At 49.8% G+C, this 57,671-nt stretch carries 47 protein-coding genes, 1 pseudogene and 1 riboswitch (2 of these 49 running past the window's edge); of the genes and pseudogenes, 22 read left to right on the forward strand and 26 right to left on the reverse strand.

The features are described 5' to 3' along the window. From ABRS97_RS09310 to ABRS97_RS09330, 5 genes and pseudogenes are all read left to right on the forward strand, one after another. A protein-coding gene (locus ABRS97_RS09310) for a M42 family metallopeptidase (RefSeq protein ID WP_367813142.1) crosses the window boundary here: on the forward strand, positions 1-876 show its 3' portion. 198 nt of this gene lie to the left of the window's left edge; the window shows 876 of its 1,074 coding nt (coding positions 199-1,074); the start codon falls outside the window, past its left edge; the stop codon is at positions 874-876. Between the two features lie 163 nt (positions 877-1,039). Beyond that, positions 1,040-1,390 (forward strand): YciI family protein, encoded by a 351-nt coding sequence (locus ABRS97_RS09315; protein WP_367813144.1) that lies wholly within the window; start codon positions 1,040-1,042, stop codon positions 1,388-1,390. Positions 1,391-1,410: 20 nt separating this feature from the next. Beyond that, positions 1,411-1,608: pseudogene (locus ABRS97_RS09320) on the forward strand (sigma factor); the annotation flags it as partial. A 48-nt stretch (positions 1,609-1,656) separates the two neighbouring features. Beyond that, the gene (locus tag ABRS97_RS09325; protein WP_367813627.1) at positions 1,657-2,673 is read left to right on the forward strand and encodes an RNA polymerase sigma factor; all 1,017 of its coding nucleotides are present in this window, start codon (positions 1,657-1,659) and stop codon (positions 2,671-2,673) included. An 843-nt stretch (positions 2,674-3,516) separates the two neighbouring features. Continuing rightward, entirely contained in the window at positions 3,517-3,954 is a 438-nt protein-coding gene (locus ABRS97_RS09330; protein ID WP_367813146.1) for a GNAT family N-acetyltransferase, read from the forward strand. A 30-nt stretch (positions 3,955-3,984) separates the two neighbouring features. Here ABRS97_RS09330 and ABRS97_RS09335 read toward each other — a convergent pair whose 3' ends face one another. The 3 genes from ABRS97_RS09335 to ABRS97_RS09345 all read right to left on the reverse strand — a co-directional run bounded on the left by ABRS97_RS09335 (position 3,985) and on the right by ABRS97_RS09345 (position 8,324). Continuing rightward, on the reverse strand, positions 3,985-6,009 hold the full coding sequence (locus ABRS97_RS09335) for a bifunctional diguanylate cyclase/phosphodiesterase (RefSeq protein ID WP_367813148.1): 2,025 nt from the start codon (positions 6,007-6,009) through the stop codon (positions 3,985-3,987). A 525-nt stretch (positions 6,010-6,534) separates the two neighbouring features. Beyond that, a complete protein-coding gene (locus ABRS97_RS09340; RefSeq protein ID WP_367813150.1) occupies positions 6,535-7,650 on the reverse strand; it encodes a HAMP domain-containing sensor histidine kinase in 1,116 nt (371 codons plus the stop codon). Beyond that, positions 7,647-8,324, reverse strand: coding sequence for a response regulator transcription factor (locus tag ABRS97_RS09345; protein ID WP_367813152.1), 678 nt, complete (start codon positions 8,322-8,324; stop codon positions 7,647-7,649). The genes ABRS97_RS09340 and ABRS97_RS09345 overlap by 4 nt, the downstream gene beginning before the upstream one ends. A gap of 277 nt (positions 8,325-8,601) precedes the next feature. Between ABRS97_RS09345 and ABRS97_RS09350 the strand changes: the two genes are divergently transcribed. Both ABRS97_RS09350 and ABRS97_RS09355 read left to right on the forward strand, forming a co-directional pair. Then, complete coding sequence (locus ABRS97_RS09350) at positions 8,602-9,087, forward strand: hypothetical protein (RefSeq protein WP_367813154.1); 486 nt, start codon at positions 8,602-8,604, stop codon at positions 9,085-9,087. Between the two features lie 287 nt (positions 9,088-9,374). Then, positions 9,375-9,836 (forward strand): PepSY-associated TM helix domain-containing protein, encoded by a 462-nt coding sequence (locus ABRS97_RS09355; RefSeq protein ID WP_367813156.1) that lies wholly within the window; start codon positions 9,375-9,377, stop codon positions 9,834-9,836. A gap of 397 nt (positions 9,837-10,233) precedes the next feature. Here ABRS97_RS09355 and ABRS97_RS09360 read toward each other — a convergent pair whose 3' ends face one another. The 6 genes from ABRS97_RS09360 to ABRS97_RS09385 form a co-directional block, all read right to left on the reverse strand. After that, on the reverse strand, positions 10,234-11,028 hold the full coding sequence (locus tag ABRS97_RS09360; protein WP_367813158.1) for an ABC transporter ATP-binding protein: 795 nt from the start codon (positions 11,026-11,028) through the stop codon (positions 10,234-10,236). After that, positions 11,028-11,942 carry an ABC transporter permease gene (locus ABRS97_RS09365; protein WP_367813159.1) on the reverse strand — a complete coding sequence of 305 codons (915 nt, stop codon included), beginning with the start codon at positions 11,940-11,942 and terminating at the stop codon, positions 11,028-11,030. Before ABRS97_RS09365 ends, ABRS97_RS09360 begins: the two co-directional genes overlap by 1 nt. 100 nt (positions 11,943-12,042) lie before the next feature. Continuing rightward, complete coding sequence (locus ABRS97_RS09370) at positions 12,043-13,086, reverse strand: ABC transporter substrate-binding protein (RefSeq protein WP_367813161.1); 1,044 nt, start codon at positions 13,084-13,086, stop codon at positions 12,043-12,045. Between the two features lie 173 nt (positions 13,087-13,259). Then, positions 13,260-14,243: a Gfo/Idh/MocA family protein gene (locus tag ABRS97_RS09375; RefSeq protein ID WP_367813162.1), complete on the reverse strand. Its 984-nt coding sequence runs from the start codon at positions 14,241-14,243 to the stop codon at positions 13,260-13,262. 1,305 nt (positions 14,244-15,548) lie between these two features. Continuing rightward, positions 15,549-17,369 (reverse strand): ABC transporter ATP-binding protein, encoded by a 1,821-nt coding sequence (locus tag ABRS97_RS09380; RefSeq protein WP_367813164.1) that lies wholly within the window; start codon positions 17,367-17,369, stop codon positions 15,549-15,551. Positions 17,370-17,506: 137 nt separating this feature from the next. Then, entirely contained in the window at positions 17,507-18,052 is a 546-nt protein-coding gene (locus tag ABRS97_RS09385; RefSeq protein WP_367813166.1) for a GbsR/MarR family transcriptional regulator, read from the reverse strand. 254 nt (positions 18,053-18,306) lie between these two features. Here ABRS97_RS09385 and ABRS97_RS09390 point away from each other — a divergent pair, with 254 nt between their 5' ends. Then, positions 18,307-20,010, forward strand: coding sequence for a hypothetical protein (locus ABRS97_RS09390; RefSeq protein ID WP_367813168.1), 1,704 nt, complete (start codon positions 18,307-18,309; stop codon positions 20,008-20,010). 278 nt (positions 20,011-20,288) lie between these two features. Here ABRS97_RS09390 and ABRS97_RS09395 read toward each other — a convergent pair whose 3' ends face one another. After that, on the reverse strand, positions 20,289-21,254 hold the full coding sequence (locus tag ABRS97_RS09395; protein ID WP_367813169.1) for a YbhB/YbcL family Raf kinase inhibitor-like protein: 966 nt from the start codon (positions 21,252-21,254) through the stop codon (positions 20,289-20,291). A 160-nt stretch (positions 21,255-21,414) separates the two neighbouring features. On the opposite strand from ABRS97_RS09395, the gene ABRS97_RS09400 reads away from it, so the two are divergent. Both ABRS97_RS09400 and ABRS97_RS09405 read left to right on the forward strand, forming a co-directional pair. Then, the gene (locus ABRS97_RS09400; protein WP_367813171.1) at positions 21,415-22,212 is read left to right on the forward strand and encodes a PaaX family transcriptional regulator C-terminal domain-containing protein; all 798 of its coding nucleotides are present in this window, start codon (positions 21,415-21,417) and stop codon (positions 22,210-22,212) included. Between the two features lie 33 nt (positions 22,213-22,245). Next, complete coding sequence (locus tag ABRS97_RS09405; RefSeq protein WP_367813172.1) at positions 22,246-23,409, forward strand: iron-containing alcohol dehydrogenase; 1,164 nt, start codon at positions 22,246-22,248, stop codon at positions 23,407-23,409. 838 nt (positions 23,410-24,247) lie between these two features. Here the strand turns inward: ABRS97_RS09405 and ABRS97_RS09410 are convergent. The 5 genes from ABRS97_RS09410 to ABRS97_RS09430 form a co-directional block, all read right to left on the reverse strand. Further along, positions 24,248-25,789: a hypothetical protein gene (locus ABRS97_RS09410; RefSeq protein WP_367813174.1), complete on the reverse strand. Its 1,542-nt coding sequence runs from the start codon at positions 25,787-25,789 to the stop codon at positions 24,248-24,250. A gap of 147 nt (positions 25,790-25,936) precedes the next feature. Then, complete coding sequence (locus ABRS97_RS09415; protein ID WP_367813176.1) at positions 25,937-28,261, reverse strand: ATP-dependent DNA helicase; 2,325 nt, start codon at positions 28,259-28,261, stop codon at positions 25,937-25,939. Positions 28,262-28,512: 251 nt separating this feature from the next. Further along, positions 28,513-29,910 carry a M23 family metallopeptidase gene (locus ABRS97_RS09420; RefSeq protein ID WP_367813178.1) on the reverse strand — a complete coding sequence of 466 codons (1,398 nt, stop codon included), beginning with the start codon at positions 29,908-29,910 and terminating at the stop codon, positions 28,513-28,515. Between the two features lie 105 nt (positions 29,911-30,015). Further along, positions 30,016-30,243 carry a cold-shock protein gene (locus ABRS97_RS09425; RefSeq protein ID WP_367813180.1) on the reverse strand — a complete coding sequence of 76 codons (228 nt, stop codon included), beginning with the start codon at positions 30,241-30,243 and terminating at the stop codon, positions 30,016-30,018. 65 nt (positions 30,244-30,308) lie between these two features. Then, entirely contained in the window at positions 30,309-30,509 is a 201-nt protein-coding gene (locus tag ABRS97_RS09430) for a cold-shock protein (protein ID WP_150457885.1), read from the reverse strand. Positions 30,510-30,875: 366 nt separating this feature from the next. Between ABRS97_RS09430 and ABRS97_RS09435 the strand changes: the two genes are divergently transcribed. Together ABRS97_RS09435 and ABRS97_RS09440 are read left to right on the forward strand one after the other, a co-directional pair. After that, a complete protein-coding gene (locus ABRS97_RS09435; RefSeq protein WP_367813182.1) occupies positions 30,876-33,020 on the forward strand; it encodes a multicopper oxidase family protein in 2,145 nt (714 codons plus the stop codon). 38 nt (positions 33,021-33,058) lie between these two features. Beyond that, a riboswitch (purine riboswitch) is annotated at positions 33,059-33,158 on the forward strand. Between the two features lie 75 nt (positions 33,159-33,233). Further along, positions 33,234-34,568, forward strand: a complete 1,335-nt coding sequence (locus ABRS97_RS09440) for a 5'-deoxyadenosine deaminase (protein ID WP_367813184.1) — start codon at positions 33,234-33,236, stop codon at positions 34,566-34,568. Positions 34,569-36,551: 1,983 nt separating this feature from the next. On the opposite strand, the gene ABRS97_RS09445 is transcribed toward ABRS97_RS09440, so the two are convergent. From ABRS97_RS09445 to ABRS97_RS09465, 5 genes are all read right to left on the reverse strand, one after another. Then, positions 36,552-37,331, reverse strand: a complete 780-nt coding sequence (locus ABRS97_RS09445) for an SDR family NAD(P)-dependent oxidoreductase (protein WP_367813186.1) — start codon at positions 37,329-37,331, stop codon at positions 36,552-36,554. Positions 37,332-37,419: 88 nt separating this feature from the next. After that, positions 37,420-37,770, reverse strand: coding sequence for an ArsR/SmtB family transcription factor (locus tag ABRS97_RS09450; protein ID WP_367813187.1), 351 nt, complete (start codon positions 37,768-37,770; stop codon positions 37,420-37,422). Between the two features lie 249 nt (positions 37,771-38,019). Beyond that, complete coding sequence (locus tag ABRS97_RS09455) at positions 38,020-38,970, reverse strand: DMT family transporter (RefSeq protein ID WP_367813189.1); 951 nt, start codon at positions 38,968-38,970, stop codon at positions 38,020-38,022. 118 nt (positions 38,971-39,088) lie between these two features. Further along, positions 39,089-39,466, reverse strand: a complete 378-nt coding sequence (locus ABRS97_RS09460; RefSeq protein ID WP_367813191.1) for a PH domain-containing protein — start codon at positions 39,464-39,466, stop codon at positions 39,089-39,091. Positions 39,467-39,530: 64 nt separating this feature from the next. Then, complete coding sequence (locus tag ABRS97_RS09465) at positions 39,531-40,655, reverse strand: amidohydrolase family protein (RefSeq protein WP_367813193.1); 1,125 nt, start codon at positions 40,653-40,655, stop codon at positions 39,531-39,533. A 228-nt stretch (positions 40,656-40,883) separates the two neighbouring features. Here ABRS97_RS09465 and ABRS97_RS09470 point away from each other — a divergent pair, with 228 nt between their 5' ends. Next, a complete protein-coding gene (locus tag ABRS97_RS09470) occupies positions 40,884-41,936 on the forward strand; it encodes a YncE family protein (protein WP_367813195.1) in 1,053 nt (350 codons plus the stop codon). A gap of 16 nt (positions 41,937-41,952) precedes the next feature. Here the strand turns inward: ABRS97_RS09470 and ABRS97_RS09475 are convergent, their stop codons facing one another. Next, complete coding sequence (locus ABRS97_RS09475) at positions 41,953-42,459, reverse strand: ankyrin repeat domain-containing protein (protein WP_367813196.1); 507 nt, start codon at positions 42,457-42,459, stop codon at positions 41,953-41,955. Positions 42,460-42,688: 229 nt separating this feature from the next. Here ABRS97_RS09475 and ABRS97_RS09480 point away from each other — a divergent pair, with 229 nt between their 5' ends. Both ABRS97_RS09480 and ABRS97_RS09485 read left to right on the forward strand, forming a co-directional pair. Then, the gene (locus ABRS97_RS09480; RefSeq protein WP_367813198.1) at positions 42,689-43,657 is read left to right on the forward strand and encodes a LacI family DNA-binding transcriptional regulator; all 969 of its coding nucleotides are present in this window, start codon (positions 42,689-42,691) and stop codon (positions 43,655-43,657) included. Between the two features lie 100 nt (positions 43,658-43,757). Further along, the gene (locus ABRS97_RS09485) at positions 43,758-45,038 is read left to right on the forward strand and encodes an MFS transporter (RefSeq protein WP_367813200.1); all 1,281 of its coding nucleotides are present in this window, start codon (positions 43,758-43,760) and stop codon (positions 45,036-45,038) included. Positions 45,039-45,128: 90 nt separating this feature from the next. On the opposite strand, the gene cntE (ABRS97_RS09490) is transcribed toward ABRS97_RS09485, so the two are convergent. Next, complete coding sequence (gene cntE, locus ABRS97_RS09490; protein ID WP_367813202.1) at positions 45,129-46,310, reverse strand: staphylopine family metallophore export MFS transporter CntE; 1,182 nt, start codon at positions 46,308-46,310, stop codon at positions 45,129-45,131. Positions 46,311-46,502: 192 nt separating this feature from the next. On the opposite strand from cntE (ABRS97_RS09490), the gene nikA reads away from it, so the two are divergent. From nikA to nikE, 6 genes are read left to right on the forward strand one after another with little or no spacing between them, the layout of a single operon-like run. Further along, the gene (gene nikA / locus ABRS97_RS09495; protein ID WP_367813204.1) at positions 46,503-48,122 is read left to right on the forward strand and encodes a nickel ABC transporter substrate-binding protein; all 1,620 of its coding nucleotides are present in this window, start codon (positions 46,503-46,505) and stop codon (positions 48,120-48,122) included. Positions 48,123-48,140: 18 nt separating this feature from the next. After that, positions 48,141-49,085 carry a nickel ABC transporter permease subunit NikB gene (gene nikB, locus ABRS97_RS09500; protein ID WP_367813206.1) on the forward strand — a complete coding sequence of 315 codons (945 nt, stop codon included), beginning with the start codon at positions 48,141-48,143 and terminating at the stop codon, positions 49,083-49,085. Continuing rightward, complete coding sequence (gene nikC, locus ABRS97_RS09505) at positions 49,082-49,924, forward strand: nickel ABC transporter permease subunit NikC (protein ID WP_367813209.1); 843 nt, start codon at positions 49,082-49,084, stop codon at positions 49,922-49,924. Before nikB ends, nikC begins: the two co-directional genes overlap by 4 nt. Positions 49,925-49,929: 5 nt before the next feature. After that, on the forward strand, positions 49,930-50,763 hold the full coding sequence (nikD, locus tag ABRS97_RS09510) for a nickel import ATP-binding protein NikD (RefSeq protein ID WP_367813211.1): 834 nt from the start codon (positions 49,930-49,932) through the stop codon (positions 50,761-50,763). Continuing rightward, positions 50,760-51,965, forward strand: coding sequence for a staphylopine family metallophore export MFS transporter CntE (gene cntE / locus ABRS97_RS09515; RefSeq protein WP_367813212.1), 1,206 nt, complete (start codon positions 50,760-50,762; stop codon positions 51,963-51,965). The genes nikD and cntE (ABRS97_RS09515) overlap by 4 nt, the downstream gene beginning before the upstream one ends. Further along, a complete protein-coding gene (gene nikE, locus ABRS97_RS09520) occupies positions 51,962-52,783 on the forward strand; it encodes a nickel import ATP-binding protein NikE (protein ID WP_367813214.1) in 822 nt (273 codons plus the stop codon). The genes cntE (ABRS97_RS09515) and nikE overlap by 4 nt, the downstream gene beginning before the upstream one ends. Positions 52,784-52,831: 48 nt before the next feature. On the opposite strand, the gene ABRS97_RS09525 is transcribed toward nikE, so the two are convergent. Continuing rightward, entirely contained in the window at positions 52,832-54,094 is a 1,263-nt protein-coding gene (locus ABRS97_RS09525; RefSeq protein WP_367813217.1) for an MFS transporter, read from the reverse strand. A gap of 138 nt (positions 54,095-54,232) precedes the next feature. Between ABRS97_RS09525 and ABRS97_RS09530 the strand changes: the two genes are divergently transcribed. Then, entirely contained in the window at positions 54,233-54,826 is a 594-nt protein-coding gene (locus ABRS97_RS09530; protein ID WP_367813218.1) for a TetR/AcrR family transcriptional regulator, read from the forward strand. Here ABRS97_RS09530 and ABRS97_RS09535 read toward each other — a convergent pair. The 3 genes from ABRS97_RS09535 to ABRS97_RS09545 form a co-directional block, all read right to left on the reverse strand. Continuing rightward, positions 54,818-55,036, reverse strand: coding sequence for a helix-turn-helix domain-containing protein (locus ABRS97_RS09535; protein ID WP_367813220.1), 219 nt, complete (start codon positions 55,034-55,036; stop codon positions 54,818-54,820). The genes ABRS97_RS09530 and ABRS97_RS09535 overlap by 9 nt on opposite strands. 240 nt (positions 55,037-55,276) lie before the next feature. Then, positions 55,277-56,146, reverse strand: coding sequence for an AraC family transcriptional regulator (locus tag ABRS97_RS09540; protein WP_367813222.1), 870 nt, complete (start codon positions 56,144-56,146; stop codon positions 55,277-55,279). Positions 56,147-56,238: 92 nt separating this feature from the next. Further along, positions 56,239-57,671, reverse strand: the 3' portion of a protein-coding gene (locus ABRS97_RS09545; protein WP_367813224.1) for a methyl-accepting chemotaxis protein. Its footprint extends 310 nt past the window's final position; 1,433 of the gene's 1,743 nt are visible here — the last part of the coding sequence; its start codon lies beyond the right edge, outside the window — the gene reads right to left on this strand; its stop codon occupies positions 56,239-56,241.

Raw genomic sequence — 57,671 nt, forward strand, 5'->3', positions numbered from 1 at the left:
TTCGATGAAGTCGGCTTTCTCGTGAACGGCATCACGGAACACGGCACCATCAAGTTCCAGCCGCTCGGCGGCTGGTTCTCTCAAGTGCTGCCTGCACAGCGTGTGCAGATTATGACCGAGCAAGGGCCGATCATCGGGGTGATCGGCTCGACGCCCGTGCACCTGCTGGACGAGGCCGCACGCGGCAAGCCCGCAGATATCAAGTCGATGTACATTGACATCGGCGCAGAAGACAAAGCCGATGCCAAGCGCATCGGCGTCCGCATCGGGCAGCAGATCGTGCCCATCTGCCCGTTCACACCCCTGGCCAATCCGAAGCGGATTATGGCCAAAGCTTGGGACAATCGCTACGGCGTCGGCCTCGCGATTGAGCTCATGAAGGAGCTTCATGGAACGAAGCTCCCGAATGTCCTGTACGCCGGAGCGACCGTACAGGAAGAAGTAGGCGCGCGCGGCGCCCAAACGGCGGCGAATCTCATCCAGCCGGATCTGTTCTACGCGCTGGATGCCAGCGCCGCCGGCGATATGACCGGCGACCGCAATGCGTTCGGCCAGCTCGGCCGCGGCGCGCTGCTGCGCATCTTTGATCCCACGATGATTACCCATCGCGGGCTGGTCGAGTTCGTGCTGGATACGGCGGAGACGCATAAGATTCCGTATCAATATTTCATCTCTGCCGGCGGTACGGACGCCGGGCAAGTGCATCTGCAAGGCAGCGGCATACCATCCACCGTTATCGGCGTCTGCGCCCGGTATATTCATACCTCGGCGTCGATTCTGCACGTTGACGATTACGCAGCTGCCAAGGAACTGCTGATCAAGCTTGTCCAGGCAAGCGACCGCACAACGCTGAACACGATCCTTGCCCGGGCTTGAGTGGTTTGGGCTCTATGCGCTTTCATGGGTTAGGTATCTGCAGAAAATAAAGTAATAGACCAGAAAAATATTTTCGCTTGATGTAGAAATTCATGGATCTGAATCGTCTTTATAGTGAAGACATGAAACAACCCCATTATGAGTGTTGAGAGGAGCAATAACCATGAATTACACACTGCTTATGTATGAATCGACGGAGGATTTCGCCAAACGAATCGATCCGATTCACAAGGAGGCATATGTCGCAAGCTGGACACATTATGTCACAGCGATGATTGAGTCCGGCATTGTGATAAGCACCGCAGGTCTCCAGTCCCCGGAGACGGGAACCACGCTCAGCCGGAAGGGCGGCGAATTGCTGGTTCAGGATGGCCCGATCACCGAAACCAAGGAGCATATTGGTGGTTTGGCCATCATCGACGTGCCCGATCTAGACACCGCCTTGGAATGGGCGGCACGTTGTCCCGGCAGCTCGGTTGAGGTCCGCCCTACCTTGTATCCGATTTCGAAATGAGCGCCATGCATGCTCACCAAATGATTGAACAGACGGCCCGTGATTCCTACGGCCGTCTGGTTGCGTTTCTGGCTGTGCGCTGGCGTGACCCGGCTGCAGCGGAGGATGCGCTTGCCGACGCTTTCCTGGCTGCGCTGGAATCATGGCCTGCGACCGGAGTGCCGGATAATCCCGAGGCCTGGCTGGTCACTGCTGCGCAGCGCCGACTGATCGACGATACCCGGCATGCCCGCGTGCATGCCGGTGCGGAGCAGACTTTGATCGCAATGGCGGAAAATATGCAGCAATGGGCCGGACTCGAAGCGTCTTTTTCAGATGAACGGCTCAAAATGCTGTTTATTTGCGCCCATCCCGAAATTGATCCAGCCGTGCGTACACCGCTCATGCTCCAGTCCGTGCTTGGCCTTGACGCAGCCCGCATTGCTTCTGCCTTCGTTGTTAAGCCTGCAACGATGGGGCAGCGCCTTACCCGCGCGAAAGCGAAACTAAAGAGCGACGACATTACATTCGACTTACCCGGTAAGGACGAATGGCCGGAGCGCCTTAATGCCGTGCTTGAAGCCGTCTATGCAGCCTATGGAAGCGGCTGGGACGATATTGCCGGCGTCGATCCGCGCCGGAAGGGGCTGGCCGAAGAAGCGATTTTCCTGGGAAGGCTGATCGTGCGATTCATGCCGGGGGAACCGGAAGCGCTGGGCTTGCTGGCTCTTATGTTGCATTGCGAGGCGCGCCGCCAGGCGCGGCGCGATGAGGCAGGCGGCTATGTGCCCATATCCGAGCAGGATCATTCGCGTTGGTCGATCGGGATGATCGAGGAAGCGGAGCATTGCCTTCGCACTGCTGCTCAAGGGAACCGCATCGGGCGGTTCCAGCTTGAAGCGGCGATTCAATCCGTGCATGCGCAGCGTGCCCGGACTGGCCGTACGGAATGGGAAGGAATCGCGCTGCTATACGAGGGGCTGGTAGGCATCGCTCCAACGATCGGCGCCATCGTAGGCCGCGCGGCAGCTGTTGCCGAAGCGCGCGGCGCCGAAACCGGGATGGCGCTCTTGGATGAAATACCGGCAGAAGCGGTCAAGAGCTATCAGCCTTATTGGGCGCTGAGCGCCTATTTGTTCAAAAGGATGAAGAGGTTCGAGGAGGCCCGCGCCGCATATAGCCGGGCCATCGGATTGTGCATGGATCCCTCCATTCGAGCGTTTCTGGAGAAACAATTCGTGAATATTAGTTGTTTCACTTCACCGGATGGAACCGAACTGCCGTCGGGCCGTTTTCGTGACTGATAGACGAAGGCAGGTAAAACCCTGACCTCAGCCTGATCAGAGATGCTGTACACATGTACTGCTAGGCACAGATCTCTCGGGGAACGTTTGTTCAATAAAACAGCAGCAGTCTAGGACTTTATTTTCTAGTCCATGGCTACTGCTGGTTCGTTTTTTGGTTCAGTCTAATACTCTATTTTCACAGAACATTAGGGGTTATGCACTTTAGGGCTTACCCGGTTTGAAGCTTGAGCACTCGGGATCCGGCATCAGCCCGCGGGACTCAACGGATCCGACTTCGATTAAATAGAAATGAGGAACTTCAGTACGCTATTCTGCTAAATTGCCCTGTTTTGAACTACGAAACGGAACTACAGTGCGCTAAATAGGGGAAATTCACAAGAAAACCCTTATTTTCTGATGCATAAGGTACCGACGTTCCGCGAAATAACCACATAATCGAATGTGGCTATCAATAAGGCACCCACGTTCCGCTCAGCGATTTAAAAGCGCCATGTTTTAACTCGACGATGGGCTACCTGAAAGCATGAAATAACGTGCTGCCCCAAAAGCCGGATTTGAATTTTATTACACGCCACTGGAGTATGGATCAACAGCAAAGAAGCCGCCATCTCCACTTTGAGTGGTTTTAGCGGCTTCTGAATTTCGGGACTGATTCATTCCACCCTACCCTTTCGGATCAGCCTTTTTCACATTGTCTCATAAGGGGTATATGTCCTTCGGCCCATTCCTTGCCCGGCGCCCCATCCATTTTGATACGTATAGAACAGTTGTTCCAATATATGGTATAATTAACGGCATAGTCAGAAATTCGCAGGTTGACCTCCAGAAAGAAGGAATTATATGAGCCATGTGATTCGCCTAGCAACTCCTGAAGACACAACGCTTATCAGCATGTTCATTACGAACTTGACCGGTAAAGCAATCTTCCCGCTTCATATCGAAAACAGGCTGCATTTCATGCGTAATCACCCTAATGAAATGCTGTATGTGTATGAAGAGAACAAACAGATTCTCGGCACACTCGGTTTTCGGATTCGACCTGAAGAGGGTACCGATGTGAAAATAAGCGAAGTGTCGATTATATCTTTTGATGAAACCAATGGATCGACGGACCCTTCCGATAAATTGAAGCAATATGCGGAAGAGCTTGCCAGCAAACATGCCTGTACGGGCATATGGTGGATTGCAGGTTCCGAGCAAAAAAATGGCACGCATGCCTCGAACCAGACACTTAGGCATCAAGAAACGGGATATCGGTTCGTCAAACGATTTCTGTAGGCTGGAACTTTTGATCAAGCCGCTCGTGTCTTAAACGAGCTTTTTCACTCTTCTTTCTTCAAGCCAAGCGCTAATTCTTGCAATGGACATAGGATCGCCGTAGTAGTAACCCTGCATCACATGGCAGCCTCGCGATTGCAAGAATTCAATTTGCTCCATGGTCTCTACGCCTTCGGCTACAACTTCCATGTTCAAATTCGTAGCTATTGCAATGATGCTGCTAATAATGGCTTGCTTGGAGGGAAGTTCGCTCTTCCGGATAAAAGCTTGATCGATCTTCAATGTATCCAGGGGCAGCTCATCCAAGCTGCCTAATGAGGAATAACCCGTACCGAAGTCATCCAGCGCTACTTTCACGCCGAGCTCGCGAATGGTATGCAGCTGCTGAATCGTATCGATCACGTTATTCATAGCAATCGACTCCGTAATTTCGACCTCCAAATAGCGGCCTGGCAGACCTGATACCTCCAACGCTTCCTGAACCATGTCGTAAAGAGCATGACTTTCAAAAATACGAATCGACATGTTTACCGAAATTCCCGCATGCACGAGACCTCGATCCTGCCATTCTTTATTTTGCAAACAGACCTCTTTCAATAACCAGCGGGTCATCGGCACAATCATTCCGGTATCTTCAGCCACAGGAATGAATTCTCCGGGCATCACTAGTCCAAGCTGTGGATGCTGCCAACGAAGCAGCGCTTCCAGACCTACAAGTTGATTCAGTCCTGGATCCCACTTTGGCTGATACACGATCGTAAAATCCTCATGAACCATCGCCTTGCACAAGTCTCTCTCCAACAGCAGCTTGCGCTGCTGGCTTCGATTAATCTCCTCGTCAAAAAAATGATACCGATTCTTACCCGCATTCTTTGCGCTGTACAAGGCGGCATCGGATGCTTTCAGCAAAGTGGAACGATCCGTACCATGCTGAGGGGCAAGGCTGATGCCCACGCTTCCCGTCATATACAGCTCATGCGTCTCTATGAAATAGGCTTCCTTAATGCTATTTAAAATCGTTTGGGCAATCTGCTCGATTTTCCCAGTGTTAGCTTCTCTAGTAATGACCAAAAATTCATCGCCGCCCAGCCGAAATAGCGTGCCTCTATCACCGACACAGCTTCGCAGTCTGTCCGCTACCTGCTGAAGCAGCATATCACCGATATCGTGCCCCAGCGTGTCATTAATCGTTTTAAACCGGTCCAAATCAACAAATAGAAGCGCGCCGCTGACAATCTTGTCTGATTGCTCGTTAAAGTAACGCTGCAAATCGTGCCTATTCGGAAGATTCGTTAAGTGGTCGCTGTAAGCCATCTTCTCTAATACATGGCGATCGAAGAAAATTGCCCCCCACGAAACAGCCAAAATGAAAAAGGTGGACAACGCTATGCCAATTAACAAAAAGAGTTGCGATTGCCCTTCGCCTGCCATAACCTGATGAGCATCACTGCTATATGTAAATTGAACCGCTGCCATGCCGGTATAGTGCATACCACAAATCGCAATGCCCATGACGACCGCACAGATCAGCTTCCAGAGACTGAAATCAGGATAATTCCGTAGCCTGTGAAACAAGTATAATGCCGCATACGAAGCGATAAGCGCAATTCCCCCTGATAGAAGCCACAGCGTAATATCATAGGTGATTAGCATGGTCCCACTCATCGCGGACATACCTGTATAATGCATGGCGACGATACCGCACCCCATAAATAAGCCGCCCAGTCCATACCCCCAAGGCCCAGAATGACTCTTCGCGGTAAGTTGAAAAGCAATAAAAGATGCCAATATGCTCCCAAGTGAAGATACTATCGTTATGGTTACATCATAGGTTACATTCGTATCCATATGATAGGCCAACATACCTATGAAATGCATGGACCAAACACCAACTCCCATGACCAAAGAGCCCGCGATCAACCAGATGACTCGATTCCTGCCATGAGAATGTGAAACCTTCCCCGCTAAATTAAGCGCTGAATAGGAGGATAATACCGCTATGACAAAAGAAAGCAAAACAATCCAGCCATTAAAATGACCTTGCATATTCCCCATCTAACCAACTCGCTTCCATTCTAAGAAGTATGACTATTGTCCTATTATATGACAAACTGACTGGTTTTTAATATAGCGAACCCTCTCATTTTTTGTAATTGAGAGAATACAAGAGAAAACGAAAGAATGGGCTAGGATATATCCCCTCATTCACTTATATCTAAATATTCTGAATATTTACAATATTATAATAATAGAGTATATTGAATTCAGGCTCACTTGCAGGACAAGCTTTTAGCAGCACTACGGAGCAATGAGCCGGCATCATATCCATAACAAGCAAAAGGAAAGGGGATAGTCCAATGGACCGTGTTAGCGAAGCATGCCCTCGATACCTGCAAACTTGAAGGAAAGAGGTGCCCGAAACTTTCGTCAACCTTGGGGCATGTGGGAATGAGAAGTTCACCAGAGGCGTATATCCGAGGAAAGGATGGCTTAAACAGTTTAATTATGCAACGTCAGTTGTTCGATGGGAGCGTGCTTGGTTACAATTGAATAGGAACTATTGCGCATAGGGATCGCCGGTTATCTTGGATAAGCGGGATCCCTATTTGCGTTGTCTGATTCTGATACCGGCAAAAGAACGGTGAACGTCGTGCCCTTGCCAATCTGGCTCGTTACAGAGATAGAGCCATCATGCATTTCGATGATCTTCTTCACGATGGAAAGTCCTAGCCCGCTTCCTCCCGAAGCGCGATTTCTGGATTTATCCGCTTTATAGAAGCGCTCAAAGATTTGGGACTGATCCTCTTCTGTGATGCCGACGCCATTATCGGAGATGCGAATCGCGGCTTCTTTTCCGTTTCTGGTCAAATGGACGCCAATCGTTCCCCCGCTAGGTGTGAACTTGATCGCGTTGTGAATGAGATTGATCCACACTTGACTTAGCAAATCTTCATCGGCTGTGAGGCTTACCACGGCGAGATCGATGTCCATTTCGATGGCTTTATCCACCCACTGCGGCTCGCATGCGAGAATATGATTGCGCAGCTGCTTATCCAGCCGAAAGCTTGTGGCCTCGAAAGGGTGGTGCTGAGATTCCAATGACGAAAGCTTGAGCAGGTTATCGCTTAGCTTGGATAATCGGGTGCTCTCCGCTTCGATAATTTCAAGGTAGTGCTTGCGCTCTTGCGGCGTAATCGCATCGTTCTGCATCGCGCGGGAAAATCCGCTAATCGAGGTCAGCGGTGACTGGATCTCGTGAGACACATTGGAGATGAACTCCTGCCGCATTTTCTCCAGTTGGCCCAGCTCTTCAGCCATATGGTTGATCCCGTCGATCAGCTCCACAAAGTGGCCGTTATGCGGACTATTCTCTACCGTTACATTGAAGTCACCCCGAGCCATGCGCCTCATGGCATCAATCATCGCCTGGAAAAAATCCATCTGCTTGGAGCGGAAGTATCTCCCCAGTAAGGACATGGTTACTCCCCATAACAGCATGCCGCCTAGCGAATTGATCAATTGAACGACCACCTCGTACGGACGTTTATCGATATAGGCATAGAGCCATCCCGTGGCATAGAAAGTCGCCAACCAAAAACCAACGATCAATAGAAATATGAATACCGCCAAAAGAAACCCGCGAAAGTGTTCTCCGCGGCTTTTCTTGTTCATGCCCTTCGGGCGTCTCCCGCTCATGCGCGCAGCACCTCCATCCGATACCCCAGTCCACGGATCGTGCTAATTCGAAAAGCGTGCTGCTCCTCCGGGAACCGCTCCCGCAGCCGATTGATATGCACATCCACCGTGCGCTCGTTGCCTTCATAATCGAAGCCCCAGATCTGCTCAATGAGCTGATCCCGCGAGAAGGTCTTGCCCGGGTAGCTCGCAAGCTTATACAGGAGCTCGAATTCTTTGAGCGGCAAAGTAACGCTCTGGGCGCCGATCGTTACTTCGTATGTCTTGCGGTTCATGGTCAGATCCCCGACCTGCACCGTTTGGGACGAAGCGATTTTGTACCGCTTGAGCAGCGCTCTTACGCGCACCGCGAGCTCTACAGGCTCGAACGGCTTGACGAGGTAATCGTCCGTGCCCAGTTCAAAGCCCTTGACCTTCTGCGAAGTCTCGCCTTTGGCCGTGAGCATAAGCAGAGGAAAATCATAATGCTCCCTCAGCTCCTTACAAAGCTCCCAACCATCCATATTCGGCATCATGACATCCGTGATAACCATATCAACCTGAATGGTTTCCAGCATCTTAAGCGCTTCAACACCATCGGAGGCTTCGATAACGTCGAAGCCCTCGTTCAGCATGAAGACGCGCACTAGCTCGCGAATATAAGGATCATCATCGACAATCATAATTTGCGCCATTACGGATCAAACCCCCGTCTTCCAACGTTTGTCATACATCTTAGCATACTTTATAAGCAGCCGTTAAACGAATTCCCGTTTGCTGCACTGCTGCATCTTTGTTCACCACGATGCTCATCATACAGACTTCGATCGATGAGACTAGCATAAAGGATATTTATAAACGGAATATAAACCGAGTAGACGCTTGCGATGGAAGTTGCGCTTTTTTTCAAAAGTCATTTATGTTACATTTTGGAAGAAGAATACATACCGATTCAAGGTGGTCAAAGACGCGATGATGAACAACGTATTTGATGTATTTGAAAAGCTTCAAACCGAAGAAGAAGCGACAGCCTTCCAGCACAATCTGCTGCAAGCGGGTTATTCCGGCTTCCGCAGCCTGCTGGACGGCTTCACGGAAGCACTTAAAACAGCGATGGATGCGGAGATCGAAGAGTTGGAGCGCACCATTGGCAAAGCACGCCGTCTCTTTCCCGAGCCCGTCCTATTCAGCCCATCATGGGAGCGCATATGGCCGGAGCTCGAAGCAACACTTGCAGCCAAGAAGGGCGTGCTCGAGACTGTTTCCGCAAGCGACCGCGGCGGCGAATGGCAGGTTATTCTGGACAACCCCCTTGCGGTGCAAGAGGTTGTTTGTTACCCTGGGCTGCCTTTCCAGGAGGCTGCTTATCTGTACGCTTACTTCCGTCCGCAACTGGAGAAATCGGAATATATCCGGCTGCAGAAGATCCAGACTTTGATTCAAGATACCGGCGCATAAGTGCACTCCAGGACCTATTGGTTCTGGGGTGTTTTTTTAGTTCAGGGATTCGGCAGAAGAACCATTCAGGTTAATGAAACATTTGAGGCAGCTGTCTAGCGTGGGGGTCAGCCGTGTAGCCTGCCTGCCAAATTGCTCGGAGACACTAACACAAACTCATCCGAAATACTGGGCATATTTTGAATGGCCATTGCTAGATTTCAGTGAACCCTCAGCCTGTTCTCAGACCACTTTCAGCCAACGCTTTTATACTGACAATGACTACAACAAGCGAAGGGGATTTCAACATGAAAAGAACGCGCCAGCTACACTTATGGATTGGATTAATTTGCTCCGTATTTATTCTCTTACAATCGATTACAGGATTGCTTTTATCGGAAAAAGCACTGCTCGGCTTGGGCGAAGGCATGGAAGGGAGACCTCCTCAGTCTGTTGCAGGAATGAATGGATCAACAACGGCGAATAGCGGTAACGGCGATGCCGGACAAACCAGCGCTGACGACAAATCGGCAGCTCAAGCAAATCGGCCGCAGTTTGGCGGCGACCGCGAAGGTGGCGGCAATACAAGCTTTATCGGCATTGTGAAGGGCCTTCACGAGGGTAAAATCGGCCAGACTAATGTAAAATGGCTAATCGACCTCACGGCGCTTGGGATGATTGTGCTTACAGCGACTGGCATAATGTTGTCGATTAAAACGCTGCGGGCTCAGAGCATACAGCGGAAGCGGCGGGCAGCGGCTGAGCGCTGATGCGGTGAGCAGTAGGCGCGCGGCGGGGCGGGGCTTGCTCTGCCTCAACCGGGCAGGGCTGCTCTGGCTCGGCGCTAAGCCGAGATTAGCTGGAAAATATCCAGCTAATCATTGCTTTTTAGCGACTTTACGTAATATAACGGGAGAACCTCCCGCTATATTACTCAGATTCGATTGATTCGCTCATAGCCGAGCGAATTAGATGGAGCTTTTCCCGGTAACGCTTATACAGTAAGAAAGTTAAATAAAATTAACTGGACGTTTTCCCGCTAAATTTAACCAAGGCCTCTAAGCGAGGTGGAATGCCTCTGAATACATCTGACATTTACCGCGCTACCAAGCGCACAAAAAGCCTCCAACGAAGGACATTCCATTCCTTCGTTGGAGGCTTGCTGTTTCAACCCAGCACGACCCGATCGTCCGACAGCTTGCTGCCGCTGATTTGTTCGAACTCACCGAGCAGTTGCTCCACGGTGAGATCCTTCTTCCGTTCCTCGCTCACATCAAGGATGATGCGGCCTTTATCCATCATGATCAGGCGGTTCCCTAACCGGATCGCCTGTTCCATGTTATGCGTGACCATCAACGTGGTCAGCTTCATTTCGCGCACGATGTCCTCGGTCAATCGTGTGATCAGCTCTGCCCGCGCAGGATCCAGCGCGGCGGTATGCTCGTCAAGCAGCAGAATCTGCGGCTTGGTGAACGTGGCCATGAGCAGGCTGAGCGCCTGCCGCTCGCCGCCGGAGAGCAGCCCGACCTTGGCGCGCAATCGGCCTTCCAGGCCGATGCCAAGGCGCTTCAGCTGCTCCAGGAACACCGCGCGCTTCGCCGCGGTGACGCCGAAGCCGAGCCCGCGCTTCTTGCCGCGGGCATACGCCATAGCGAGATTCTCCTCGATCGTCATGCGAGGAGCGGTCCCTGCCATGGGGTCTTGAAAGACGCGGCCGATCCAGCGGCTGCGCTCGTACTCCCGCAGATGGTGAATACCTTCACCATCGATGCGCACTTCGCCGGCATCCGGCGTCATCACGCCGGAGATGATGTTCATCAGCGTCGACTTGCCGGCGCCGTTGCTGCCAATCACCGTAACGAAATCGCCAGGCTTCAACGTTAAGTTAATGCCGATTAGCGCGATCTTCTCATCGGCTGAGCCAGGGTTGAATAATTTGGAAACGTTCGAGAGCTGAAGCATTACCGCTCACCCCCCTGATTGGATTGTAAAGTCCGCGCGATTAACTCGGCAGAGCGCCGCCTAGCCATCGCTTTCTGCTTAATGGAGCGCTGCACGGATGGGAGTACAAGCGCAATTATTACGATAATTGCCGTGATGAGCTTCAAGTCAGATGCGCTTAACCACTCCACCCGCAGCGCCAGCGCTACGACGATCCGGTACACGATGGAACCTAGTACCGCAGCAAGAGTCGCCTGAAATACGGTGCGCGCACCGAATATCGCTTCCCCGATAATCACCGAGGCTAGACCAATTACAATCATCCCGATACCCATGGAAATGTCGGCAAATCCGGATTGTTGGGCAATAAGCGCCCCGGATAACGCGACCAAACCGTTAGATAAGCTAACACCTAAGATCGTTGTATTATCCGTGTTTGCGCCGAAACTGCGGATCATTCGGGCGTTATCGCCCGTCGCTCGCAGCGCCAGTCCCATATCTGTATGCAGGAATGCATCCAGCAGCAATTTGAACATGATAACGACAATGAGCCCAACACCGATGGGCGACATCGAACCGAACAAGGTATCGGAACCAAGCAGTGAAATGTTCGGCTTGCCCATAATGCGCATATTGATGGAATACAAGGCGATCATCATCAGAATCCCGGATAATAGCCCATTAATTTTTCCCTTCGTATGCAGCAGTCCCGTACAAGCACCTGCTGCAAGACCGCCAGCGAAAGCAGCTACGCAAGCAATCCATGGCGCATAACCATGCGAGATCATGATTGCAGCGATGGCCCCTCCAGTCGTAAAGCTGCCGTCCACAGTCAAATCTGGGAAATCGAGAATACGGAACGTGATGTAGACGCCAAGCGCCATAAGCGCATATAGAAGACCTAACTCTCCGGCTCCCATTAATGAATCCAACATGTGATAACCTCCGTGGTATCAGAATGAACCTACCCGTCCCCGCAATGGACAAAAGGAGTGAACGATTGCTCTCGCTCACCCCTTCTGTGGCAATGCCGGGTTACTGAATAATGTTCTTCTCTTTATCTTTTACTGCATTTTTCATTGCATCCGTTACTTCGATACCTTGCGCTTTCGCTGCTTTCAGGTTCAAGATCAGATCCAGTTTATCAGGAACAGTAACCTTCATATCTGCTGGTTTTTTGCCGTTTTTTAGAATGTCTACAGCCATTTGACCGACTTGGTAGCCATGGTCATAGTATTTGAAGCCAACCGTTGCAAAAGCGCCCTTTTCCACGGTGTCGCGGTCGCTGGAGAAGAACGGAATTTTCTTATCGTTCGCAACTTGAATGATGGAATCCACACCGCTTACAACCGTATTATCGAGCGTGATCAGTAAAGCATCTGCGCGTCCGACAAGGGATTGAGCCGCTTGCTTCACTTCGGACGTGTTCGTAACCGGCGCTTTTACAAGCTTGATGCCATGCTTCGTTAACGATTCCTCCGCATTTTTGGCCATAATGACCGCATTCGGCTCTCCTTCATTAATGACGAGACCGACTGTTTTCACTTTCGGCAGGTTAGCCGCTACGAAATCCATCAACTGCGAGACAGCCTGCGGATTCGTATCGGATGCGCCAGAAACGTTACCGCCCGGTTTATCCAAATTGCTTACGATTTTCGCTGCAAGCGGATCTGTCACGGCTGCGAATAAAACAGGAGCTTTTTTCACTTGCTGCACAACAGCAAGTGCGGATGGTGTCGCGATACCGAGAACCAAATCGTTGTCGCCGGAGGCAATTTTTTGCGCGATGGAAAGATTGTTGGTTTGATCGCCTTGCGCGTTGTTGAAATCAAGTTTGAGGTTCGTTCCTTCAACGATACCTGCATCTTTAAGCGCGGCGATGAACCCTTGGCGTGTGGCGTCCAAAGACGGATGCTCCACGATCTGGGAAATGGCCACTTTGTAAGTCTTAGTCGCAGCAGGTGCCGCCGTTGGCGTGCCGCTTGCGGCCGGGTTGACTGTTTCTGCTTTCTGTCCGCAACCTGCCAGAGTGACAAGCGCCGCGGATAAAACGAGCGTAACTAATGCTTTCTTTTTCAACTGTAAGACCCCTCTCTTTATTCCCATCAGTCGTTTGGACACTACACCGCTTATCCCTTTAACGCTTTCATTCGGCAAAGCGCAGATATATGGGGTACTGCAGGCCCAATCAAACTAAGGTCAATTATTAATTAACCCTAGTTTAATTCGGTAAAGCGTTTCCGTCAATCGTTTTATCCCTGTTGGTAGAAATTTCTGAGCAGCTCGTCCATGACCCGATTTGTCCTAGCTGCTGTAATTCCCGTGCTCGGACTGCGCCCAATCCCCCTCATTTCATCCACGATCGACTGAATCAGCGGCTGTTGAATATGCGCCGGGTTCGGAATGGTCAACATCTCTATATGCCCGTCCGCCAGCTCGATGCGCACATCCTCCCCGAAGGTAGAGAAGCTGATTTTCCCGCAGCTCCCGATAATTTCATTGCTATCGCTGCGCGTGTATGAACTAAAACACCACGCCCCCGTGCCGATAACCCCCGATTCGAACCTATACGTTCCGGTCACCAAATCCTCCACAGCATGCTGGCCCGATTGATTGGCAGCGAAACCGTTCACCTCGCCGATTGGGCCTATTAGGTAATCGAGTATATCCAGCGTATGACTCGCCAAGTCAACGAATAACCCGCCACCGGCAAGCTCAGGCTGTAACCGCCAAGGGATGGATTGATCGCTTGCGGTTGCCCTCATCGTTTGCAGCTGCACAGATTGAACCAAGCGAATCTCGCCGATGGTTCCGCTATCCAACAGCTGTTTGATTTGGTTGAAGCGCGGCAAGCCTCTTCGATAATACGCGACAAATAACGGCACGCCAGCCGCTTCGCAAGCTCTCATCATATCGATGCATTCGGCGTAGTTTCTCGCCATCGGCTTCTCCACATAAACGGGCTTCCCGGCACGCGCAGCCATCAACGCATACTCCCGATGGAAGGCAGGCGGCGTAGCGACATACACCGCATTCACGTTAGGATCTTGAATGAGTGCCTCTGCGTTGTCATACCATGCGGCAACCTGGTGCCTGCGTGCATAATCCTCCGCCAACGCCCCGCTACGCCGCATCACTGCGACGAGCTCAGAGCCTTCTGCTTTCTGCAACGCAGGACCGCTTTTCACCTCCGTCACATCTCCGCAGCCTATAATCCCCCACCGAATTGTATCCATACGCTAACCTCCATTGATTTATTATGTACCGGCAAAATGACGATGAAAGTCGTTCCCTTGCCCTCTACCGATTTCGTCTCCAATTTGCCTCCATGCTTCTGTACAATGCTGAGACATACAGACACAGGATATAGGATTCTTCATTTTCGCAGCAAGCGAAGATCTTACGCACGTCAAGTCCGATCCATTCCTGCTCTTTCCTATGGAGAATCGATTGGAGGAGCTGGCGCACCCTTTCATTGATATAAATAATTTTCCCATACACATCTGTAGCAAAAAAACACCCGGAATCTGGTTGACCATCCAGGACATCGTACTCCGCTTATAGATTAGCTTTTTTGCCAAACGGGCGTAAATTACGTATAACAAACCTATCGTGGATAGCCATACTACCCTGATTAAACCTGCTACGGTTTAAGACGTGTCCCGTGGTATATAGACACCGATCAAGTATGGATAGACCCACAACGGTCAGCAAAACCCACCCCATTATTTTACATACACGCTCGTTCGCCACCCTTACCTGGTAAAGTTCCTTAAACATATGTATTCGACACCAGTGAGCCGCCTCCTTCGCTGAAAAGAACAATCCGGCGTTCAAGGTGCTTTCTGTTCTACTTTGTGCTGCCTTCTTCTTCTCTTTTCCCTAACCTGTTCCATCCGTATTCATAACCACGAACACCCCTGTAAGATTCCGGGTACATTTCGCCTCCGCAAGCTTCGCAAGAAAACGGTGGAGGTACTGCCGGATCACCTATTCCCCATGCACAGCGATTTCGACGGAACTACGGTGCCTTATTCCAAGGTAACGTCCCTTTTCTCCCCCTGAGGCGGAACTGGGGTGCGTTAAATGAGCGAGAATCGTGCCTACACCCCGGCATTTCCCGCTCATAACGTACCGTAGTTCCGCGAAATGTCCTTACAACCGAAAATACCGCCACTTAACGCACCTACGTTCCGCTCACCCGTGCAAAAAGACGATCTATCGCAGATCGAGGGGTATTTCAATACTCCAAACCGTTGTGGCACTTCCGGATCTTCTACGTCCATCATCTCAAATGCGCGTACCACACGATGCGGAATCTCTCCGCTCTGCTAGCTCGTCACACGTACCTGACGACATAGGCTTTCTGGCGTGTTAGAAAGAGGATCCCTATCCCTAATGTTTTAGTTCTGCAAAGGATTTAACCATTCTTATCTGCGAAAAAGATTTATTTTAGGATGGCCGTCTCCAATAATGTTAAAAAAGACATTTCAGCACCTAAGAGTTAGGTATGAAATGCCTTTTTCCTTTATATGCGTGCTTCAGTGTGCGCGAACTGCGCTGCTGGCGGTCTCTTGTTCTGCCAGATCCCCCATGCGCGCCTGATCTTGCAGCTGAAGCTGCTGCGTGGCGAACTCCCGGTACATCTCATGCGACTCAAGCAGTTGCTGATGTGTTCCTGTGCCCGTTACTTTGCCTTTATCAAGGAAGACGATCTGATCCGCGTCTACAACGGTAGACAGGCGATGTGCGATGACGAGCGTTGTGCGTCCTTTCATCAAATTTTGCAGCGCCTGCTGCACAACGACCTCTGACTTGCTGTCGAGGCTTGATGTGGCTTCGTCCAGCATCAAAATCTTCGGATCCCGCAGCAAGGCCCGCGCAATGGCGATCCGCTGTCGCTGCCCGCCAGAAAGCTTAATGCCGCGCTCGCCAACCTCGGTGTCATATTGCTCCGGCAAATCTTCGATGAAGGCATGCGCATAGGCCATCTGCGAAGCGCGCTGCAGCTCCTCCTCGGACACCTCTCGCTCCATGCCGTAGCAGATATTATCGCGAATGGTGCCGGCGATGAGCGGGCTTTCCTGGGAAACATAGCCGATTTGGCTTCTCCAGGAAATGAGCGAGAACTGATCAATGGCTTCATTGCCGAGACGAATCGTCCCTTCCTGAGGCGCGTAGAATCTCTCCAGCAGCGAAAACATCGTTGTCTTGCCGCTGCCGCTTGGCCCAACAATCGCCGTGACTTTGCCCGCATCCATGGTGAAGCTGACATTTTTCAGAACAGGCTCGCCCTCTTTATAACTGAATTTCACTTGATCCAGGTGAAGCGGCAGCGAAGCATTTCTAACAGCATTCCCGGCATGCGGGTTCTCTTCTTCATGGTCCAGTACCTTCAGGATCGTGTCGGTAGCGCCCATCGTTTTCTGCATTTGGTTGAAAAACTGCGTAATCTGCGTAATCGGCATCACAATCTGGAACAAATACAGCATGAAAGCGACCAATTGACCCGCTGTAATAGCTCCCGAGGAAACGCGCATCCCGCCATAACCGAAGAGCACGACCAACAGCATCAGCATGACAAATGAAACGAGCGGCGCCATCAACGCTTGAATTTTGCCTTCTTTTAATCCAAATTGGAACAACCTCTGAATGCCCGAGCTTCCTTCCTGATATTCGAGCGCTTCCGCATTCGCGGCTTTAACTAAACGAATTTCGGAGAGTACCCGATTCAGTATCGAAGTGAAGCTTGCCGTTTCCCCCTGCAGGCCTTTGGAGATTTTAAACATTTGCCGGCCTAGCGGAAAAAGAATGAGGAACGCCAGCGGAAATACGCTGAACATGATCAGTGTCATTTTCCAATCCATATAAAGCAGAACGACGACCGATCCAATGATCGATATAATTCCTGTAATAAAACCTGACATATGCTCCGTGATGAGACCTTTGATCACCGAGGTGTCGTTCGTCATCCGGGAGATGGTATCCCCTGTCTGGTGGTTGTCGTAATAACCGACAGGAAGCACGAGGAGCTTCTTCCACAAGCGGTCTCGAATTCCCGCCACGACGCGCTGTCCTGCATAGTTCAGCAGGTAAACCGAGATTCCTGCGGCAATCGCCTGTGCGACAAAAGCAATCGCCATACCGCTAATCTGCCCCCAGCTCAGGGAGCTAATGGAGAAACTGTCGACGACATTTTTGGTAAACAGCGGGATCACCAGTCCCACTAATGTAGAAATAATGCTTAATCCGAGCGCTATGCTTAACACTAGTTTAGGCGGATTCGCTTGAATGAGCAGGCGGAGGAATGCGCGCCAGTTGCCCTTGCCCGATCGCTCTGTTGATTGGTTTGCAGCAGCCATTTTTACTCTTCTCCTTTACCCGAGCGGACTCCAGGTCCGTCTCTTTGTATGATTGATCTTATAAACGAATCATACACATTCAATTTAAACTGAATGTAAACAAAACAAAAAAGCCTGACATATCCGTTCTCTACGGATTATGACAGGCTTTGGTTACTTTTATTCGAATTATTCCGATGAACCGATACACATTTCTCCCACTCTTTTTCAACTTCCTTGATCATAGGGAGCAGCATATTGTACATGGTAGCGATTTGGGAAAATCGTTGTTGAAAATGCTTGAGCGACTCTTGCTCTTCAGAACCGGAAGTTTCAATGCCAGATAATTCTTGCAGCGTTCTAGCGGCCCAATTATGATAATTTTCTAAATCAGTGAGGATGCGACGAAAATGATTCAAGCTGTAATATTCGGACATATAGTAATAGTCTCTGCGGTCATTGCTGGATGGCATTTTCCGGCACATACCCAGTCGTTCCATATGGCGTATTTGAACGCTTACAGCAGCTTTAGTGACTCCTAGCTGTTCCACAATATCATGCAAACTAAGCGGCCCCGTTGCAAACATGAGTTGCGTAAATATTTTGCCAACCAAAGGGCTGAAGCCTTTACTCTCATAATTCAACGATAAGAAATCGCTTATATGCTGCTTCCACTCAGAGAAAGTTTGTTCATGTTGATCCATCCCTTACTCTCCCTTGCTGACAAGAAATTTTGATTACGTAACATTATCATAGACTAATTACAGAACGACAGTCAACATAATGACGATTTTTGGCAAACATCGACTTTGTGAACATTGTGCAACATTTCGCCCAAAGGATTGACATGGGAATATATGAGACTTATATTTAGTATCGTTAACAATGTTGTTAACGTTAAATACAGTAAGTAAATTAATTACTGCAATTCCCTACATACAAAGAGGAGATGACCATCTTGAAAAAATCACTACAAATTCTCACAACAAGCACATTAGCCACTGTACTTCTTTTGTCCGGAGCTGCCGCTTCTGCAGGTAAAGCTTCTGCCGCTGAAGCATCCGCTTCAAAGGCCACTCTGCAAGCAGGCTCCTTCGCCAGCCAACTTATCCAATACCGTCTTTCTAATCTTGCTCAAGATGCTGCTTTCGTATCCGGTAAAGAAACTAGCGATATCCAAAGCGCACTTGCAAATGGAAATAATTTGATCCAAGCGACGAATCTTACCAGCAAAGACATCCTGAATGGTTTGACGCCAATCATCTACGAAGATCTGTACCAAGCACAAAGCTTCGGTTTGATTACAACCGACGAATTTAAAGCTGCCGAAGATGAAGCTGCGGGGCAACTCAGCCAAGTCATCGACACTAACGGCTATCAAGCAACCTCTAAGAACAGCACCGCTGCTCTTGCACATATCGTAATCAATCGTTTGAATAACGTTATTGTAGACACCGCTAGTTATGGCAAGAAAGACACAAAAGATGTTCTCGACGATCTTCACTACGGCAAATCCCTAGTCGCTTCCGCAGGCTCACTTGATCCAGGCGAATTGCAAAGCAAAATGCTGAATGCCCTCAGACAAGAACTTCAATTCCAAGTGACTATGAATCTCGCTTCTCAAGCTGACGTTAATACATATTACGCTCTAGCAGCCGATAAACTCACGAACATCCTCAATACGCCTGGCTATCAACCTGTTGTCAAGAAAGCCACTCCAGCAGATTTGGACAAATTAGTGAGCAGCCGCATCAGCCATATCATCAATGATACTGCTTTCTATGCCCACAAAGATTTGAGAGACGTCCTGGATGACCTGCATCAAGGCAAAACGCTGATCGCTTCTGCGGCTTCCTTAGATCCGGGCGAGCTCAGTACCAAACTGTTGAACAGCATCAAACAAGAACTTCAATTCGAAGTGACCTTGAATCGTGTTACACAAGCAGATGCCGACAAGAGCTATGCCGCAGCCACTGCCAAAATTTCAGATATCATTAGTACACCTGGCTATCAATCCGAAGAAGATAAACCCGCTCCTGCCGACTTGGAAAATCTGATAAATTCCCGTATTGATCGTATTATCAGCGATTCAGCTTTCTATGCGGATAAAGATTTGCAAGACGTTCTCGATGATCTGTACCAAGGCAAATCGCTTGTCGCTTCCGCGGCTTCCTTGGACCCGGGCGAACTCAACGCCAAACTGTTGAATAGCATCAAACAAGATCTTCAATTCGAAGTTTCCATGAATCGCGCTACACAAGCAGATGCCGATAAGAGCTACGCGGAAGCCGCTGCTAAAATTTCCAACATCATTAGCACGCCTGGGTATCAGCCAGAAAAAGCCCAGCCTGCTGCCACTGATTTAGAGAAACTCGTATCGGTTCGTATTGATCGTATTATCAACGATACGGCTTTCTATGCAAATAAAGATGTGCAAGACGTTCTGGATGATCTTCATCAAGGCAAAACGCTCGTCGCTTCCGCTGCTTCCTTGGACGCTGGCGAACTCAAAGACAAAATGCTGAATAACGTCAAGCAAGATCTTCAATTCGAAGTTTCCATGAATCACGCTACACAAGCAGATGCCGATAAGTATTATGCGGAAGCTGCTGACAAAATCGCTTCTATTATTTATACACCTGGTTACTCAGCTAACAATTAATCTATAGCAACGAAAAAACTGCCCTCTATGCTTATGCAATGGAGGGCAGTTTTTCTAGGTTATTCGAATAGGCCGACTTTATTCGCGAAGGACTTAACCGAACATCGTTCCCCAGAACATGTGCTCGAAAGGCATTTTCACCACACAGCCATCCGATAGAGGCTGACAATCTCCCCGCCAAGCGCCTTCACGTAAAACTCAGCATGCTTTCTGGCATCGCTGCTGTAAATGTACGGACTTAGTGTAGCCACGCGGGAGAGATAAGCAACTCCGCAGGTTTACTGCTTAAAGAAGCCGTCCAGTTCCTCGTATGCAAGCGTATGTTGGAGCAACTGCGGCTCCAATTCCTCGAAAAAGGTCGGCGTCGCGCCCACTTCCAGCTTCTCAGTATCCAATGCATACACGGCTACGCGATACAGATGATCTCCCGAATAACGGGGAGGCTCCATCCCGTAGTAGGCATTCAGCTCTTTCCCTGCTGGAAGCGCGCTTGCCGCCCCCTCCTTCAATTCATGGGTACTCACCGGGATGTTGAGCACGCTCCAATGAATGAAGTTATCCGCTATCGGATGCAAATCATACATCACAACGGCAAAAGACTTCGTACCTTCCGGCGCATGGCTCCAGCTTACAGGCAAACTTATATTTTGACCGCCGACTACACCCCCGTGTGCGTACTTCACAGGGATATCCGCATAAGCGGAGAAAGCATCGCTTTGCAGCTGAATACCACCTTTGCCATGCGTTGAGGACACGGAAAGCGTTCTGCTCGCGGAGTCCCAACGAAGCTCAGCATGGAGCGCCAGCGAAAGCAATCGCGCCGAGACCATGAGATGCCCGTCGATCATAACAGCTTCGTGATCCAGTTCATAGCTGATCCCATTGACGATGGTCGTCGCTTGTCCAAGCTGCTGGGATACCGTGAAGCCCTCGCCTGCCAATTGCGCCGTGCTCGTTTCCGCATCCCACTTGAGCTCGCTGCCTTTCGCCTCAAATACGGCGCGAAGCGGAACCAAAATCTCCGTGTTGATCATTGCCCCCTGAACGGGAAGAGCCTTGCCATCCACCTGGATCGTAACCGGTGTGTTCCATTTCAAATAACCCTTCACATTGCTCATTACATCTTTCTTGGGCTCAGTTGGCGCAGCCGCTGGCGACTCCGCCGCAGCATAGGCCGGCAACAGAACTGACACCAATAGTGACGCGGTAACAATAGAACGATACATTTCCTTTTTTAATCTCATCTTCTTCCACTCCTTCAAAGTTTGGTTGTCCATTCTTCTTGTTTTTGAGGTAAAATAGATAAAAGCCTCAACAAGTTTTTTATAATTGTTTTTATCACGATCGTGTGTTTTTATGTTATATTTAATTTGATCCTATGTCAATAAGGGATGTGAATTTATTTTGCTTTCCATCGAAAAACAGCTGCTGTTCTTGTTGTCGCGCACGGACAGCATGGACGCGCAGGAGCTTATTCGCATTTATGAGAAAAGGAGCTACTCCGCCCCATATATCCGTAATGGTTTGGCTAAATTAAAGAAAGAGGGTTTTGCCAGCACCCCCTCGCGCTCCCGCTACCAGATCACCGGTGAAGGACGTGCTTTCATTCAGTCCATTAATCAAAAGCCCCAGCTTTACCAAGAGACTTGGGATCACACTTGGCATCTGGTTATGCTGCAAATTCCGGAGTCCGAGCGCAAAAAGAGAGACCAATTCCGCTCCGATATCGTCCAAGCGGGCTTTGGTCTGCTTTATAATAGCGTCTATATCTCGCCTTGGGTATTGAGGAAAGAGGTCGCTCAACTCATCGAAAAACATGGTCTGTCCGGTCAGGCTACGCAGTTCCATGGCTCCATGCTGGACACTTCGATTACTGATGCCGAAGCGGCCTCCATCTGGCCCTTAGAGCAGGTAGCCGCCATTTATCGTGAGAAATGGGCTTGGTTCACGGCGGAGTTCGAGCCTGCTGTGCAAAAAGCCCTGCATGAGCAGCATGCAGAGCCGTTAACGCTTTTCACCGCCTATCTGCATCTGGGCGAAGTCATCAGCGAGTTGTATTTGGCGGATCCCATGCTTCCGGGAGAGCTTTTGCCTCAGAACTGGGAAGGCCGAACGATCCTTCATAAGCTTCAGGAACATCTTCAAGCGCTTGCACAAGCTATTCCAACCGATTCGGTATACGCGGCTTTTATCCAGTCTTGACTAGGCAGCTTCTAAAAATAAGGAGGGATTTCAATGAACACTTTTGCCTTTTATAATCCAACAACACTCTATTTCGGCAGTGGCCAACTGGAGAAATTAACAACCGAGGTACCCAAATATGGAAAGAACGTGCTGCTCGTTTACGGCGGCGGGAGCATTAAACAGAACGGTATTTACGAGAACGTGTTAAAGCTGCTAAAAGGCGTAGATGCAAACGTCATTGAGCTTAGCGGCGTTGAACCGAATCCTCGCTTAACCACCGTGCATCGCGGTGTGGAATTGTGCCGCAGCCAGCAGATCGACCTCATTCTGGCCGTAGGCGGAGGCAGTGTTATCGACTGCGCCAAAGCGATTGCTGTGGGTGCCAAATACGAAGGAGACTTCTGGGACATCGTCACGCGCAAAGCTGCGGCGACAGGTGCACTGCCACTTGGCACAGTGTTAACAATCGCGGCAACGGGCTCGGAAATGAACTCCGGCTCCGTGATTACCAATTGGGAAACGAAAGAGAAATATGGCTGGGGCAGTCCATACGCGTTCCCGAAATTTTCGATTCTCGATCCCGCTCATACAGCTTCCTTGCCTGCGAATCAAACCGTCTATGGCATCGTCGACATCATGTCCCACGTGTTCGAGCAGTACTTCCACCATGGATCCAACACACCGGTACAGGACGGCTTCAGCGAAACAATCCTGCGCACGGTCATTGATACAGCGCCGCGCCTGCTTCAGGATTTGCAGAACTTTGAGGAGCGCGCAACCATTCTGTACAGCGGCACGATGGCGCTCAACGGCGTGCTGAGCATGGGCATCCGCGGCGATTGGGCGACGCATAACCTCGAGCATGCGGTGTCCGCGGTTCACGACATTCCGCATGGCGGCGGCTTGGCCATCCTGTTCCCGAACTGGATGACCCATACGCTGGATGCGAATGTCGGGCGCTTCAAGCAATTCGCCCAGCATGTCTTCGGCATCGACGCCGCAGGCAAAACAGACCGCCAAGTGGCTGAGGAAGGCATCGCGGCGCTTCGCCAGTTCTTCAATTCTATTGGCGCACCGGCCAGGCTCGCTGATTACGACATTGACGACTCCACCATCGAGCTGATGGCGGACAAAGCGATGGTATACGGCGACTTCGGCAACTTCAAGAAGCTGACGCGCGACGATGTCATTGCCATCTATCGCATGTCCTTGTAATCGTAAGAAAAAGCTAGCCTGCGGCCAGTTTCTCTAAACCCATACGTTTGAGCATGGGGAGGTAATGTATACGGGGTTCCATCGCTTTTCCACCCCATATACATTGCCTCCTCTGTTCTACTTTGTGCTGCCTTCTTCTCTTTTCCCTATCCTAACTTCCATCCGGCATTCCTACCAATGAACGCCCCTGTAAGAGTAAGATTCCGGGTACATCTCGCCTCCGCAAGCTTCGCAAGAAACCGTGAAAACGTGAGACAGCCGCCATGCAGCGGCGACGCAACGCGCACCCGAGGAGATACTGCCGGACCGCCTATTCGCCATGCACAGCGATATCGACATCGACGGAACTACGATGCCTTATTCCACGGTAACGTCCCTTTTCTCCCTATGAAGAGGAACTAGGGTGCGTTAAATAAGCGAAAATCTGCCGAAAACCCAGCATTTCCTGCTCATAACGCACGGTAGTTCCGCGAAATGTTCCTACAACCGAAGATACCGCCTCATAGCGTATCTACGTTCCGCTCACTCATGCAAAAAGACGATCTATCACAGATCAAAGCGGTAGTTCAATACTCTACACCGCTGTGGCTCTTCCGGATCTTCTGCGTCCATTCTGTCGAATGCTCGTACCACACAATCAGTGCAGAACTTCTCCGCTCTGCGAGTTCGTCACACACACAGACATGACGACGTAGGCTTATCCGCTTGAGAAGGTATCCCTCACGCTTTAGTTCTGTAAAGGATTTAACCCATTCGGTTAAAAAAAACAGAGTGCACGGCCGCAACAGCGGCCTGAGCACTCCGTTTCTATTTTCCACAAGCTAAGCTCCAGCCATTATTAAGGCTGTTGCTTCAACAATTCAACATCCGTCCACGTCCGAGATCCATTGTGGGACCAATTCGTAATCGTATTGCTAAAGGGATTAATCGTGAATAAATCGCCTGCTCGGTCTCTGTAGATGAAACTGCCATCTCTATCATCCGGGGCGTTCGATAGACGTTTCAGATGCAAGTCTTTATCCACTTCATACAAGCCGTCTTTGGCCGCATCTACGGGCTCCGTCGCCATCGGAAATCTTCCCGTTGATGGATCTACGCTCATCGGCCCCTCCTTGCTTTGCGGTTTCCCATACAGCCGCACGATCATCCGACCGTCTGGATCCACCGGGTTCCTGGTCGGACTCGTAAGTCCGATCGGCGACACGTCCTGCTCGTTCCAAGCATCATTGGCGACCTTGATCTCCCCATTCTGATCCATCAACGCCAACAAACCAGACCCCCGATAGAAAAAGTGCCGGCCAAGCTTGCGCTCACTCGCGATCCAAACCGTACCATCCGTATTTTTCTGTACAAATTGCGGTAAATAAGGATACTCCGTTACAGCCCTTACCTTCCCGTCAATGATCGAAAATAGCTGATAGCGGCTGTTAGGCGGCGGTCCAATCACCGCGATAGGAAAATAGGTATACACGCCAAGCAGCTTCCGCTTGTCATCAATCTCGTATAAAGTGCCTTCGATTCGAAGTGTCGTTTCCCCTAAAATATGCTGCTCTTCCTCTCGCAGCGCTGCGAGCTCCAAACCTTGGTAGATCAGCTTATTGTCCTTTCTCTCAACCGTAACCGACACCCCTTGACCCGCCCGGGTCTGAGCGGCCTTCTCCACCTTGTCGCGTATGGCGGAAGCTTGATCGGGCTGAAGCCAAACCGGCTTGCCTTGCAAGGTTTTGGAGACTTTCATCATAAGCGGAACTTTATCCCTTATCACACTTGTATCTATGTACAGCGCCTCATCATCGTCATAAACGATTTGCTGCATGACCTGATCCTGACCACTCCACACCGCGAGACCGTCTTCATCCTTCCACTGCAAATCCATCATGAGCCTCGTATGCGCAAACTCCCAGGTCAACGGCATATACGTCACATTTCGGAATTCCAGAAAAGGGTACGTCTCCTCCTCATTCTTCACGGGGCTTCCCCACAGTTCGATCGGGTAATCGGCGACATGCGCCGTATACGCGCGGTTCGATGCGTTATGCGCCGTTAGGGTCTGCGAATAGGGAGCCTTCTCCAGAGCAGGATAAATCCCGTAATTGGTAGCGCAGCAGATTTTATATACTTTTAAGCCCTCCGAATCGCTCCACTCGGAAGAGATCTCCAGCTCCTGCAGCGTATCCCAATTCAAGGGGGCGTACGTAATATCTTTATAGACAATAAACGGGTATTCACTTTGCCCGTTATTGATCAAATTCCCATTCACTTTCACGGGAAAATCGGCGACTTGCACCTTCACAGCTCCGCTCGCCGCCCCGGCTGCACTTGGCAATAAGGAGACAACGAACAGGATGATCAGCCAGGAGAACGCCATTTTTTGCAACATTAACTCACGTCCTTTATCAGAATCAACTTCTGTATAGACGCGCAATATGTAAAAAAGTTACATAAGCCATATTAAAATGTAACCTTATAGCCATATACTAGGAGGCCAGAAGTACAGTCCGCTCGCCGCTCAACTGCAATAAAAGCTTTACTGGCGCCACTCCTCAGGCAGCAGACGCTGATACAAGGGCTGCAAGTAGCGGTCATCGATAAGCAGCAGGACACCGCGATCCGTTTCGGAGCGGATCAGCCGGCCTCCGGCTTGCTGCACTTTGTTCATGCCGGGAAAAACATACGCATACTCGTAGCCATTTTTGCCGATGCGGTCCATATAAGACTTGATGATGTTACGCTCCGGACCGAGCTGAGGCAAACCGACACCGACAATCGCTACCCCCGTAAGCCGATCGCCAACGAGATCGATGCCCTCAGAGAAAATGCCGCCCAACACAGCAAAACCGACTAGCGTATCTCCGCGATTCGCTGCAAAAGCCGCAAGGAAGCCTTCCCGCTCCTCTTCCGGCATCTGCGTTTGCTGTATAAGAATCTGCAGCGGATTTCCAATCCTGTCCGCACCTTCATCAGCCAGCTCCGTAAATGCCTCATAAATGCTGCTCATATAAGCATACGATGGAAAAAACACCAAATAATTGCCCGACCGTCCAGCGACCAGCTCGTAGATTGCACGAGCAATAGGCTCTCTGCTGCGCTCGCGATCCTGATAGCGCGTAGAGATAGGCTGAATGATTACCTCCAGCTGATCCTTAGAGAATGGCGACGGTATGGACACGGAAAAATCATCTTCGCCTGCCCCCAGTGTGTCCATGAAATAGGACAAGGGCGAAAGGGTCGCCGAGAAAAACACATGCGCCCGGTACCCCTTCCCCGCCTGCTTCAGCAGGTGGGAGGGATCGAGGCAGAACAACTTAACGGTGACCTCGCTTTTCACGCACTCGGTAAATGTCACATAGCGCTCATCATACAGCTTAGCGATGCGGACAAAATTTTGCGCACGGAAATACGTATCAAGCAGCAGTGCATTCGGCTCACCTGAACGCGATGCGACTAGCTCTCTCTCCGCCACAGCAATGAACACTTCAAGCAGGTCGATGAGCGCCTCCGGCAGACCATGTTCAACCTGCATGTTACTCTCGCCAAGCTGCTTGCGCATCGCGAGTAAATGTTGGTTAACCGCCTTCGCAGCCTCATGCAGCTCCATCCGAACAGCCTTGGACTCTCGCTGCACATTCAGGAAATCCGACTTTTGCAGCGCACTTGAATACATATCCCGTGCCCTGTCCACTAAATTGTGCGCCTCATCCACTAAGAGCGCCGTCTGCCGCTTCTGCTCCTCGAACAATCGCTTCAAATTCACTCGTGGATCAAAAATATAATTATAATCGCAAATTACCGCATCTGCCGCATAAGCGACATCCAGCGAGAATTCGAATGGACACACGCGATGCTTCCTCGCATAGGCCTCAATCACCGGACGCGTCATTGCCGTCTCCTGCCGGAGCAAATCGAGCACCGCTTCATTTATTCGGTCATAGTAACCGTCTGCGAATTCGCAGTGCTCCTTGGAACAGCGCATCTCTTCCTTCAAACAAACCTTCTCTTTCGCTGTAATCGTCACGACGTGCAGGTGCAGCCCCTTGGCACGAAGCAGCGCGTAAGCTTCCTCAGCAGCTGTACGGGTAATCGTCTTCGCAGTCAAATAGAAGATACGCTGCAGCACGCCTTCACCAATAGCTTTGACTGAGGGGTAAATGGTCGATATCGTCTTGCCGATGCCTGTCGGCGCCTTGGCAAACAATTTGTGTCCATCCGCAATCGTTTGGTACACAGCACCGGCAAGCTTGCGCTGCCCTTCGCGATACGCCTCAAACGGGAACGGAAGCTGCTTGATGCTCTCATTTCTGCGCCGTTCATGCTCTCTTCTCGCGTATGCGTAAGGATGAAACTTCTCCACAACATCGTGCACGAACTGCTCAAGCTCCTCGAATGAAACCTCCTCTATAAACCGTTTGGTCTCTTCCGTCTCCACCTGCACATAGGTGAGTTGAACATGAATCCGACTCAGCCCCTGATTGGCGGCTACCATGTAGGCGTAACACTTCGCCTGCGCCCAGTGGACAGGATAAGAATGCTCCGAGATCATCCCGATGTCCGACGAAGTCGACTTGATTTCATCTACCGTCACGACTCCACTTTCCGCATCGAATAGAAGGCCGTCACATCGCCCGTCAATGACAAAAGGGAGCCCCCCATAAGCAATCTCCGCCGATACATATACTTCGCGTTGATCCTGTTCGCCGTATTGTTTTTGCACCTTCTGATGCGCCCTAGTGCCCTCGGTCAAAGTCGTGCTAGTCCGAAATCCGGACTCCATACTTCCGCTGCGGTGCACATATTCAACTAGCGAGCGCACAGATATATGGATAGCATCCTGCGGTTCCTTTAAATCCGTCATCACTGATTTCTCCGTCCAAGAACATTTGTTCCTTATTGTATCACGGCAGTCGATTGAATTAAAAGGGAGTTCTTTTCCGCAAGAATTTGCAAGGGATATGTCTGCGGTTATAACATTGCCAAACTTCCAAACTGATCATTACTTTAAACACTTGCCTTAGCTGACGATATTCCGAACATGTTAAGCATTCTAGTTTTGTAGATACAACAGAAAACAATGATTGGAACATAAATCGCTCTGCTGCACCCGCTCTATTTCTGCCACTGAAACGGTGTCGTATTGAAAAAAAGGTTCGGGTTGGCCTGCACATTGTGTGCCCAAAAGGTGAAGTGCAGGTGCGGCCCTGTTGAGAAGCCCGTCGTGCCGACAAGACCAATGATGTCGCCCACCTTAACCCGATCGCCCGCTTTCACGCGCAGCTCGGACAGATGGGCGTACTGCGAAAACAGCCCCATCCCATGGTCGATATAAATGGAATTGCCTGTGAGATACAGAGCGTCCGCCAGCGCCACAACGCCATCGTTCGTCGCCTTGATCGGAGTGCCCTCCTTGGCGGCCAAATCAATAGCCATATGAGAGCTGTCGTATTTGCCGTTCACATACCGCGTATATCCATATGGCGTCGTCAAAACTCCTTCGATCGGCTGCACGAACGGCCCGCTGAACAGAAACTCCGGCTCCGATTTACTGCGCGCCAGATCAATCTTCTTCTGATCGGCCTGGATGCGGCCCGTGTCCTGCTTCATGCTCTCCATTTGCTCCGTCACTTTCAAATACTGCGTATCGAATTTCTTCGCTTGAATTGTCAACGTTTCATCGCTAATCGGATACTTCCCTGGCTTCGCCTGCATCGTAATAGGTAAATAAGTAAAATAGCCCGCCCCAAAGGGTTGAAGTGTGTACGTCTTGCCTAGCCAAGTCACACTGCCCGGCTCGTCGCGCCGAACAAGCACCACATCTCCCGGAGAAGCGGTATCCGGCACAAGCTTCCACTTGGACCCGATGACCGCTTTCGCAATGTCCGCCGATGCATAGAGCGCCACTTCCTTCTTCAGTTTCTGAAGGCGGTCTTTTTCCTTCAGTAACGCATCCTTTACCGCAGGCGTTATCTGCTCATTCCACGTTTGACCGCCATCCGCCGTTACGAGCAGCGGACTCTTGACGTTCGCAGCATCTTTGGGATCTGCCAGAAGCGCCCAACCAATCCGGGCAGTCAGGAACTGTGATTGCTTGACCGGATACGTCCCCGTATCCATTGTGATCGCAAGCGGGTTATCCGTAGCATTCGAACTTCCTGCCCCTAAGTTCATCAGCTCATTAATCACTTTGTCAACTGCTGTTGTACTCGATGGGCTCTCGCTTGGCAGAACACCACCCGCATCCAGCCAGGTCTCTCCTCCGTCCTCCGTCTTCACCGTGCCGTCCGCATAGCGAACCCAGCCGTGGTCGAAATCCGTCATGCGGAATTCGATAGCTTCTCTTGGCGGCGGCGTAGGCGTGGGTGTTGGCGTCACCACAGGAGACTCAGCCTGGCGTACATACGAGGAAATCACGGACCAACGTGATTCACCTATAAATACAACCAAACAAACAGCCAATACAAATGAACTAAGCAGAAGAAGCCAATGGGGCTGCTTTCGTGATTTCACGACACATTTACCTCCCTAGCCAGATTGACTTGTCCCTCTTATGTATATGCGTCTATATTAACATACAAAACCCGGAGACATCAGCGTCTCCGGGTTCCTCTTACTTTATATTTGCACGCCCTTTTTGAGCGTCTTCTGATCTGCGTTTGTGTTATTCACCAAAGGAAGCATCTTGACACTACGAACCATGGTAGACTGACACAGATGACAGGTCGGCACATGTTCGAATGCAAAATTATCCCGCATCCAGCCTTTACAGCCTTCTTTTTCACAAGACCATATCGTCACATTTTCTAGAGGCATCTCTTCAAGCGACTTTTTTCTGGAATACATGATAAACCTCCTTTAATTGAAAAAACTGCCCTTATACTTGTTAAGGGCAGTTTTTTTAACTGTTATTACAGTTTTACAACGTTTTCTGCTTGTGGACCACGGTTGCCTTGAACTACGTTGAACTCAACGCGTTGGCCTTCGTCCAAAGTTTTGAAACCTTCGCCTTGAATTGCGGAGAAATGTACGAATACATCGTTGCCGCCTTCAACTTCGATAAAACCGAAACCTTTTTCTGCGTTAAACCATTTAACTGTACCTGTTTGCATTGAAAATACCTCCAAAAATTTATTAACATGTTTTTTTATTCTTCAACAGAAAAAAATTCACACATTACAAAAGGTTCCATCACACAATATTAACCCTTTGTAATATGTGAATTCAGGTTCTTTGTCGATTGATTTCATCTTACCACATCAATTTTGAAAACGCAAACTTTATCCACGCTAAAACAAAAAGAAATATTGCCCACCTTTTATCAAGTAAGCGGTTACTGCTTATTCACGCTTTCCACCTGACTTCCTGCCTCCCCAACTTTGGTCTAGGTTCCCACTTAGTCTCCGGACCGTTTGCCGTCCATTTCCTCAATCGTACAATAGAAACATGAATTACCGCATAGCCTAGGAGGGTTTATTTTGTACAACATCTTAGTTCAAACAGAGCTGATGCTCTTGTTATTTTTTACGATTATTGCATGGATTGCCGGTGTAAAAGCTTCTCGGTTGCTTTACAGTCGAGACGGTGAACGCATGCTTCGCAAATCGCGCAAGCTGCTCTTCTGGTCTTGGTTTCTTGCCTTTCCAGCCGCAGCGATTGGCGGTGTTGCCTTTTGGATGCAGCGTTCATTCGATCCGTTATTTTGGCAAGACCGGCTGTACATCCATACACCGCTCGTTGTGGTGCCTATACTAGCCATCTGGTTCGTAGCCGTCCCTAAGCTTTGGAAGCTGCGGAGAGCACTTAAAAAGGCAGTTTCTCTAGAACCAACTGAGGGGGCTAGCGCTTCAATAGAAACTTCGATATACCAAAGCGCTGCTCAGCCAGGACTCGTAATTCCGTTCCAAATGTCTGCATTAGGCGCTCTAACCGCCTTATATTTCGCTTTAGTCCCGCAGATGCCTTTCCAGTGGCTGTCCATTTCGATACCGTTAGCCGCGTTCTTGCTGGTCACAGCAGGTCTGTGGTGGAGACACACGCTTCGCCATAACATGGTGGGCAGATCCGATGTCTACACGCCTCCCGCGTTCTGGAAACGCGCACTCACCACGCTAGGTGTATTAGCTGTGATTGCCGCAGCAGTAGGTTTCCTTTTTAATTTTGCCATGAATAAAAGCTATCTGCCTGCAGAACTGAATATGGCCAGCGGCGTTACTGACTACGGCAATCAGACAGCTTCAGCTGCTATGCGTGCCAATCATCGCCATGGGGATACCGTCACCAATACGACATATTCGTCAGCCAAACTCGTATCTGTAACCGAGTTGACAGGACCGCAGACGGAAACGCCGGATCGCCAGTATACGCTAACGGCTCAAAAACAGACCGCCAAGCTTAGCTCCGGCAAGGAGGTAGAGGCTTGGACTTACAATGGCCAAATTCCAGGTCCTGAGTTGAGAGTGAAGAAAGGGGAGCTCGTTGAAGTCACCCTCGTGAACCAAGACATCGAGCAGGGCGTTACCTTACATTGGCACGGACTCGATGTACCGAATGCGGAGGATGGCGTCACAGGGGCCACGCAAAATGCTGTCATGCCAGGCGAGACGCACACTTATCGCTTCCGCGCTGAACAAGTCGGAACATTCTGGTACCATTCACATCAAGACTCCCAGGAAGCTGTTAGCATGGGCTTATTCGGATCATTGATTGTGGAACCCCAACAACCGGCGATTCAGACGCAGGAGAAAGATATCACCGTGCTAGCGCATAATTGGAAGAGGGGAGGGCTCGCCATTGGCGCAACTGACACCGTCGAACGCATGAACATAGCTCCGGGAACACCGGTCCGCATGAGACTCATTAATACCGATGATTGGGTGAAGCAAACGTACACGCTAGTCGGCACGCATTTCGAAGTGGCAGCTATTGACGGGACTGATTTAAATAAACCCGATGTGCTTGCAAACACGCACTTGGAGTTAGCCTCAGGGGGGCGTTACGATATTACTTTCATCATGCCGGAGCACCCCGTATTCCTGAGCGTCGATAGCAGGCGTGATCTGGGGATTTTCATGACCCCTGACGGCAATGGGGCCGTCCCTAGTATTCCGGCGACGACGGCGTTTGAACCGCTGCGGTATGGTCGTCCCACTGCTGCTGCCTTTGGAGCAGATAGCCAATTCCCCCGGGAATTCACGATGATTTTAGATAATAAACTTGGCTTCTATGATGGCCGTTTCAATTATCTCTATACGCTGAACGGCAAGGTTTTCCCGAATACGCCGATGTTCATGGTGCAGGAAGGCGATTTGGTGAAGACCACCATCGTGAATCGCAGCAATGTGGACCACCCGATGCATCTGCATGGTCAACATGTGCTTGTGCTGTCGCGGAACGGGGAGCCATCAACTGGCAGCCCCTGGTGGTCGGATACGTTAAATGTGAGCCCCGGCGAAACGTATGAAGTAGCTTTCATAGCGAACAATTCCGGATTGTGGATGGATCATTGCCATAATCTCACGCATACCACAGCAGGAATGTCCATGCATCTCTTGTATGAAGGCATCACATCGCCTTTCTCTGTAGACAACAGCACGCGCAATCATCCGAGTAAGAAAACCTGACATCATATTGACAATTGTTTTCTTTCCGCTTACGCTAGAGCTAACTAAATACCAACTTTCGTATAACCTTAATAATTGGATTAAGGGTCTCTACTTAGAAACCGTAAATTTCTAGCTACGAAAAATGTGCGTCTCAAGCATATTTTTCATAGCTAGTTTTTTTATGTCTTGAGAACCATACAAATAAGGATAAGGAAATAGGAGGTTCGTACGATGGCAAATCTGTTAATTAAACATGCGGAAATCATCACGATGAACGGCGACGGCGACATCTTTACAGGCGATATCTTTATTGAGAATGATCGGATTTCGGCGATCGGCCCTGATCTGAATCCCCCGCAAGTCGACAAAACCATCGATGCGAGGAATCGTACGATCATCCCTGGCTTCGTTCAAACCCATATTCATCTATGCCAGACATTGTTTCGAGGGAAAGGTGACGATCTGGAACTGCTGGATTGGCTAAAAAAGAGGATATGGCCGCTCGAAGCTTCCCACGATGAGGAATCCATCTACTACTCGGCCATGCTCGGGATCGGCGAACTTATTCAAAGCGGCACAACAACGATTGTCGATATGGAAACCGTACATCATACCGACCATGCTTTTCAAGCGATTGCCGAAAGCGGCATCCGCGCACTGTCCGGCAAGGTCATGATGGATAAAGGCGACGAGGTCCCGTTCCCCCTGCAGGAGAAAACTTCTGAGTCGCTTCAACAAAGCGTTGATTTGCTGGAAAAATGGAACGGACACGACGACGGCCGCATCCGCTATGCGTTTTCTCCGCGGTTCGTCATTTCCTGTACGGAAGAGCTTCTGCGCGAAGTCCGCAGCTTATCGGAACAGTATAAGGTGAACGTGCATACGCACGCGTCCGAGAACCTCGGTGAAATCGAAATTGTGCAGGCCGAGACCGGCATGCGCAATGTCGTCTACCTCGATCATCTCGGTTTGGCCAATGAGCGTCTCATTCTCGCCCACTGCATCTGGCTCGATGAGGAAGAGAAACGAATCATTCATGATCGTGGCGTTCATGTCAGCCACTGCCCAGGCTCGAACTTGAAGCTGGCTTCGGGTATCGCAGAGACGCCCGAGATGCTGAAGCTTGATATCTCCGTCAGCTTAGGCGCTGATGGCGCGCCTTGCAACAACAATCTCGATATGTTCAACGAGATGCGTTTAGCCACTCTGATCCAAAAACCGGTCCACGGCCCTACGGCGATGGACGCGAGAACGGTGTTCCGCATGGCGACCATTGGTGGCGCTAAGGCGGTCGGCATGGAGAAGGAGATCGGCAGCCTCGAAGTTGGCAAGAAAGCCGATCTCGCGATTCTCGATCTGAACAACTTCCACGTCTATCCGTCCTTCGACGTCGATCCCATCTCCCGCATCGTCTACTCCGCCACCCGCGCCGATGTAGAAACGACGATCATTAACGGTAAGATCGTCATGGAGAACCGGATCATGCGGACGGTGGATAAAGACATCGTCCTGCCGGAAGCGAACCGCTCGATCCAGCGTTTGCTCAAGCGGGCGAACCTGCGCTAGCCACGCACCTTCAGCGGGGCGCTGGGAGGGTGTGGAAGGACTGGTGGGGCGCCTAACGCGGATAGGAGGGACGGGACTGTGACTGGAGTGTGACGCCCATCAGTTGCATGTTGCACGTTGCATGTTGTGCCATCCCGTCTTTCCACGTTGGGACTAAATTTACATTTGTTGCTGTATCGTCTTTACGTGGCGCTACTGCATGCCACGTCTTGCGCTGCTTTACTGAGAGGAAGACCTCAAGAGGCTTTTATATTTGAATAATCGCTTCCTGTTATATGTACAATTCATAGTGTACATGTCCATAATCGGAAGCTTCAGTAGTTGGAGAAACTACAGTTGATGCATGAACTTAATAGGGAGGGATATTCCGCCAAACAGGGAAGCTGATCGGCGGAAACTGAATAGATAGCGACTGAATCGGCAGTGGTGGTGACTAGATAGATAAATTAGATAGATAGAATAGATAGATGGGTAGGTAGATGGGTTCGGAGATAGGGAGATAGAATAGATAGATAAATAGAATAGATAGCGACTAGATAGTCAGTAACTGTCTAAGATCAATGAACAGCATTTGAAAGGTAACAACGTGCTGAGCTGGTTAGACTTGTCTGAATTGGGTTTGTAGATGTCTCAGGAAAAGACAAATTAGAATATACAAGATTGCACGTATACTTCCTCTCGCTCACTCTCACTACACCCACGCACGGAGACTTAAACAGGCTATACAAATCATGAAGAAAATGCCTTGATCGGAAACTCACTAGAGAAAGAACCCCCTCAGATCGCACTACTTCGCCTGTAGCGGTCGTTTGGGCCCTTTCAGCCTCCAGGTTTCACACTCGAGGCTGGGTTGGGTAGCTGTAACGCCCTTTTCGGGCTTTACAGCAAGCATTCTCTTCGCTACTTTACCTGTAGCGGTCGGTTTGGACCTTTCAGCCTCCAGGTTTCACGCTGGAGGCTGGGTTGGGTAGTTGTAACGCCCTTTTCGGGCCTTACAGCAAGCATTCTCTTCGCTACTTCGCCTGTAGCGGTCGTTTGGGCCCTTTCAGCCACCGGGTTTCACTCTGGAGGCTGGGTTGGGTTGCTGTAACGCCCTCTTCGGGCTTTACAGCAAGCATTCTGTTCGCTACTTTACCTGTAGCGGTCGGTTTGGCCCTTTCAGCCTCCAGTTTCACACTGGAGGCTGGGTTGGGTTGCTGTAACGCCCTTTTCGGGCTTTACAGCAAGCATTCTCTTCGCTACTTTACCTGTAGCGGTCGGTTTGGACCTTTCAGCCACCGGGTTTCACTCTGGAGGCTGGGTTTGGGTAGCTGTAACGCCCTTTTCGGGCTTTACAGCAAGCATTTTCTTCGCTACTTTACCTGTAGCGGTCGTTTGGGACCTTTCAGCCACCGGGTTTCACACTGGAGGCTGGGTTGGGTTGCTGTAACGCCCTTTTCGGGCCTTACAGCAAGCATTCTCTCCGCTACTTTACCTGTAGCGGTCGTTTGGGACCTTTCAGCCTCCAGGTTTCACACTGGAGGCTGGGTTCGGTAGCTGTAACGCCCTTTTCGGGCTTTACAGCAGGCATTCTCTTCGCTACTTTACCTGTAGCGGCCGGTTTGGACCTTTCAGCCACCAGTTTCACACTGGAGGCTGGGTTGGGCGGCTGTAACGCCCTTTTCGGGCCTTACAGCAAGCATTTCCTTCGCTACTTTACCTGTAGCGGTCGGTTTGGACCTTTCAGCCTCCAGGTTTCACTCTGAAGGCTGGGCTGGGTTGGCTTGCTGTAACGCCCTTTTCGGGCTTTACAGCAAGCATTCTCTTCGCTACTTTACCTGTAGCGGCCATTTTGGCCCTTCCAGCCACCAGTTTCACACTGGAGGCTGGGTTGGGCGGCTGTAACGCCCTTTTCGGGCTTTACAGCAAGCATTCCCTTCGCTACTTTACCTGTAGCGGCCGTTCGGGAACTTTCCTTCGCTACTTCGCCTGTAGCAGCCAGCTTTACAACCCCTGCTCAAGCACCTTGCGCGTGATGTTGGTAACCATGTGCCTCGGGAATATGCGAGGAGCTTGAATCAGCAGCCAGTTTTGGAAACCGGGCACGACGTAGGCTTTTTTTCGCATCAACGCCTTGTAGCCGATCATAGCTACTTGCTCTGGATTCATGAGAGCGTCCGTTTTTGCGACTTTTTGACGGTCCATATTCGCGCTGCGGAAAAATTCAGTACCCGTCGCCCCGGGGCACAAGGCTGTCACGCTAACGCCTGTTCCTTTTAACTCATTGTTTGCCGCCTCGCTTAGATATAGTACAAAAGCCTTCGAAGCCGAGTAGTTTGCGCTTAGAGGGCACGGATAAAAGGAGGTTGTCGAACCGACATTAAGGATCTTCCCGTTTTTCCGCTTTACCATATCCGGCAGGAATAGCATCATAAGGTGGGACAGCGAGTTCACATTTAACTGGATAAGCGCTAATTCTGATTTGACATCCTGTTCATGAAGCGCCCCAAACGACCCTATGCCTGCGTTATTGATAAGAACATCTACATCAATGGATCTATTCTTCAACTCGCGATATAGCCGCTCTGGTCCCGAGCTTTGAGCCAAGTCAACGGGGATTATCAGCGTTTCTGCGCGGTACTGTTTTTCCAAATCCCGCGATAGCTCAATCAGCTTTTCTTCATTCCGTGACGCCAGAACAACACGATAATTTTCTTTAGCGAAAATCCTCGCAAACTCTCTGCCAATGCCGCTTGATGCGCCTGTAATTAGAACCGTCTTCATGAAATAAAAACCTCCTACAAGTTTATATTTAAATAATTAATCACTCAAACAATTAATTATTTAGTTATTTAAATCAATAAAAGAAGGCTTATTCAGCCTCATTTGCACTTTTCCATGCCATAATTTGTTCTGTCGTTTCTATAAAAGCTTTCAGCTGCAATACCGGCGCTTCAATGTCCAAGCTATAAAATATTTCCGTAGCTACTTTATTCGATGAAATCAAGCCCGCTTGCCGTAAAATCTTCAAATGGTGCGAAATCGCCGATCTGGACATGGGGGATCGTTCTACAATTTGGGCAACGTTCAGCGTATCGTGTTTCGTCAGCATCATAATAATATCGTGACGGACCGGATCGGCCAAGGCGAGAAATATTTCGCTGCATTCTCTCAATTGTTGGTGAACTTTAACCTCAAGCTGGGTCGTATCCTTGCTTGCCATCACTATCGTCTCCAAATCATCATGCAATCTCACGCAAATATTTGAAACAACTAAATAATTAGTTATTTAATTACAATATAAGGCGTTTGTTTGTAAAAGTCAATCCGTACAAGACCTCCGTGCATAAGCGCTCGAGTCGAGGTTCCTATTCATGCGTGGCGACCTCCTTGTAATCAGATGACTTACAGCTCCCTATTAAGTAATAAAGATTATCAGCGCCAAATGAGTTTGCACGCCGTTGCAGACCGTCTATTGATCCAGATTTTTAATAGAGGGAGGGAGTTGGCGTGCCCTGTTCTTGCTATAGTTCGTTCCAATAATGCCGACAATGACCAGAATCCCGCCTATGATATGGAAATAAAATAGCTTTTCGTCTAAAAAGAGAACGCCTGCCAAGACAGTCACTAACGTAGACAAATGGGTAAAAACACTGACTCTAGAAGCGTTCATTTTCGAAAGTGTATAGTTGGACAAAAGAGAGGATACAATCGAAGACAGAATGCTTAAATAGAGAATAGAACCGACAAATACAGGGCTGGCAAACGGTTCAAAATAGTGTGAAAGCGTCAGCGTGCCTGCCGATTGCTGCTGAATGACAGAAACGGCGTTAAAAAAAATAAACGCGAAGCCTTGCATGACAAAGGTAATATCCATGAGCGGAAACTGGCTGACCAACCTTTTGCCCAACACATTGTACCCCGCCATCGAGATCGCTGATAGGAGGAGCAGCAGAGCACCTGCCATATGAGACTGCTGCACATCGATGCCCTTCATGGCAAAGATATACACGACACCTGCCACAGAGAGGAGCATGAACAGCTTCTGAGATAAGGAAGACCGTTCCTTCAAAACGTAAGCGGCAAACAGCAGCGTGAAAATCGGTACTGTAGCTAGAATGATACCGCCCTCCGATGATGTGGCGTTCTGCAACCCATAAGCTTGAGTAGCGAAGAAGATTGCAGGGTACAGAAGGGCTAGGGGAAGGATTTTCAGCAAATCCTTGGGTCTTACTTTGAGCCGAACCCACTTCATGCTGATAGGTATCAAAGTGACGGCGAACCCTATCGTGAAGCGATGCGCTAATGTCTGAATTGGATCTGCTACTGTCATCGCCATTTTCACAAATAGAAATGATAATCCTATAATGATTGTGTACAGGATAACGGAAATGTACGCTTTTGTTGAAGATTGATGTTCCATGCGGCTGCACTCCTTCACGCGGTAGTTGATGGTATGCTCCCATCGTAACTGGTGCGGCAATCTGCCGCAATGCAAGAAAAACCCAACTGTACCGATACAGCTGGGTTGGCTTAGTTCCTTACTTCAACACATACTCCGCCAAGACGCTTTGCAGCTCGTAAATATTCAAGCTCTTATTGAACTTCTTCTCAATTGGCGAGTGCGTGGAGCTAATCCAAATTTTCATTTCGGCATCCAGATCGAATGTGCCTGCGGTTTCGATACTAAAATGCGTAATGCTTCGATACGGAATCGAATGAATCTCCATTTTTTTGCCGGTTACACCTTGCTTATCCACCAAAACAAGCCTTTTATTCGTAAAAATGAATAGGTCGCGGATGAGTTTATACGCTTTCTCGACTGTTTCCGTAGACGCGAGTATATGGGCAAATTCCTTGTTCACTTCCTGCAAATTCAGTTCCGAGGCGTTGCCCATCAAACCGCCAAACAATCCCATAGCATTCCCTCCCTCATATGCTTCTAATCCCATTGTATCTAAGGCCAAGCTTTCTCGTCGACACTTACTTGCCTTTCTCCCAAAGTATGCGTCCAGCCTCCAGCTTGGACAGTTTGGCCGTATCGCGGGCCGGATCCTGCTTGAGGATCGCATCTTTTTGTGTTTTCGTCGCCGGCTCGTTCCGGATAATCGTGTCCAGGTTCTCATAGGCGATTTTACGTGCAACATCAGGGTCGCCCAAAGCATCAAGCACGCGATACATAGATAAAATCGCTGCCGCTTCATTCGAAAGCCCATAACCCGAATCGGTGCTCAGCATAAAGCGATCGGGAAATTGCTTCATCACCGGGATAAAGTCCTCCAATTTGTTGGTGCTTTGAGGACTCAGGACAGTAAACCCGGCGAAGAAATCTGCATACAGATTCGGATGCTTCTCGAGCAACCTCTTCACATTGTCAGGGGAATTATTGGCGTTGGCGTGTCCGAAAATGAATATCGTATTCGGGTGCGCAGTCAGCGCCTCCTCCAATTTATCGATAACTATGCCGTTCGGCGGATCGATGTGCAGCAGAATGGGGGCCTTGTATTCCGCGCATAGTTCATAAATTTGCGGCAAAAACCCGTCCATCGGGTCGTTCGCTTTCCATTCTACCTTCGAAACGACAGGGGAATAGGTTGAAGCGGCGGCAATTTCACCTAGTCCGAAAAATCCCTTCTCCAAGTTCGCTCTCACGACGTCGAGGCTTCCTTTATCATGGAGATCAAACCCGGAGAAGTACGGCGTGAAGAAATCCGGCTTATCCATGTAGGCTCGCCACGCCTCCTCATCGGTCTTGATTGCGCTGCGCTCAGATACGTCGCCGAATAAGACGACTCGATCCATGCTATACGACTTCCAAGTGTTCAGCATCCGGCTGTAAGCGCCACCACTTGCATCGTGATTATGCGCGTCGGCGAGCGGGAGGGAACCGAACTCCTGAATGAGGTCCGCTAGGCTTTTTTGCTTAGGCGGAGCTGTGGTTGCTGCGGCCGCAGGGGAGGCAGGCGGAGCAGTAATCACAGCTGCGGGGGTCGACGCTCCCCCTGCTGTTTGTTGAGACGGTGCGTCTCGGTATAACCAAATTCCTGCGGCTGCAGCAATAAGAATGATTGTAGAGAGAGTGATTGTAAACGATTTCTTTTTTGACATGAACACGACTCCTCGCATATATGGGGATCAGAGAATTTACCTGAAAGGGAGGCTTTCTTGAACGCCCCTGGTTGGGTTAATCTGCACGAAAGCGGTTGACTGCCTGGACGAACGCTCCTGGATCGTCCACCGATAAATATGCCACTCCCATGCATATAAGAAATGGGCGTCCCCCATTTGCCACTTGCCCATATATTGGTAAATAACAAGTGCGGAAAGGGGAACTCCATGAGCAAAAAAAAGCAATGCCCTGTAGTCGGGATACGTCAAACTCAACCCCGGGTCGTTAAGATCGTTCCCGTTACGGGGGCAGTTGGCGATATCAAAGCGAATTCAGTCACGAACCAGGTTTACTTCATTCATAACGAGAATCAAGTGGGTGTGCTGAACGGTCTAACTAATCAACTTATTGGCTATGTCCAAGTGGGCAAAGGAGCAACTTTTCTAGCTGTGAACACTCGTACCAATCGTATCTATACGACTAATTTTCGTGATAACACCGTCTCTGTCATTAACGGAAAAACAAATCGAGTTATTACAACTGTTCCTGTTGGAGTGCGTCCTTACGGATTAGGCATTCTAAAGGGCAGCAACCGCATTTATGTCGCTAACTCCAACGGTACAATCAGTATCATTAACGGCAGTACGAACCGTGTGGTGAAGACGCTGCGAGTCGGCGGAGCTCCCTCGCTTTTGGGCACCAATGAGCGCACCAAACGAATCTACGTGACCAACACCGCCAGCGACTCGGTTCATGTCATCAACGGCCAAACCCAAACGGTTATCACTACTGTGAAAGTTGGGCGTAATCCCATTATTGCACCGGGACTCAATGAACGGACCAATCGGGTTTATATCGGGAACAACTTAAGCCGTTACTTCTCCGTTATTAATGGGAGCACGAATCGCAAAAGCATTCCCATCCAGATCGGCCACCTGCAAAGCGAGTTAGCCGTTAATCCTCTCACCAACCGGATTTATGTCACAAGCGCTCAGGTGGAAGGAAGAGGCCGTCTCATCATTTTAAGCGGGCAATCGAATAAAGCGCTAAAAACGCTCCAGGTTCCGACGTTCTCCTCGCTCCTCGTCAATCCGCAGACAAATCATTTCTTCGTCGGCAATACCGAGAATCGCAACTTGTACGTATACAGCGGACGCACGAATACTCGTATCGCCTTGCTTCGCGTAGGCCAATCTGCCGGGAACATGACGCTTAACGCCCGAACCAACCGATTATATATCGGCAATGAAGGTTCCATTACGGTCGTGCAAGACCGTTAAGCCGTCCCATCGAAACCTATTCGATGGCTCCTTGTTGTCTTAACAGCTCGGCAACACGGAGATTGCCCTGTTCCTTGGCGAGAGCTATCGCATAGACACCACCTTCAACCTTGGCGTTGACATCTGCCCCGTGATCGATTAACAATTGGATCATTTCCGTATTGTGATCATGGAATGCGGCGGCATGCACGCTGGTATGACCATTACTATCAAATAGGTTAGTATCGGCATCATGCGCTAATATCAGCCTAATGACGTCCATGCTTCGCTCTCCTGCGATAGCGGCATGCAGCGCTGTATTCGAGGGGATGTAGCTTACTTTGGAATGTGATACAGCGTTGACGTCAGCTCCGCGGTCCAAAAGAAGCTTTACGGCCTCCGTTTGACCGAAATGCGCGGCGAATCCCAGAAGCGTAAGACCATCCTCGTTTTCCGTATTTGCAAGTGCCGGTTTACTGTCCAAAAATCCCCTCAATACGCCAAGCTCTCCGTTACGGGCAGCACTAAAGACCTCATTGATCATGTTCATTTACCTCCATGAATTGGATTTCTCATTCCACCATTTGTAAATAAATGTTAACCTAAAAAGATTCGAAATTGTGCTACCACTTCCTACAGGGAACCAGGCTCCCTTGTCGCTTTAGAGGCCAGGCAGCTCCAAAAATGAATAAGCCCCACTCTAGACAATGGCGAGTCGGCATGCCATAATAACTTAAACGATTAAGTCACAGCTTGGAAGGAAGCTATTCGCCATGAAGAAAGCGACGCTTAAAGATATTGCCAAAGAGGCAAATGTTTCTGTAGCGACCGTCAGTTACGTCCTGAATAACAACCCGAACCAAACCATTCCTTCCGAGACGCGCTGCCGGATACTCGAAATTGCCGAGAATCTCCACTATGTTCCGAATCTGGCTGCTGTATCCCTTGTGAAGCAGAGAAGCGGACTCATCGGCGTACTGATCAATCGTACAGAGAGCGACGGAGTTTGGAGACAGCTAGCTAGTAGCACGTTCGCGAATGAGCTTGAGCAGTATTTAACGAAACGGGGCTTTCATGTGATAGTCGCCACGCTGGATCCTTTGCGTCCGAAGCTTGATATTATCGCCGAAAGGAATCTGGATGCCGTCTTTCTGCTAGACGTCAAAAAAGAGAATTTCTATACCATCTCAAGCCGCTTCCCGGCAGGTGTCCCACTCCTTGTTGTCGATAGTTTAATTCATGACACGCTCTTTTACAATATCACATATGATTATGAGACCGCTATGAAGAGCGCAATTACGGATCTCAACCTTATATTCGATGCCGCCCCTATTCCCGAAGCCGAGGGTTTCGACAAGTATTACCTTGTCATGGAGCCTTACAACAACATTGAACTGCAGGCTGCTATACAAAGCAGTGCGAAACTGCCGGACGAACTCATTCATGTGATGGATAACGAAAAGGACCTAGCCGTATTTTTACAGCGGAATGCCCATCGTACGGGCATTATTTTGAATGAATGTCTCGGAACCGTTGCTTCCAAATATGTAGACGCAGCCAGCCTGATTGTGCTGTGCACGGTAAATGTCCCCGCCCTTCTGCCGAAAGGGGTGCGGCGCATCGAATTTGCAGAGACCAAAGCTTCTGCCGCCTTCCGCCTCATGATACAGCTTCTCGAAGATCAAGCTAGTTTACCGCCGAACAAAGATGTACGCGTTGCAGTTCGTGTTCAAGCAGAGTAATCTGCTTTTATTTTTAACAACTTAAACGTTTAAGTTATCGTGTGACAATACCAAAAGTGAGGGGTCAATTTAAGGTCCCCTCCAAAAAAGGAGGATCCCCATGAGTGAATTAGCTTCACCATTTCCATCGAACAGTAATTTCATTCCCACACCAGGTTCCGCACCAAACAAGTCACTGTGGCGCAATCGCGCATTCCTGTGTATGTTCGCCAGCTATTGTGTATCGCTGCTGGGCGATACATTTCATAGCATTGCGCTAAACTTGTGGGTGCTGCAAACTACTGGAAGCGCCAAGCTCATGTCCATCGTGCTCATCATCCATTTGATAACGAACATGCTCTTCGGCTCCTTCGCCGGCACCGTCGCTGACAGGATGAATCGGAGAACGCTCATGCTCATCTCCGATATCGGCCGATGCTTATGGGTCGGCGGCATTGCATGGCTGATGTTCACTCCCGGCAACCATTTGCCGTTTATTTTCGTATTGACGGCCTTGTCCGCCTTCACGGGGTTATTCTATACCCCTTCCTTCCAAGCGTCATTAAGCGTCTTGGTTGGCAAAGAGCGGATACACCAGGCGATCAGTACGATTTCCATCGCCGATAACATCATTCGCATCTCCGGCTTCGCGCTTGGCGGCATTGCCGTTGCGGCATTTGGCGGCGCTTTTGCCATTGCCCTGGATGCCTTCACGTACTTCATTTCGATCCTGCTGCTTCTCGGCGCAGGCTCCTTTCTTTCTGCTGCTTCTCCCGCGCAGAAGGGCAAGCGCACTCCCTTTTTCCGAGATTTCATCAGTGGATTTCGCTACATTTGGCAGCATGCCTTTGCCAGATCCGCTGTGCTGCTTCTACCGAGCATCTTCCTCTTCTTCCTGTCATCGCTGATGCTCATTCAAGTGATGGCGGTTCGCGTCTGGCACGCTCACCCGTTCAGCTTCGGACTCATCGAAGCCTTCATTCCGCTTGGCTACGTGCTAGGCTCAGGCTTCATTCTGTTGATGGGGGCCAGGCTGAAGCATCGCGGCAAATGGATCGTAGGCAGCCTGATCGCCATGGGGCCATGCTACTTGTTGCTGTCCCAAGTGACCTCCGCTCCCTACGGGCTGCCGCTGATTCTGGTGACCGGCTTTCTGTTTTCATTCAGCACACTGATTATTCAAACGATATTGCGGATAGAAATAGACCCTGGCCTGCAGGGACGCTTCTTCGGAACGCTAGGCTCGCTTAGCAGCGTAGCGACTCCTCTAGGGATCGCCATTTGTTCCATCGGCGCTGATCGCTTCGGCCCTTCTCTCATACTCGCTTGCACGGGCACCGGGATGCTGACGCTCGGCGTGTTAGCTTTCTTGTACGCCAAGACGATACGCCAGTATCCGTAAGGCCCCCCGCATCCTTAATGACCGCCTACCTTTCATACTACATCCATGATGAGACATGTCAAAGGAAAATTAGGTAGCGGTCAGCCAGGTTCACTCTGATCTGGTCATCTTATTCTTGTTGCAAATAACCAGGAGAAGAACGAGCACGCTCAACCAAGCACAGCAAGTATACATTTGGGAGTAGGAGAACCACTCTGCAAGAGGCCCCATCATCAGCCCGCCAAGCGAAAAACCAAGATCATAGGAAGAAATGAACAGACCCAGCAATAGATGGCGAGATTGTGCAGGCAAAACAAAGGTGAGATAGGTAATCAGCGTCGGGTAAATCAAGGCAACGGCAACACCGTTGAAAACGGCGGCTATGTATAAGAGAGGGCCTGCGGTTTGAAGAATACCCAATATTTGCGAGCCTACGGCGGCTGACAACAGCAAACCTACTATCACCCCCGTATGCCAACGGCCATCGGAAGGAATTTTCTTGCGCAGTGTAAACCGGCAACCCACGACTACAGCGGCCTGAATCATTAAATAAAGGCCGGCGTCGCCCTTTTCAATCGTTTTCAAATATAAAGGTAAAAAAGTCATAATCGCGCCATAGGTAATGGAAGCGACCAGCATGACCAATGAGCAGATGAGCAGCACGCGATTGCTCCACAGTTGAGATACCGATTTCACCATATCCGTTACCGTTGTTGAAGCCCCTTGCGAAGATGAGGCAGGGAGCGGAACGGAGAAACCGCACAGCCAAGTCAGCAAGCCAAGCACGATCAGGATGATACCTAAGACAGGCATCTGATCATGTTCCCATAAGTATAGCGCCGCAATTGGCCCAAACAACTGAGGAAGCATAGTAGACAAGCTATAGAGTGAAACGCCCTGCGCCCGATCTCGATCCGAAAGCGTTTCTACAATCCCCATTTGCATTGCCATTGAAAAAAAGGCAGTGACGGCTCCTTGAAGTGCCCGCAGCGTAAGATAGCTTTCCACGCCAAAAACCGTAAACAGCACGAGTCCGCAGGCATGTACAATCAGGAGTATGCGCATGGTCTGCAGCGCCCCGAACTTGGCAACAGCCTGACCAGCCCATGGCCGCAGGAACAGGCAGCAAAGCATGTAAGCGCCCATCATAACGCCAATCTCCGTTTGTCCGACTCCCTCCTTCTCGCTTTTAAGCGGAAGAATCACGGTAAGAATAGCATTGGCCGTAAAGAAAAGACATGCAAGCAGATATAGTCGAACAAAACCTATTGATAACGGACCTGGTGTCCTCATTCTTAGCAGCCCCTTCTTTCCTTCTAAAGACAATAGAGCCGTTTTACTAATGCTTTTAAAACAGTCCTTCTATGGATTATAGATGATCTCGATACAGCAGACTATCTTGACAAGCACAAATATATCATGTACCATTCAACCGAGAGTGAGAATCATTATCATAACATAATGACAGAAGAGGGGAACACTTATATGTTAGCTTCAAAGAAAAAAACTTTGCTCCTTATGATGCTTATCCTAACCATGGCTCTATTGGGATGCTCCAAACAGAATTCCGTACAGGAACCTGAAAAAGGAGCGGTCCAAGCTGATAAAACGATAACGGTATCATGGCCAAGAGATATTGGGACGATGAACCCACATGTATACAATCCTTCGCAATTAATCGCGCAATCGATGATTTACGAACCGCTCGTCAGTTATAAAGAGGGAGGAAAACTCGAGCCTCATCTCGCGGAATCGTGGGAAATCTCGAAAGACGGGAAAGAATACACGTTCAAGATCCGTAAAAATGTTAAGTTTTCGGATGGAACGGCATTTAATGCCGCTATTGTCAAAAAGAACTTCGACGCAATCATGAAGAACTCAAAAAATCATAGCTGGCTCGGTTTTATCAATGTGCTCGACAAGACCGAAGCAGTCGATGAGTATACGTTCAAAATGACGCTGAAACAGCCCTACTATCCGACTATTCAGGAGCTATCGGTCGTCCGTCCGGTGCGTTTTCTCGGTGAAGCCGGCTTCCCGGATGACGGGGATACTTCTAAGAGCATCAAAAAACCGATCGGTACCGGACCTTGGATGCTGACTGATTACAAGAAAGATGAATCTGCGGAATTTACCCGCAACCCGAATTACTGGGGTGACCAACCGAAAGCCAATAAACTGGTCATCAAAATTATTCCTGACGGTGAAACGCGCGTCCTTGCTTTTGAGAAAAAAGAGCTCGATCTGATTTACGGAGAAGGCGTTATCAGCTTGGATGCCTTCAAGCAGTTGAAAGCTTCCGGCAAATATGAAACAAGCCTTTCTGAGCCTATCGCGACAAGAGAGGTGGTTATGAATACCACCAAGGATATACTTTCGGATTCGCGGGTGCGACTCGCCCTTCATCACGGCTTTAATAAGCAAGCGATGGTGGATGGGATTACTGCCGGCTTAGAGGAGAAAGCAGACAACATTTTATCCAAAAACTTGCCGTATACCAATATTGACGCTAAGCCGCTTGCCTACGATGTGGATAAAGCGAAAGCTTTATTGGAAGAAGCGGGCTGGAAGCTGCCTGCGGGCAAAACCGTTCGCGAGAAAGACGGCAAACCGCTCGAGCTGGAATTGTTGTATGAAAAGTCAGATCAAGTTCTAAAACCGATGGCGGAAACGCTGCAATCCGAATGGGGAGCAATCGGCGTCAAGCTGAATATTACAAGCCTGGAGATCACCGAACAAGTGAAACGCTTGCGGTCAGCGGATTTTGATTTGTACTTCTGGAGCAACTACGGCTCACCGTATGATCCTCACTCTTTCATTAACATTGTAGCTACGAAGGGATTCGGCATCTCGGAGTCGCTCTCTGGCTTGCCAATGAAAAAAGAGCTGGATCAGCAAGTAAATGACGCTCTCCTCTCAACCGATGAGAGCAAGCGCCAGCAACTTTACAGTTCTATTTTGAAGACACTGCAGGAGCAGGCTTCATTTCTGCCGATCTCTTATATTAAGAAAACGGCTGTTTATCAAAAAGACGTGAAGGGCTTCGTCTTCCCGGCAAACCGGGATGAAAATCCTTTCCTTGGACTTGATACAGTGAAAAAGTAATGCCAGGGAGGTTATGATTTGCGCAGCTATATCGGGAAACGGCTCCTTGCCGTCATTCCCATCTTTCTCTTTGCCACCCTTCTTTCTTTCGTGCTGATCCATCTTTCGCCCGTCGATCCAGCTGAAGTCTATCTCACTGTAGCTCATATTCATCCGACGGAAGAGCTGCTTGCCGAGGTCAGACATGAATTCGGATTGGATCAGCCCTTATTTGTCCAATATGTAAATTCCCTTATGAAGATGTGCCGACTAGATTTCGGCACATCTTATGTTACGAAGGAGCCGGTTTGGCAGGAGGTCGTGCATCGGATGCCCGCAACGCTCCAGCTTGCCTTCAGCAGCATTTTCATGGCCGTGCTGATCAGCGTGCCCCTTGGTTTTTTATCGGCCGTTTATAAAAACAGCGTGATCGACCATTTCAGCCGGCTGCTCGCTTTTTTTGGCGCTTCCATTCCGCAATTTTGGCTCGGGTATTTACTGATTTTTTTCTTATCCGTCAAGCTGGATCTATTTCCCGTACAAGGAAGAGGGACATGGGCGCATCTGGTTCTGCCTTCTTTAACGCTCGCTTTGGGTCTGGTTGCTATCTATTCCCGCTTGCTGCGTACCAGTATGCTGGAGCAGATGCAGGAGCCCTACGTGTTATACGCCAGAACGAGAGGTATCCAAGAAAAAATCATTATGGGCAAGCATGTGCTGAAAATCGCGATATCGCCCATGCTAACCGGTCTGGGCATGAATATCGGGAAGCTGCTTTCCGGTACGATTATTGTAGAGGTCGTCTTTTCCTGGCCCGGCTTCGGCCGTTATTTTGTTGACTCGATTCTAAACAGGGATATCCCGGTCATCCAATGCTACGTGCTGCTTGTCGCTTGCCTATTTATCGTGTGCAACCTGCTCGTAGACCTTCTCCAGATGGCAATGGATCCGCGAATTTCCCGGAAAGGAAGAACTGGCCTATGATCGCAAGTATACGAACCGGCCTTAGGAGTCAGAAGACCGCTCTGGTATGCTCAGGTCTCTTGCTAGTTCTATTCATTCTTGCCATTCTGGCTCCCTGGATCTCTCCGCATGATCCGATTCAAGTGAATTTGGCGATCAAGCTGCATCCGCCTTCGCTGGGCTATCCCCTGGGTACCGACCATTTGGGCCGCTGCATCTTGTCTCGCCTTTTATATGGCGCCCGCGTTTCGCTAGGCTTTGCATCCTTGATCTTCATTTCCTCTTTGGGAATTGGTTTATTTATTGGAGCGATTGCCGGCTATAGGGGCGGACTCATCGATTTTGTGCTGATGCGGTTCTGCGAAGGGGTGATATCGTTTCCGAATCTGGTGCTTATTCTTGGGCTGGTCGGGATTTTCGGACCTGGACTGCCGCAGGTTATCCTAGCGATGATGCTGGTCCAGTGGGTCTATTACGCCCGGATGTTCCGTGGCATGGTTCTCAGCTTGAAGGAACGGAATTTTATAACCGCAGCCAGAATAAGCGGGTCCTCACAATGGAAAATTATCAGGCAGCACATCATTCCAAACGTGCTTCCCCCTATTATCGTCATGGGAACGTTGGAAATGGGTTGGGCGATCATGGATATCTCCGCCCTCTCCTTCCTTGGACTTGGCATTCAGCCGCCTGCGCCGGAGTGGGGGGCGATGATTCATGAAGGAAAATCGTTTATCCGCAGCAATCCGGAATTAATGCTGTACCCGGGAATCATGATTCTTCTCGTCGTCGTTTCGTTCAATCTACTGGGTGAAGCGCTGTCGGATCGGTTTGGTGTTAAGCGACGTTTTGAAAAGGAATGAGCGCATTGAAAGAAGAACAAAACCATGTTTTGCAGGTAAGCGGCCTGCACGTAAAGGTAAAAACGGCGCAGGGAACGCTTCCCCTTGTCCACAATATTGCATTCGAACTGAAGCCTGGCCGTGTGCTTGGCCTTGTCGGAGAAAGCGGCAGCGGGAAATCGGTTACCAGTCTGTCTATTTTGCAGCTGCTAGACCGGAAAACAACGCAGGTGGAAGGCAGTATTCAATTAAGCGGCCGTGAGCTGAACGGGCTTAAAGCGGAAGAGATGCGGCGCATTCGCGGGAAAGAGATCGCTATGATTATGCAAAATCCGATGAACGCCTTCTCTCCTGTGTTTACGATTGGCCATCAATTCGTTGAAACGATCCGTACCCATACCGATTTCAGCAAAAAACAAGCGTTCGACCTGGCAGTCTCCTTTTTGCATGATGTGAACTTGCCTGATCCTGTCCTGCTTATGAAGCGGTATCCGTTTCAATTGAGCGGCGGTATGCTGCAGCGTGTCATGATTGCACTATCGATGTGCTTGAAGCCATCTGTGCTCATCGCCGATGAGCCGACAACTGCGCTGGATGTAGCCAATCAACTGCAGGTGCTGCGCCAACTGGACCGTATCCGCTCGGAGCACGGTACGGCAATTCTGTTAATTTCCCACGACTTGGGGGTCATCTCAGAAATGGCCGACGAGGTCGCCGTTATGCAGCATGGGCGAATCGTCGAAAAAGCTGGCGTATTCGATCTGTTTGACCATCCGCAGCATGCGTATACGAAACTGCTCCTTGATGCCAGACTCTCGTTGCCAATCAACCAACAGACCAAGGAGCTTATATTGTCATGACTGCTATGCAGCCTCAAGTTACGGTTCCGCAGAACCGTGTGTTCGGGTCGAAAGCGATCCAAATTTATCTCATATCGATCTTATTTTATACCACCAGCCATATCCTTCTGATTCTGCTGCCGCTGAATTCGCACGCGCTTGGAGCAAACCCGGCGCAGATCGGTCTAATTATGGGCGCCTATATGTTTACCTCGATGTTTTTACGGCCGGTAGCCGGTAAAATTGTCGACAAGTTCGGCACAAAACGAATATTTACCACAGCATTAATAATGAATGTAGTTATCCTATCCATGTATCTCATTCATGAGCTTTGGGTTTTCGCTCTGCTTCGAATGGTGCAGGGGGTGACCCTTTCCTTCTTTTCCATGGTCTTGCATCTCATGATCATCCAAGTCTTGCCTGAGAAAGCACGCGGGCAAGGTCTGTCCCTTTTCTCGCTTTCGTCCATGCTGCCCTATACCTATGGCCCTTTTCTCGCCCTGTATTTTGCGGATAAAGTGCCGATGTCTTATATCTTTATGGCCCTGATCCCGATAAGCTTGGCGACGCTGCTCATTGGGCTGAACCTTAGATTACCAGAGCTTCGAAGTCAGGATCCTCTGGGAAAAGCGAATCTACTGGACAGTGAACCCTATAGCGGTTGGAAAGACCGGCAACTGCAGCTCCCTTCCGTCATCATGCTTCTGGCTTCGGCTATGATTGGAACGGTAGCTGCCTTCCTCCCTCTCCATCTGGAGAATCGCGGATTACCATTTGCCGGATTGTATTTCTTGACCGAAACAGCGGTTCTGATCCTGCTGCGCTTCTTCGGCCGAAAAATGATTCCAACGAACGGTCGCTTCCCGCTTCTCATGGTTACTATTCTTATCATTCTTATGACGATTGCTGTGAGTCTGGTTCGAATCGCTGAAACGCTTCCTGTTGTTCTGATTGCTGCAGTTTGCAATGGGATTGCTTTGTCCATGCTGTACCCGACACTGTTGACCTATGTTTCGTTTATTGTGCCGGAAAGGTTTAGAGGCAGAGGGATCGGCCTTTTCATTGCTGCTGCTGACTTCGGAACATCAGTGGGCACTTGGGGGCTAAGTCTGCTCGCGAACGCCTATTCTTACGAGATCATGTTTGCCGGCTGCATGGCCATTGGAGCGGCTGCCCTGCTGCTGATCCTGCTGCATGCCAAAATAGAGGGGGTGAAGAAGTGAGCTTGTTGCAGGTCAAGGACGTTACGCATACTTACGGTGCATCAAGCCTGTTCTGGCGGTCAAAGAAGCAGACGACGGTGCTTTCCGGCGTTTCTCTTGCTATCGAGCAAGGCAAGTGTCTGGGGCTTCTTGGAACGAGCGGAGCGGGGAAAAGTACGCTCGGGAAAGTGATCCTGGGGCTGGAGAAGCCGCAGAAGGGGCAGGTTCTGTTTCAAGGCATCGATCTCTATCACACGGACACTTCTACCCGCAGACAGCTTCGCCGTGATCTTCAAGTTGTGTTTCAAGACTGCTATTCTTCCGTGAATCCGCGAATGACTGTGGAGCAAATTATCGGGGAGCCGCTGGACAACTACGAATCCTTATCCGTGAAGGAGCAAACACGAACCATCGGAGAGCTGCTCGAAAGAGTTGGGCTGAAACCAGAAGATATGGGAAAATATCCCCATCAATTTAGCGGAGGACAGCTGCAAAGAATTAATATTGCAAGAGCTATTTCCTTAAAACCGAAGCTGCTCGTACTGGACGAGGCGGTCAGCAGTTTGGACATGGTGACACAAACGCAGGTTTTGGCCTTGTTTGGCGAGTTAAAGTCGGCCTTCGGCCTTTCTTACCTTTTTATCACACATGACATTAAAGCCGCTTACTCCATTTCTGATACACTGGCTGTCATGGAAAAAGGGGAGATAGCTGAACAGTTTGCGGATAAATCACGGCTTTTATCATCGAAGCACCCCGTCGTGGAAAATTTGCTCGGTTCTATTCTTGCCGAGCATCCGCGTGATCGTTCTCTCTCCAAAACGATTATCATGCCGTGAAAAAGCCCTCATTCTCTGCCTAAGGCGAAAACCTCCGCCCTGATGGTTTCAGGTGGAGGCTTGTATCGGCTGCAAGCGGATATTGCGTCTTCTTTTCGCTGTATATAACCAGAAATAACCTAATGCAACAAGCGTGCAAATGAAGATATCCGCACCGATCAACACCTGATAATTGCTGAACATATCGAAGGATATGCCCCCGATCAAAGCCCCCAGAATACCTCCCCCTTGATGAAAAAGGAGCAGGAAGCCCGTTCGCTTACCTTTGCCTTTGGCCAAATCGTTAACGATCAGAAGCCCGCCAGGTATTGCGCTTAAATAGGTAATGCCGAAGGCTGCCGCAAAAAGAACAGGCGACCACCCCGCATGCAGGAAGAGCAGTGCAAAGCCCGCGATCCGAATGCCATACAAAATAACCATCATAACGATCTTATTTACCCGATCCAAAAAATAGCCAAAAATAAGCGATCCCACAATTTCCATGACCCCCAGCACACTCATCGATAAGGCGATCATGCCCGGAGCCACATTCGCGAGCTGATGGATGGCGACCAAGTTCATCTCAACGGTTCCCATATTGAACCCGCAGGTGAACAGCGCAAAGCCAACAACGATGAAAATCGGCAGATGAGCCGCCGCACCAAGGCGTGGCGATTTGGCGATGCTCGGCTGGTCGGCAACGTGAGCAGGCGCACCCGTTTGCCCGTTCACCGACTCATTCGGCTTCGGCTGTGGACGCGGACTCCTGATGCCCAGCCAGATGACTGGCAAGGTGACAACAAGACCTAAAATGAACGAGGCCAGGAAGGCATCCTTCCATGTCAGCCAGCTGGAGGAGACGAAAAGCGGTGTGCTGACCGCCAACCCAACGGAAGAAGCGCTCGTCAGCAGTGCCGTTGCTTTGGCCCGGTGATGCTGGAACCAGTCGAACATTAGTAAATATGTCGTCGTCGTCCCGATACCGACCAGACCTGAAATTACCCCGTAACCAAGGAAGAAAACGGCTGGATGATGGCCCAGCACAACAATCCCTGTACCTGCTATCCCCATAGCTGCGCTGATTAGCATGACCTTCTTAGGCCCATATCGGTCTACGAGCCAGCCTCCTAAAGGTGCGCAGCAAGCGGCAATGAGCAGGTTGGTGGACCATGCCATCGAGATGAATCCTCTGTTCATCTGCAGATCCTCGGCAATCTGCACCTGAAAATAAGCCATGATAAACCGCGTCAGCGCCCCGATAAATCCGATTATCCACAGCGAACCTAAGCCAATCCATGCATGCTTCGGCTCCTTGAACCATGTCGTGTTCATTGAACATCCCCCTGTCCCGCATCAAAAAAGATACCATTCGGTATCTTTTTATTGTAGCATATTTATTTCCCTTTTCAATCCTGCATTTTCATTTGGTATAATAATGATCATGACTAACGAAGATCGGGGGGTGGCATCATGCCAAAAGGGGAAAATACTCGAAAACGCATTATCGCGAAGTCTGCCGAGCTTTTTAATCAAAAAGGATATGCAAGTTCGTCCCTGTCCGACATCACAGAGCTGACGGGCATCAAAAAGGGCGGCCTCTACCGCCACTTTTCCAGCAAGGATGAGCTTGCATTTGAGGCTTACAGCTATGCTGGCCATGTCGTCGGGGAGCGTCTGCGGCAAGCCGTGAGCGAGCAGGAAACGGCCTCCGACAAATTGCTGGCTTATTTACACATGTACGCAAATGTCGTAGAAGCGCCGCCTTTTATCGGGGGATGCCCCTTGCTCAACGCGGCCATTGAGAGCGATGACGGCCATCCCGGCTTACGCCAAAAAGCCCAGCGTGGCCTGGCCGGCACACTGGACACGATAAAAGCAATCATTTCCCAAGGCGTTCAAAGCGGGGAATTCAAATCGGATCTCGATATGGAGGCGTTAGCCACCTTCACCCTTTCCATCATGGAAGGCGGCATCATGATGAGCAAACTGGAAGGCGACAACCGGCATATGCGAATGAATATAGAGAGCTTATCCGACTATTTGAAAGGGCTCCGATTACGTTGAAGAACCATGTCCTGCCAACGCGAGCAGTTCTTCTCGATTATCGGCCTTTAATGCGGCGGCCAGCGCCATAACGACATCTGCCGAGGGCTGGATTCTGCCGTTCTCAATGCCATTCAGGATGGAGTAGCTGACCCCTGCTTTTTCACCAAGCTTGCGCAGGGTAAGATCCTGCCCCTGCCGTAGTTCCTTTAATTTATGTTTGAATTCCACTGGATTGGGCTCCTTCTCGGCCTCATCTTATGTCCTGATTTTCATTCAGGACGGCTCGGTATACATGAAGCAGCGTAATTTCATGTGCTTGCCGAATTCCTTCTTTCTTGACCTGATATTGTAAGTGTATGCCTTTAAGACAGTCAAATCAAGGGAATTGCACCGCTCCATGGCGGCACACACGTATAACACAAAAAGCCCCAGCTTCCATTTAATCGGATAGCCAAGGCTTTTCTTCATTTACGCAATGGGTATGTAAATTTTGATCCTCAAATCATGAGGGTATGCTGAATTCATCACATCCGTCACTTCGAAGTCCGGTCCCTCACTGCGTTCATAGTTGGAATTGGGCAACCACGTGCCGTAAATGTAATTTCTGATCTCTTGTACGCGTCCAACCGCACCGAAGGCTTTAAATTCAGCATATTTCCCCTCGGGAATCTCCATTTGAACAAAGCCTTCGTCTACTGCGTCAACGAATGCCTGCACCTTTTCGCCAATCACGAAGGAGAAGCGGCCGTCGTCCTGAAACTGACAAGAAATGCCGTAAGCCATATTCGGCGCTATGGAATCTGGAATTCGCAAGTAAAGCCCGTCGCTCCCGAATTGACGATAAAACCCGGGAATCTCTGCGAAATACTGATCATTGCTAAGGCTCGTGTGGTATTCGTAGCCAATGATACGGGTGGCATCAAGCTGAAGGATAGCTGGCTTGTCCATGGGGAGCGCTCCGTTCGCTTTATTTTTATAATCCAGAAAATTAATTTTCGTTTGGCGGCACCCAGCTTCCCCCGATTTCCGGAATTTAGCCGGGGTCATGCCGATATAGCCTTCAAATGCGCGCGTAAATGCTTCTTGGGAATTGTATTGAAATGAAATAGCGATATCCAGGACGCTTGTATGCGTTGCCTTCAGCAGATCTGCCGCTTCAGAGAGCCTCCGTTTCCTCATATATTCATGTACCGAAAAGCCAGAGATAGCCTGGAACAGCCTTTGGAAATGAAACGCCGAAAAGCACGCTTCCGCTGCAATATCCGTGATGAGCACATCATTTTGCAGATTGTTTTCAATAAATTCAATTGCATTTTGGATTCTTTTGTAATCATCCATCGGGTTACCCAACCTACCTTCAACGTGAAGTCCTTACTTCTCATTTTACATCAGTAAGCCGATTTTCTTTTGATAATCCGTGCTAGCTTCTCTTATGCCTTGAACTTTTGAATGACGTCTTGCAGTTGGGCTGACATCTCATTTAAGTGTCTAACGGAATCCACCATGCCATCAATACTGGACAATTGTGATTCTGTCAAAGAAGATATCGTCTGCGCGGCGCCTGCCGATTGATTGGCCGAATGCTCCATTTCGTGCAGGGACAGCATGACTTGCTGCGAAGTTCCCGCCATGCGCCCGGCTTCAGAAGATGTTTGCTGCACCTGCTCCAAGACCATCTTAACGGCCTTATGTATTTTCTCGAAAGCCAATCCGGTTTCCTGTAGTGTCCCGACGCTGGATGAGATCTCTCGGTCGCCCTGCTGCATGGTCTTAACGGCGCCCTGAATGTCGCCTTGAATGCCAAGGATCAAGTCAGCGACCTGCTCCGATGATTGTTTGGAGCGCGCTGCCAGCTTCTTAACCTCCCCGGCAACGACAGCAAAGCCATTCCCGTGTTCCCCGGCCCGCGCCGCTTCGATAGAAGCGTTCAGGGCCAGCAGGTTCGTTTGCGATGAAATGTCGGCAATGATAGACACAATATCGCCGATTTGCGCCGAGCGTTGGCGCAGCAACTCAATAAGGCCTGACAGATGGACCATCGTCGAGCTGACCGCCTGCATCTGCTCCGTTGTCTGATGGATATAGGCGTTGCCCTTCTCCGCCTCTGCCACCGTGTTTGCTGATAAGCCAAACGCCGTTGAAGAGCTGGACGCGACATGCTGAATGCTGTCCGACAACTGCTTCATCGCCGCCGCGCTTTCAACAACACTTTGCGCGTGTTCATTCGTGTTTTCTGCCACGCTCTGCATAGCCGTGGATATATGGTTAGCAGCTTGAAGCATGTGATCAACCGCATGCGATAATTGAACCGACTCTTTGTTCAGCGCGCTGGAGCTCGATCCTGCTTGAGAAACAAGCTGCCGCAAATAAGCTTTCATCTGATTAAACGAGGCCGCCAGCCTGCCGATTTCGTCGCGATTTTTCACATTCAAATTCGATATCTTCAAGTCCCCTACTGCGATCTCGCTCGCCTGACGTTCCACCTGAATGAGCGGCTTCGAAATATGCCGCGCGAAGAGAACAAGGAGAATCACGCCGACCACCAAGCATACGGCAAAAGTAACGATAATCGTGTTCAGAATGTGCGTCTGCCCGCTATTGTAATCCTGCATATACGAGCCTGCCGCCACGATCCATCCCCAACTCGGGTCCATTTCCGCGTAAGTGATTTTCATGCCTTCCTTCTTCGAACCCGGCAGCGACCACATATAGGTGGTGAACCCTCCGCCTGTTTCTGCCTTTTGAATCATGTCCTGAATAAACAGCGTGCCATCGTTCGATTTCCTATCCCAAATATTTTGGCCTTCCAACGAAGGATGGGCCAATTCGTTTCCTTTTTTATCGAGTACAAAGAAATAACCGC

Origin of the sequence: Paenibacillus tabacirhizosphaerae, assembly GCF_040812395.1 — a bacterium.
GTDB lineage: Bacteria > Bacillota > Bacilli > Paenibacillales > NBRC-103111 > Paenibacillus_E.

Bases quoted from the DNA above. Each gene is read 5' to 3' on its own strand.
- ABRS97_RS09315 (WP_367813144.1), top strand. From the start codon at position 1,040: ATGAATTACACACTGCTTATGTATGAATCGACGGAGGATTTCGCCAAA.
- ABRS97_RS09325 (WP_367813627.1), top strand. From the start codon at position 1,657: ATGGCGGAAAATATGCAGCAATGGGCCGGACTCGAAGCGTCTTTTTCA.
- ABRS97_RS09330 (WP_367813146.1), top strand. From the start codon at position 3,517: ATGAGCCATGTGATTCGCCTAGCAACTCCTGAAGACACAACGCTTATC.
- ABRS97_RS09335 (WP_367813148.1), bottom strand. From the start codon at position 6,009: ATGGGGAATATGCAAGGTCATTTTAATGGCTGGATTGTTTTGCTTTCT.
- ABRS97_RS09340 (WP_367813150.1), bottom strand. From the start codon at position 7,650: ATGAGCGGGAGACGCCCGAAGGGCATGAACAAGAAAAGCCGCGGAGAA.
- ABRS97_RS09345 (WP_367813152.1), bottom strand. From the start codon at position 8,324: ATGGCGCAAATTATGATTGTCGATGATGATCCTTATATTCGCGAGCTA.
- ABRS97_RS09350 (WP_367813154.1), top strand. From the start codon at position 8,602: ATGATGAACAACGTATTTGATGTATTTGAAAAGCTTCAAACCGAAGAA.
- ABRS97_RS09355 (WP_367813156.1), top strand. From the start codon at position 9,375: ATGAAAAGAACGCGCCAGCTACACTTATGGATTGGATTAATTTGCTCC.
- ABRS97_RS09360 (WP_367813158.1), bottom strand. From the start codon at position 11,028: ATGCTTCAGCTCTCGAACGTTTCCAAATTATTCAACCCTGGCTCAGCC.
- ABRS97_RS09365 (WP_367813159.1), bottom strand. From the start codon at position 11,942: ATGTTGGATTCATTAATGGGAGCCGGAGAGTTAGGTCTTCTATATGCG.
- ABRS97_RS09375 (WP_367813162.1), bottom strand. From the start codon at position 14,243: ATGGATACAATTCGGTGGGGGATTATAGGCTGCGGAGATGTGACGGAG.
- ABRS97_RS09380 (WP_367813164.1), bottom strand. From the start codon at position 17,369: ATGGCTGCTGCAAACCAATCAACAGAGCGATCGGGCAAGGGCAACTGG.
- ABRS97_RS09385 (WP_367813166.1), bottom strand. From the start codon at position 18,052: ATGGATCAACATGAACAAACTTTCTCTGAGTGGAAGCAGCATATAAGC.
- ABRS97_RS09395 (WP_367813169.1), bottom strand. From the start codon at position 21,254: ATGAGATTAAAAAAGGAAATGTATCGTTCTATTGTTACCGCGTCACTA.
- ABRS97_RS09405 (WP_367813172.1), top strand. From the start codon at position 22,246: ATGAACACTTTTGCCTTTTATAATCCAACAACACTCTATTTCGGCAGT.
- ABRS97_RS09410 (WP_367813174.1), bottom strand. From the start codon at position 25,789: ATGTTGCAAAAAATGGCGTTCTCCTGGCTGATCATCCTGTTCGTTGTC.
- ABRS97_RS09415 (WP_367813176.1), bottom strand. From the start codon at position 28,261: ATGACGGATTTAAAGGAACCGCAGGATGCTATCCATATATCTGTGCGC.
- ABRS97_RS09425 (WP_367813180.1), bottom strand. From the start codon at position 30,243: ATGTATTCCAGAAAAAAGTCGCTTGAAGAGATGCCTCTAGAAAATGTG.
- ABRS97_RS09430 (WP_150457885.1), bottom strand. From the start codon at position 30,509: ATGCAAACAGGTACAGTTAAATGGTTTAACGCAGAAAAAGGTTTCGGT.
- ABRS97_RS09440 (WP_367813184.1), top strand. From the start codon at position 33,234: ATGGCAAATCTGTTAATTAAACATGCGGAAATCATCACGATGAACGGC.
- ABRS97_RS09445 (WP_367813186.1), bottom strand. From the start codon at position 37,331: ATGAAGACGGTTCTAATTACAGGCGCATCAAGCGGCATTGGCAGAGAG.
- ABRS97_RS09450 (WP_367813187.1), bottom strand. From the start codon at position 37,770: ATGGCAAGCAAGGATACGACCCAGCTTGAGGTTAAAGTTCACCAACAA.
- ABRS97_RS09455 (WP_367813189.1), bottom strand. From the start codon at position 38,970: ATGGAACATCAATCTTCAACAAAAGCGTACATTTCCGTTATCCTGTAC.
- ABRS97_RS09460 (WP_367813191.1), bottom strand. From the start codon at position 39,466: ATGGGATTGTTTGGCGGTTTGATGGGCAACGCCTCGGAACTGAATTTG.
- ABRS97_RS09465 (WP_367813193.1), bottom strand. From the start codon at position 40,655: ATGTCAAAAAAGAAATCGTTTACAATCACTCTCTCTACAATCATTCTT.
- ABRS97_RS09470 (WP_367813195.1), top strand. From the start codon at position 40,884: ATGAGCAAAAAAAAGCAATGCCCTGTAGTCGGGATACGTCAAACTCAA.
- ABRS97_RS09475 (WP_367813196.1), bottom strand. From the start codon at position 42,459: ATGATCAATGAGGTCTTTAGTGCTGCCCGTAACGGAGAGCTTGGCGTA.
- ABRS97_RS09480 (WP_367813198.1), top strand. From the start codon at position 42,689: ATGAAGAAAGCGACGCTTAAAGATATTGCCAAAGAGGCAAATGTTTCT.
- ABRS97_RS09485 (WP_367813200.1), top strand. From the start codon at position 43,758: ATGAGTGAATTAGCTTCACCATTTCCATCGAACAGTAATTTCATTCCC.
- cntE (WP_367813202.1), bottom strand. From the start codon at position 46,310: ATGAGGACACCAGGTCCGTTATCAATAGGTTTTGTTCGACTATATCTG.
- nikA (WP_367813204.1), top strand. From the start codon at position 46,503: ATGTTAGCTTCAAAGAAAAAAACTTTGCTCCTTATGATGCTTATCCTA.
- nikC (WP_367813209.1), top strand. From the start codon at position 49,082: ATGATCGCAAGTATACGAACCGGCCTTAGGAGTCAGAAGACCGCTCTG.
- cntE (WP_367813212.1), top strand. From the start codon at position 50,760: ATGACTGCTATGCAGCCTCAAGTTACGGTTCCGCAGAACCGTGTGTTC.
- ABRS97_RS09525 (WP_367813217.1), bottom strand. From the start codon at position 54,094: ATGAACACGACATGGTTCAAGGAGCCGAAGCATGCATGGATTGGCTTA.
- ABRS97_RS09530 (WP_367813218.1), top strand. From the start codon at position 54,233: ATGCCAAAAGGGGAAAATACTCGAAAACGCATTATCGCGAAGTCTGCC.
- ABRS97_RS09540 (WP_367813222.1), bottom strand. From the start codon at position 56,146: ATGGATGATTACAAAAGAATCCAAAATGCAATTGAATTTATTGAAAAC.